The 57,671-nt window shown below is 59.1% G+C and carries 45 protein-coding genes (2 of these 45 cut by a window edge); 26 read left to right on the top strand and 19 right to left on the bottom strand.

The annotated features are described in order from the left end of the window. The 4 genes from K3G63_RS05750 to K3G63_RS05735 form a co-directional block, all read left to right on the top strand. Nucleotides 1-1,246 carry the 3' portion of a hypothetical protein gene (locus tag K3G63_RS05750; protein ID WP_220613108.1) on the top strand. 26 nt of this gene lie to the left of the window's left edge, so the window shows 1,246 of its 1,272 coding nt (coding positions 27-1,272); the start codon falls outside the window, past its left edge; the stop codon is at nucleotides 1,244-1,246. 151 nt (nucleotides 1,247-1,397) lie between these two features. Then, nucleotides 1,398-2,030 (top strand): NeuD/PglB/VioB family sugar acetyltransferase, encoded by a 633-nt coding sequence (locus K3G63_RS05745; protein ID WP_220613107.1) that lies wholly within the window; start codon nucleotides 1,398-1,400, stop codon nucleotides 2,028-2,030. Nucleotides 2,031-2,120: 90 nt separating this feature from the next. Beyond that, nucleotides 2,121-3,074: a rhodanese-related sulfurtransferase gene (locus K3G63_RS05740; protein WP_220613106.1), complete on the top strand. Its 954-nt coding sequence runs from the start codon at nucleotides 2,121-2,123 to the stop codon at nucleotides 3,072-3,074. 199 nt (nucleotides 3,075-3,273) lie between these two features. Beyond that, nucleotides 3,274-4,146, top strand: coding sequence for a nucleoside phosphorylase (locus K3G63_RS05735; RefSeq protein WP_220613105.1), 873 nt, complete (start codon nucleotides 3,274-3,276; stop codon nucleotides 4,144-4,146). Nucleotides 4,147-4,326: 180 nt separating this feature from the next. Here K3G63_RS05735 and K3G63_RS05730 read toward each other — a convergent pair whose 3' ends face one another. Continuing rightward, nucleotides 4,327-4,638 (bottom strand): hypothetical protein, encoded by a 312-nt coding sequence (locus tag K3G63_RS05730; RefSeq protein WP_110977659.1) that lies wholly within the window; start codon nucleotides 4,636-4,638, stop codon nucleotides 4,327-4,329. 122 nt (nucleotides 4,639-4,760) lie between these two features. Continuing rightward, nucleotides 4,761-5,786, bottom strand: coding sequence for an acyl-CoA reductase (locus tag K3G63_RS05725; RefSeq protein ID WP_220613104.1), 1,026 nt, complete (start codon nucleotides 5,784-5,786; stop codon nucleotides 4,761-4,763). A 235-nt stretch (nucleotides 5,787-6,021) separates the two neighbouring features. On the opposite strand from K3G63_RS05725, the gene K3G63_RS05720 reads away from it, so the two are divergent. The 6 genes from K3G63_RS05720 (at nucleotide 6,022) to K3G63_RS05695 (ending at nucleotide 15,811) form a co-directional block, all read left to right on the top strand. Continuing rightward, the gene (locus K3G63_RS05720; RefSeq protein WP_110977661.1) at nucleotides 6,022-6,372 is read left to right on the top strand and encodes a 4Fe-4S dicluster domain-containing protein; all 351 of its coding nucleotides are present in this window, start codon (nucleotides 6,022-6,024) and stop codon (nucleotides 6,370-6,372) included. 163 nt (nucleotides 6,373-6,535) lie between these two features. Continuing rightward, nucleotides 6,536-9,166, top strand: coding sequence for a valine--tRNA ligase (locus tag K3G63_RS05715; RefSeq protein ID WP_220613103.1), 2,631 nt, complete (start codon nucleotides 6,536-6,538; stop codon nucleotides 9,164-9,166). 253 nt (nucleotides 9,167-9,419) lie between these two features. Then, entirely contained in the window at nucleotides 9,420-11,549 is a 2,130-nt protein-coding gene (locus K3G63_RS05710; protein ID WP_409070860.1) for a S9 family peptidase, read from the top strand. A 400-nt stretch (nucleotides 11,550-11,949) separates the two neighbouring features. Further along, a complete protein-coding gene (locus K3G63_RS05705) occupies nucleotides 11,950-14,577 on the top strand; it encodes a TonB-dependent receptor domain-containing protein (RefSeq protein ID WP_220613102.1) in 2,628 nt (875 codons plus the stop codon). A gap of 115 nt (nucleotides 14,578-14,692) precedes the next feature. Further along, on the top strand, nucleotides 14,693-15,301 hold the full coding sequence (locus K3G63_RS05700) for a nitroreductase (RefSeq protein ID WP_220613101.1): 609 nt from the start codon (nucleotides 14,693-14,695) through the stop codon (nucleotides 15,299-15,301). Between the two features lie 96 nt (nucleotides 15,302-15,397). After that, nucleotides 15,398-15,811, top strand: coding sequence for a DoxX family protein (locus K3G63_RS05695; RefSeq protein WP_220613100.1), 414 nt, complete (start codon nucleotides 15,398-15,400; stop codon nucleotides 15,809-15,811). A 128-nt stretch (nucleotides 15,812-15,939) separates the two neighbouring features. Here K3G63_RS05695 and K3G63_RS05690 read toward each other — a convergent pair whose 3' ends face one another. The 3 genes from K3G63_RS05690 to K3G63_RS05680 all read right to left on the bottom strand — a co-directional run bounded on the left by K3G63_RS05690 (nucleotide 15,940) and on the right by K3G63_RS05680 (nucleotide 19,118). Further along, nucleotides 15,940-16,146: a hypothetical protein gene (locus K3G63_RS05690; RefSeq protein WP_220613099.1), complete on the bottom strand. Its 207-nt coding sequence runs from the start codon at nucleotides 16,144-16,146 to the stop codon at nucleotides 15,940-15,942. Nucleotides 16,147-16,246: 100 nt separating this feature from the next. Further along, nucleotides 16,247-17,671 (bottom strand): dihydrolipoamide acetyltransferase family protein, encoded by a 1,425-nt coding sequence (locus K3G63_RS05685; protein ID WP_220613098.1) that lies wholly within the window; start codon nucleotides 17,669-17,671, stop codon nucleotides 16,247-16,249. Between the two features lie 196 nt (nucleotides 17,672-17,867). After that, entirely contained in the window at nucleotides 17,868-19,118 is a 1,251-nt protein-coding gene (locus K3G63_RS05680) for a competence/damage-inducible protein A (RefSeq protein ID WP_220613097.1), read from the bottom strand. A gap of 99 nt (nucleotides 19,119-19,217) precedes the next feature. Here K3G63_RS05680 and K3G63_RS05675 point away from each other — a divergent pair, with 99 nt between their 5' ends. Continuing rightward, nucleotides 19,218-20,045, top strand: a complete 828-nt coding sequence (locus tag K3G63_RS05675) for a DUF4197 domain-containing protein (protein WP_220613096.1) — start codon at nucleotides 19,218-19,220, stop codon at nucleotides 20,043-20,045. Between the two features lie 133 nt (nucleotides 20,046-20,178). Beyond that, on the top strand, nucleotides 20,179-20,940 hold the full coding sequence (locus tag K3G63_RS05670) for a DUF4197 domain-containing protein (RefSeq protein WP_220613095.1): 762 nt from the start codon (nucleotides 20,179-20,181) through the stop codon (nucleotides 20,938-20,940). A gap of 111 nt (nucleotides 20,941-21,051) precedes the next feature. Here K3G63_RS05670 and K3G63_RS05665 read toward each other — a convergent pair whose 3' ends face one another. The 7 genes from K3G63_RS05665 to K3G63_RS05635 form a co-directional block, all read right to left on the bottom strand. Continuing rightward, nucleotides 21,052-21,420 carry a hypothetical protein gene (locus tag K3G63_RS05665; RefSeq protein ID WP_220613094.1) on the bottom strand — a complete coding sequence of 123 codons (369 nt, stop codon included), beginning with the start codon at nucleotides 21,418-21,420 and terminating at the stop codon, nucleotides 21,052-21,054. A gap of 294 nt (nucleotides 21,421-21,714) precedes the next feature. Then, nucleotides 21,715-22,347 carry an ABC transporter ATP-binding protein gene (locus K3G63_RS05660; RefSeq protein WP_220613093.1) on the bottom strand — a complete coding sequence of 211 codons (633 nt, stop codon included), beginning with the start codon at nucleotides 22,345-22,347 and terminating at the stop codon, nucleotides 21,715-21,717. 96 nt (nucleotides 22,348-22,443) lie between these two features. After that, complete coding sequence (lpxA, locus tag K3G63_RS05655) at nucleotides 22,444-23,244, bottom strand: acyl-ACP--UDP-N-acetylglucosamine O-acyltransferase (protein ID WP_220613092.1); 801 nt, start codon at nucleotides 23,242-23,244, stop codon at nucleotides 22,444-22,446. Nucleotides 23,245-23,356: 112 nt separating this feature from the next. Further along, a complete protein-coding gene (locus K3G63_RS05650; RefSeq protein ID WP_220613091.1) occupies nucleotides 23,357-24,751 on the bottom strand; it encodes a bifunctional UDP-3-O-[3-hydroxymyristoyl] N-acetylglucosamine deacetylase/3-hydroxyacyl-ACP dehydratase in 1,395 nt (464 codons plus the stop codon). Nucleotides 24,752-24,889: 138 nt separating this feature from the next. After that, complete coding sequence (gene lpxD, locus K3G63_RS05645) at nucleotides 24,890-25,930, bottom strand: UDP-3-O-(3-hydroxymyristoyl)glucosamine N-acyltransferase (protein WP_220613090.1); 1,041 nt, start codon at nucleotides 25,928-25,930, stop codon at nucleotides 24,890-24,892. Between the two features lie 21 nt (nucleotides 25,931-25,951). Further along, a complete protein-coding gene (locus K3G63_RS05640) occupies nucleotides 25,952-27,754 on the bottom strand; it encodes a hypothetical protein (RefSeq protein ID WP_220613089.1) in 1,803 nt (600 codons plus the stop codon). A gap of 13 nt (nucleotides 27,755-27,767) precedes the next feature. Next, nucleotides 27,768-28,997 (bottom strand): HD domain-containing protein, encoded by a 1,230-nt coding sequence (locus tag K3G63_RS05635; protein WP_220613088.1) that lies wholly within the window; start codon nucleotides 28,995-28,997, stop codon nucleotides 27,768-27,770. A 139-nt stretch (nucleotides 28,998-29,136) separates the two neighbouring features. Between K3G63_RS05635 and K3G63_RS05630 the strand changes: the two genes are divergently transcribed. After that, the gene (locus K3G63_RS05630) at nucleotides 29,137-29,442 is read left to right on the top strand and encodes a hypothetical protein (protein WP_220613087.1); all 306 of its coding nucleotides are present in this window, start codon (nucleotides 29,137-29,139) and stop codon (nucleotides 29,440-29,442) included. A gap of 256 nt (nucleotides 29,443-29,698) precedes the next feature. Continuing rightward, nucleotides 29,699-31,264 (top strand): PglZ domain-containing protein, encoded by a 1,566-nt coding sequence (locus K3G63_RS05625; protein ID WP_220613086.1) that lies wholly within the window; start codon nucleotides 29,699-29,701, stop codon nucleotides 31,262-31,264. Between the two features lie 999 nt (nucleotides 31,265-32,263). Here K3G63_RS05625 and K3G63_RS05620 read toward each other — a convergent pair. The 6 genes from K3G63_RS05620 to K3G63_RS05595 all read right to left on the bottom strand — a co-directional run bounded on the left by K3G63_RS05620 (nucleotide 32,264) and on the right by K3G63_RS05595 (nucleotide 43,451). Further along, nucleotides 32,264-33,973: a glycosyltransferase family 39 protein gene (locus K3G63_RS05620; protein ID WP_220613085.1), complete on the bottom strand. Its 1,710-nt coding sequence runs from the start codon at nucleotides 33,971-33,973 to the stop codon at nucleotides 32,264-32,266. A 52-nt stretch (nucleotides 33,974-34,025) separates the two neighbouring features. Further along, nucleotides 34,026-35,063: a UbiA family prenyltransferase gene (locus K3G63_RS05615; RefSeq protein ID WP_220613084.1), complete on the bottom strand. Its 1,038-nt coding sequence runs from the start codon at nucleotides 35,061-35,063 to the stop codon at nucleotides 34,026-34,028. Then, a complete protein-coding gene (locus K3G63_RS05610) occupies nucleotides 35,060-35,764 on the bottom strand; it encodes an HAD family hydrolase (RefSeq protein ID WP_220613083.1) in 705 nt (234 codons plus the stop codon). The genes K3G63_RS05615 and K3G63_RS05610 overlap by 4 nt, the downstream gene beginning before the upstream one ends. A gap of 442 nt (nucleotides 35,765-36,206) precedes the next feature. After that, a complete protein-coding gene (locus K3G63_RS05605) occupies nucleotides 36,207-38,681 on the bottom strand; it encodes an outer membrane beta-barrel protein (RefSeq protein WP_220613082.1) in 2,475 nt (824 codons plus the stop codon). Nucleotides 38,682-39,448: 767 nt separating this feature from the next. Next, nucleotides 39,449-41,908, bottom strand: coding sequence for a TonB-dependent receptor (locus K3G63_RS05600; protein ID WP_220613081.1), 2,460 nt, complete (start codon nucleotides 41,906-41,908; stop codon nucleotides 39,449-39,451). A gap of 286 nt (nucleotides 41,909-42,194) precedes the next feature. Beyond that, nucleotides 42,195-43,451 carry a pyridoxal phosphate-dependent aminotransferase gene (locus K3G63_RS05595; protein ID WP_259404275.1) on the bottom strand — a complete coding sequence of 419 codons (1,257 nt, stop codon included), beginning with the start codon at nucleotides 43,449-43,451 and terminating at the stop codon, nucleotides 42,195-42,197. Nucleotides 43,452-43,945: 494 nt separating this feature from the next. Here K3G63_RS05595 and tsaE point away from each other — a divergent pair, with 494 nt between their 5' ends. The 3 genes from tsaE (at nucleotide 43,946) to K3G63_RS05580 (ending at nucleotide 46,284) form a co-directional block, all read left to right on the top strand. Then, entirely contained in the window at nucleotides 43,946-44,371 is a 426-nt protein-coding gene (gene tsaE, locus K3G63_RS05590) for a tRNA (adenosine(37)-N6)-threonylcarbamoyltransferase complex ATPase subunit type 1 TsaE (RefSeq protein ID WP_220613080.1), read from the top strand. Nucleotides 44,372-44,475: 104 nt separating this feature from the next. Then, nucleotides 44,476-45,705: an alanine dehydrogenase gene (locus K3G63_RS05585; protein WP_220613079.1), complete on the top strand. Its 1,230-nt coding sequence runs from the start codon at nucleotides 44,476-44,478 to the stop codon at nucleotides 45,703-45,705. Nucleotides 45,706-45,819: 114 nt separating this feature from the next. Next, a complete protein-coding gene (locus tag K3G63_RS05580) occupies nucleotides 45,820-46,284 on the top strand; it encodes a hypothetical protein (RefSeq protein WP_220613078.1) in 465 nt (154 codons plus the stop codon). Nucleotides 46,285-46,310: 26 nt separating this feature from the next. Here K3G63_RS05580 and K3G63_RS05575 read toward each other — a convergent pair whose 3' ends face one another. Continuing rightward, a complete protein-coding gene (locus K3G63_RS05575; RefSeq protein ID WP_220613077.1) occupies nucleotides 46,311-47,234 on the bottom strand; it encodes a flavin reductase family protein in 924 nt (307 codons plus the stop codon). A 102-nt stretch (nucleotides 47,235-47,336) separates the two neighbouring features. On the opposite strand from K3G63_RS05575, the gene K3G63_RS05570 reads away from it, so the two are divergent. From K3G63_RS05570 to acs, 9 genes are all read left to right on the top strand, one after another. Beyond that, the gene (locus tag K3G63_RS05570) at nucleotides 47,337-48,260 is read left to right on the top strand and encodes a M28 family peptidase (RefSeq protein WP_220613076.1); all 924 of its coding nucleotides are present in this window, start codon (nucleotides 47,337-47,339) and stop codon (nucleotides 48,258-48,260) included. Nucleotides 48,261-48,338: 78 nt separating this feature from the next. Further along, the gene (locus K3G63_RS05565; protein ID WP_220613075.1) at nucleotides 48,339-49,121 is read left to right on the top strand and encodes a DUF2490 domain-containing protein; all 783 of its coding nucleotides are present in this window, start codon (nucleotides 48,339-48,341) and stop codon (nucleotides 49,119-49,121) included. A 389-nt stretch (nucleotides 49,122-49,510) separates the two neighbouring features. Next, nucleotides 49,511-49,933, top strand: a complete 423-nt coding sequence (locus K3G63_RS05560; RefSeq protein ID WP_220613074.1) for a hypothetical protein — start codon at nucleotides 49,511-49,513, stop codon at nucleotides 49,931-49,933. Between the two features lie 140 nt (nucleotides 49,934-50,073). After that, entirely contained in the window at nucleotides 50,074-51,606 is a 1,533-nt protein-coding gene (locus K3G63_RS05555; protein ID WP_259404274.1) for a hypothetical protein, read from the top strand. A gap of 193 nt (nucleotides 51,607-51,799) precedes the next feature. After that, nucleotides 51,800-53,254 carry an MFS transporter gene (locus tag K3G63_RS05550; protein ID WP_220613887.1) on the top strand — a complete coding sequence of 485 codons (1,455 nt, stop codon included), beginning with the start codon at nucleotides 51,800-51,802 and terminating at the stop codon, nucleotides 53,252-53,254. Between the two features lie 146 nt (nucleotides 53,255-53,400). Next, complete coding sequence (locus K3G63_RS05545; protein ID WP_220613073.1) at nucleotides 53,401-53,607, top strand: hypothetical protein; 207 nt, start codon at nucleotides 53,401-53,403, stop codon at nucleotides 53,605-53,607. A gap of 176 nt (nucleotides 53,608-53,783) precedes the next feature. Next, nucleotides 53,784-56,534, top strand: a complete 2,751-nt coding sequence (locus K3G63_RS05540; RefSeq protein WP_220613072.1) for a sensor histidine kinase — start codon at nucleotides 53,784-53,786, stop codon at nucleotides 56,532-56,534. Between the two features lie 99 nt (nucleotides 56,535-56,633). After that, nucleotides 56,634-57,011, top strand: coding sequence for a response regulator transcription factor (locus tag K3G63_RS05535; protein ID WP_220613071.1), 378 nt, complete (start codon nucleotides 56,634-56,636; stop codon nucleotides 57,009-57,011). A gap of 38 nt (nucleotides 57,012-57,049) precedes the next feature. Beyond that, on the top strand, nucleotides 57,050-57,671 hold the 5' end (the start) of the coding sequence (gene acs, locus K3G63_RS05530; RefSeq protein WP_310794572.1) for an acetate--CoA ligase. It continues 1,322 nt past the right edge of the window; 622 of the gene's 1,944 nt are visible here — the first part of the coding sequence; it begins with the start codon at nucleotides 57,050-57,052; its stop codon lies off the right edge, out of view.

Raw genomic sequence — 57,671 nt, 5'->3', positions numbered from 1 at the left:
GGTTCTTAATGCCGTCCTGGTGTGGGGCGTGGTCCGGTGGCTGCCCCGGGTCCGCCAACTGCCAACAGTAGGAAAGTGGGTAGTGCCTACCCTGGGGCTGAAACTGATAGCCACGGGCATCTCGATAGCAGTGCTGAGTGAAGACGCGGCGTACTTCCAGGTCTGGTCGGGCCGCCTGACCGACCAGCTCTGGCACGCTCCCGGTGCGTGGCTGCGGATGCTGCCAACCGATGAGTTTCACTGGGGGGGCTGGCACCTGGTGTTCCATGGCTTCTCCAATACGCTGTTTCTTGTCAAGCTTTTATCGGTTGTGAACCTGGCTAGCTTGGGCAATGCCTTGTTGAATGGGTGCTACCTATCCGTATTCTGCTTTGTCTGCAGTTGGGAGCTGGTACGGCAAATGTGGCTGCAGTGGCCCCATGCCGTGCCCAGTAGCGCCCTGACGGGGTTCCTGCTCTGGCCAACGGTAGTGTACTGGACTTCCGGACTCACCAAGGAAAGCCTTTTGGTGGGCAGTGGAGCCTTGGTGCTGGCGCTGGTTATCCGGCTGGCTTACGCCGATGCTGGCCGCCGGGGCTGGCTGGTAGTAGGGCTTGCCGCCGCTGTGGTTCTGCATTTTAAGATGCGCTATTTCTTTGCCGTGATTCTGTTTGGCTGCTTGACCGGCCTGGGCTTGGTGCGGGTGGTACAGCAGCTAGGCGGGGCCCGAAGCCGCGTTGTTCAGGCCCTGCTGATAGTGGCGCTGCTGGCGGGAGGCGCGTGGGCCGCCAGTGAAGTCAGCCCGGTTTTTCGGGCCAACAAGTTTACCTCCCAGCTGCAACGCAACTACTCCGATCTGCTCAAAACCTCCCAGGGCCGGCCCCACCTGGAGTACCCAACCCTGAAACCGACTACTGAAAGCGTGGTGCTGAACTCGCCCCAAGCAGTGTTCAATACCCTGGCCCGGCCCTGGCCGTGGGAGGGAGGCTCGGTGCTGTACGTGCTGGCGGGTCTCGAGAACCTGGGGTTGCTGCTGCTGCTGGGGGTAGCGGTGTGGAGTGTGTTGCGCGGCCAGCTGGGCCATATGCCCTTTGCTTTGGTGTTTGCCTTGCTTCTTTACTGCCTTATTCTGGCCGCGCTGCTGGGGCTGACAACCCCCAACCTGGGCACGCTGAACCGGTATCGGGTTACGTTCCTGCCTTTTCTGCTAGTGCTGGTGCTGCAAGCTCCGTACCCTGCGGCCATACTACGTCGCTTCAATCTCTGAAAAACAGACCTGTTCAGCATCGGGAGCAAAAGCGGCCCTAGGGTTGTTGAGGAGTGCTACAGCCCGGCGGCGTGGCCTACCCGGCAGAACCTGTATCTTTGTCCTCCCAAAACCTGTTTTCACCGGCCGCCCCGCGGCCGTTTTCGATACTATGGAAAACCCCGTTATCATCCTGGGTGCGCAAGCGGTAGGCACCGCCGCCCTCGATGCCTTTCAAAGCAACGATGTAGTAGTGTACTGCCTGCTCGACGACAATGCTACCCTGCAGAACACCGAACTCAACGACGTGCCTGTGATGGGCAACACCGACGACAAGGAGCTGCTGAAGCTGATCGGCAAAAAATGCGAAGTGTTTGTGGCAACCGAAGACACGGCCAGCCGCCGCAGCCTCACCAGCATGTTGCGCGACGAGTACGAGGTAGCCCCCGTCAACGCCATTCACCAGCGGGCCAGCGTTTCGCCGAGCGCGTGGTTGGGGCATGGTAACCTCATCGGGGCCAACGCCGTGGTAGCGGGCACGGCCAAGCTCGGCGACGGCTGCATCCTGGGGGCTAATGCTGTGGTGGACGTGAAAGCCGAAATGGGCGACTACTCCCAACTGGGCGCCGGGGCCATCCTGAACGCCGAAGTAACGGTAGGGGAGCTGGCCTTCATTGGGGCCGGGGCGGTAGTAGTGGCCGGGGTGAAAATTGGGGCTAAAGCTCGCGTGGGCGCTGGCTCGGTGGTCGTAGCCGACGTTCCGGCCGGCCAGACGGTGTTCGGCAACCCAGCTCAAAAAGTGTAATTTGAGAACTTAGAAGATAGAGCTTAGAACGAAGAATTTCTGCTGTATTCTCTCAGTTCTGAGCTCTTACATCTCACTTCTACTAGAAGAATGGACTACCTCGTTCTGCTGTATTACTGCTACACGCCTATCGAGAACCCCGAGCAGTTTCGGGAGGAGCATCACCGCCTATGCCTGAGCCTAAACCTGCTGGGCCGCATTATTGTGGCTTCGGAAGGGCTAAACGGCACGGTTTCCGGTCGGCGGGCCGACTGTGAGGAGTACATGCGCATCGTGAAAGCCGATCCGCGCTTTACTACCCTGGAATTCAAAGTGGAAGAAGCTCCGGCGCATACTTTCCAGAAGCTGCACGTGCGCGTGAAACCGGAAATTGTGCACGTGGGCCTACCTCACATCAAGCCCTACGAGCGTACCGGTATTCACCTCTCGCCCACGGAGTTCCGCGACCTAAAGGACCAGGAAGATGTAGTGGTGCTGGATGTGCGATCCGACTATGAGCACAACCTGGGCCGCTTTAAAAATGCCATTACCCTCGACATCGAGAATTTCCGCGAGTTCCCGGAGAAGGTGCAGGAGCTGGAGCAGTTCAAGGACAAGAAAATCCTGACCTACTGCACCGGTGGCATCAAGTGCGAAAAGGCCTCGGCTTTCCTGCTGGAGCAGGGCTTCGAGAACGTGTACCAGCTGCACGGCGGCATTATTAAGTACGGTCTGGAAGCCGGGGGCGAAGATTTTGAGGGCAAGTGCTACGTATTCGATGGCCGCGTGGCCGTGGACGTGAACAGCGTGAACCCCAGCATCATCAGCCATTGCCACCATTGCCATACGCCCTCCGACCGGATGGTGAACTGCGCTAACCCGCACTGCAACGCCCACATTCCACTCTGCGAAACCTGCGGCCAGCAGCTCGATGGTGCCTGCTCCACCACCTGCCAGGAGCACCCCGATAAGCGCCCTTACGACGGAACCGGCGCCTACCCCAAGAACAGCAACAATTACAGCCCCGAGCAGGGCCTACTGTCGTACCGCGCCCCAGTGCGGTAGGCAAAGGCTTCCGTTTTATCATCCTGAGCCTACGCAAAGGACCTCTACCGAGAGTAATCAAGGTTACTTTTCGTAGAGGTCCTTTGCGTAGGCTCCGGATGACAGCTTGTTTTTGAGGTAGCTGGATTAACGTCATACGAACCCAAACTGCGGTTTTTGCCGTACCATTGCACCTTCCTTTTCTAAAAATCCCCCTCTTATGCCCATCGCCGAATCGGAGCTGATCCTCAACAAGGATGGCAGCATCTACCACCTGAACCTGCTACCCGACCATATTTCCGAAACCATCATCACGGTCGGCGACCCGGAGCGCGTACCCACGGTTAGTCAGCACTTCGATTCCATCGAAACCATCATTCACAAGCGCGAGTTTGTGACGCATGTGGGCTACTACCGCGGTAAGCGCCTCACCGTTATCAGCACGGGCATGGGTACTGATAACATCGACATCCTGATGAATGAGCTGGATGCGCTGGTAAACATCGACTTCGTGACGCGCGAGCCACGCCCCTTGGAGGAGCGGATCAACCTGCGCATCGTGCGGGTAGGTACCAGCGGCTCTCTGCAGGCCGATATTCCGGTGGGCTCCCTGCTAGTGTCGGAACACGCCGTTGGCCTGGACTCGCTGATGCAGTTCTACCCCCTGGTGGAAACGGGCCTGGAGGTAGAGGTAGCGCGCGGTGTGCAACAAAGCCTGCAGCTTGATTACCGCCCGTACTGCGTGCGCGGTTCCGATTTGCTGCGCGAGCAACTGGGCGCGGGCATGGTCACCGGCAACACGCTCACCTGCCCTGGCTTCTACGGCCCCCAGGGCCGCGTGCTGCGCCTGGACCTGCGCCTTACGAACCTGATTGAGCAATTCCAGCAATTCCGCTACCACAGCGCTGAGGGCGAGTTCCGCCTTACCAACTTTGAGATGGAAACGGCTGGCTACTATTCATTAGGCCGCATGCTGGGTCACGAGGTAGTCTCGCTGAACGCCATTGTGGCCAACCGTGCTACCGGCGAATTCGCTACCAACTCCGAACAGGTAGTAAACCACCTGATTGCCACCACCCTGGAGAGAATATAGACATGTAGTCATTGCGAGGAGGCACGACGAAGCAATCTGTCCTCTCTATGTGACAAACCTACTGAAGTGAGAAGCCCTTACTGCCAGCACGGACGGTAAGGGCTTCTCACATTTCAAAGGGGAGCACGTTGGTCAGGAAGGATTGCTTCGTCGTGCCTCCTCGCCATGACATAAAAGGGATTAGTAGAAGTCGAAGCTTAGGACGGCGCGCAGGGGTAGGGAGATGCCGGATTTAAGCGTCAGGTACTCCTCGTGGGTAGCCCACACGGTGGTATATACGCGCTTCACGCTGCCGTCAGCAGTCTGGAAATAGATGTCGAGTTTGCCGTGGTAAGCGTTGCCTAGCGTGGCGGCGCGTTCGGCGTCGTGGCGGCGGCGCTGGATTTCGGCTTTTTCCGTCAGAACATCTTCCGTGGAGAAGCGCAGGTTAGGAATAACTTCTTTTTCAATGGTTTCTATGGTCGGGTCGGTGGTCTTCAGTTCAGGAATCATGGTAGTACAGAATAGAACGTTCAACGATGAACAGGTGATGGCAACTAAGGTGCCGAAACGCGCGTGAAGAACGCATGAGCGGCACCCGGCAGGTAGCGGGCTTCAACACCTGCTCTGCTTTTTTACGCCAATTCTGCTAAAAAGGCCATGGTATCCACGCCGTCAGCGTAATCACCTACCCCCGGCTGCTGGGCCCGGCCAAACGGAAAGCTACCGGCAAACAGCCCACCCGCCGAGACAAGGCACTGGGTTTGAGCTGCCACATCGGCTAGGCGCACCACCAAGTCTACCTCATTGCTATACGTTTCGTAGTGCAGCACCGAAATGGGCGACACCAGCTGGGTACTTTGGGTGAGCAGCAGGAAACCGGAGTCGAGGTGAGGCACGCGGTTCACCAGCATGATGCTCTTGTTATAATCGTAGTTGTTCTGGTAGCGGTTGTGCTCCAGCACGCGGTGCCAGGGCTGTAGGGAATCGAGCAAGGGAGTGAAATCGTAGCCTTCGGGCACGTAGAGCTTGCTCACGTTGCGGCAGCCCAGGCCATAGTAGCGGAAAATATCCTCGCCCAGCAGGCCCAGGTCGTGGTCGGTTTCGCGGCCCGTGAGTACGGCCAGGCTGGTGCGGTTGCGCCGGATGATGTTGGGCTTCTTACCGAAATAATACTCGAAGTAGCGGGCCGTATTGTCGGAGCCGGTGGCAATAAAGGCGTCGGCGGCATTCAGGCGCGGTACCAGCTGAATCTGCTCTGTAAAGCGCGGTTCCAGGCGCGTCAGCTCCTCCAGCACCCAGGTCATCAGCACGGTATCATCGGAGCTGAGCTTAGCCAGCAGAATATGACCGGAGAGCAGCACGCACAAGGCATCGTGGAAACCCACCAGCGGAATATTGCCGGCCATGACCACCCCAATCTTGCGAGGTTGGGTGGGCTCTTGGGGGTAGCGGGCCGACCATTGGCGCAGAGGCTCTTCTGCGAGCAGATGCGCGATGCCCCGAATGGCCGACGTGACGTTGGGCAAATCAAACCAGTTGTTCTGGTTGCGGGCCCGGGCAGCTAGGCCGGCCAGTTCATCGGCGTGGGCGGGGGTAGGTAGTTCAGTGAGGCGCTGGCCCAGGGCCACGAAAGCAGCCAGGCGGTCGGCGTGCGTCATATAGAAAGGGAAAACGAAACGATAAAAGGGTAGGAGCAGGCAGAAGCGCCCGCCACACCCGTAGGTAAACCTTCGGAACCCCTGTTTGGATTCCTTCAGAGAATACGGAATTCAGAGGTCAAAATTCTTGTTGAGTACGGCTAATTCCTAATTTTGCCTGTCGGCATCCTGCCTGCGGCGGGTTGCGTACTAGCAAAGCATCCTCTTTTCCTACCTTTTTAAGATACCCGAGGCTATGGCCATCATGATAACCGACGAGTGCATCAACTGTGGTGCCTGCGAACCGGAATGCCCCAATACTGCCATCTACGAAGGCGGCGCTCAGTGGCGCTGGGCCGATGGAACGAGCTTGAAAGAAGTACAGGTAGACGGCGGTGAAACCGTATCCGGCACTTCGCCCCAGCGGCCTATTTCTGACGAGTACTACTACATCGTATCCGATAAGTGCACCGAGTGCGTGGGCTTCCACGAGGAGCCCCAGTGCGCTGCCGTGTGCCCTGTGGACTGCTGCGTGGATGACCCCGACTACCGCGAAACGCAGGAAAAGCTGCTCAGCAAAAAGCAGTGGCTGCACCAGGAGGCCTAAGCCCTACCTGCTGCCACCAGCCCAAGCTACCCAAGAGCTGCTTCCACCTGGAGGCAGCTCTTGTTGTTTACCGGACTGCTCGCGCTATGCTCCGAAGCATACCTGGGCTAGCCCGCCCGAAATGTCTACTTTTGCCCGTATTCTGAACTGATTCCCTTCGACGATGTCCATCGCCAAAACCTATACTCCCGCCGACGTTGAAGCCAAGTGGTACCAGCGCTGGCAGGAGCAGGGCTTCTTCAAAGCCAAAGCCAACCCCCGCAAACAGCCGTATTCGGTCGTAATTCCGCCGCCTAACGTGACGGGCGTGCTGCACATGGGCCACATGCTGAACAATACCATTCAGGATGTGCTGGTGCGCCGGGCCCGCATGCAGGGCAAGGAAGCGTGCTGGGTGCCCGGCACCGACCACGCCAGCATTGCCACCGAAGCCAAGGTAGTAGCCCTGCTCAAGGAGAAAGGCATCGAGAAGAAGGACCTGACCCGGGAGCAGTTCCTGGAGCACGCCTGGGAGTGGAAGGAGAAGTACGGCGGCATCATTCTGGAGCAGCTCAAGAAGCTGGGCGCTTCCTGCGACTGGGACCGAACGCGCTTCACTATGGAGCCCGAACTAACCGAGGCCGTGCTGCGTGTATTCGTGGACCTGTTCCAGAAAGGCCTGATTTACCGCGGTATCCGGATGGTAAACTGGGACCCGAAAGGCGGCACGGCACTCAGCGACGAGGAAGTAATTCCGAAGGACACCATGGCCAAAATGTACCACTTGCACTACGAGGTAGTAGGGCAGGAGGGTCAGTTCCTGACGGTAGCCACCTCCCGGCCCGAAACCATCATGGCTGACGTAGCTGTGGCGGTGAACCCGAACGATGAGCGGTACACTCATCTGCACGGGGCAAAAGTGCGCATTCCGCTGCTGGGCCGCGAAATTCCGGTGATTCTGGACGAGTACGTAAGCATCGACTTCGGTACGGGGGCCCTGAAGGTAACGCCCGCCCACGACCTGAACGACTACGAGTTGGGCCTGAAGCACAACCTGCCCGTTATCGACATTCTGAACAACGACGGTACGCTGAATGAAAAAGCGCAGCTGTACGTGGGGCAGGACCGCTTTGCCGCCCGCCGCAACATTGTGAAGGACCTGGAAGATGCCGGAAACCTGGTAAAGGTGGAGGAATACGCCAGCGTACTGCAGACCTCGGAGCGCACCGGCGCCGTGATTGAGCCCCGCCTGAGCCTGCAGTGGTTCCTGAAAATGGAGCACCTAGCCAAGCCCGCCCTGGAGGTAGTGGAAAGCGACGAAATCAAGCTGCACCCGCCCAAGTTCAAGAACATGTACCGGGTGTGGATGGAGAACGTGCGCGACTGGTGCATTTCGCGGCAGCTGTGGTGGGGCCAGCGCATTCCGGCCTACTACCTGCCCGATGGCACCTTCGTGGTAGCCCTGAGCGCCGAAGAAGCCCTGAAACAAGCGCGCGAGCAAAGCGGCAACGACGACCTGCAGCTCTCGGATCTGCGTCAGGATGAGGACGTGCTGGATACGTGGTTCTCGTCGTGGCTGTGGCCTATTTCGGTGTTCGATGGGTTCAAGGACCCCGACAACGCCGACGTCAACTATTTCTACCCCACCGACGACCTCGTAACGGCCCCCGAAATCCTGTTTTTCTGGGTGGCCCGCATGATTATGGCCGGGCTGGAGTACCGCAAGGAAGTGCCCTTCCGCAATGTGTACCTCACGGGCATCGTGCGCGACGCCCAGGGCCGCAAGATGAGCAAGAGCCTCGGCAACTCGCCCGACCCGCTGGACCTCATTGCCGACTACGGTGCCGACGGCGTGCGCACCGGCATGCTGTTCAGCTCCCCGGCCGGCAACGATTTGCTGTTCGATATCAAGCTGGTAGAGCAGGGCCGCAACTTCACCAACAAGCTCTGGAACGCCTTCCGCCTTATCAAAGGCTGGGAGGTAGATGCCACCCTACCGTTTGCCAATGAAAAGGCGGTAGAGTGGTTCGGGGCCAAGCTACAGACGACCCTGCAGGAGCTGGACGAACACTTCGACAAGTTCCGGATGTCGGATGCGCTGATGACCATCTACAAGCTGGTGTGGGACGACTTCTGCTCCGTGTACCTGGAGATGATCAAGCCCGCCTACCAGGCACCTATCGACCCCGAAACCTTGCGCCTCACCACCGGCTACCTCGAAACCCTGCTCAAGCTGCTGCACCCGTTCATGCCCTTCATCACCGAAGAAATCTGGCACGAACTGGCCGAGCGCGGCCCCAAGGACTACGTATGCGTGGCCGCCTGGCCTAAGGCTCAGCCCGTGGCGAACAGCGCCGACCTGCTGGCCCGCATGGACCGCGCCCTCGACGTCGTGGCCGGCGTGCGTAACATCCGCAACCAGAAGGGCCTGGGCCCTAACAAGCCCCTGACCCTGGCCGCCAAAACCGACGATGCTCAGCTGCTGCAGGACTACGACGGCATCATCCGCAAGCTGGCTTCCCTCACCGAAATCAGCGTGGTAGAGGCTGCCCCGGCTGCTGCGGTAGGCTTTGTGTCGTCGGGCACCGAGTTCTTCGTGCCCATGGAAGGCCAGATTGACCTTGGGGCCGAGAAAGAGCGCCTAACCAAGGAGCTGGAATACGCCCAGGGCTTCCGCGACTCGGTGCTGAAAAAGCTCGCCAACGAGAAGTTCGTGCAGAACGCCAAGCCTGACCTGGTGGAGCGCGAGCGGCAGAAGCTAGCCGACGCCGAAGCCAAGATCACGGCCCTGGAGCAGAGCCTAGCCGCACTGTAACACAGGGTGAAAATCTGCCAAAAAGGCCGCTGCGGTAACGTGGCGGCCTTTTTGTTTGCTGGTTGCTGCTAGAAAATTCGCTTATCATCCTGAGCATAGCGAAGGGCCTCTACCACCTCGCGTGGGGTAGTAATTACCCTCCGTAGAGGTCCTTCGCTATGCTCCGGTTGACAGGCTGGTAGAATAGGATGCTCCCTCGTATCTAAATTTCTCTTTCCTTTAGCGCAATAGTTCACCCTAATTGCCTTGCGCTATGAAACCACTATATACCCTGCTGACGGGCTTGGGCGTGCTGCTGAGCGGTGCGGCCGTGGCTCAGTCGGCTACCCCTGCCACCATGAACAAACCACCCGTAGCGGCCATCAAGCCGAAAGAGCTGAAGTCGCCATTTGGCACCCGTACCGATAATTACTACTGGCTGAATCAGCGCGAAAGCCCGGAGGTAATCAGCTACCTCAACGCCGAAAACGCCTATTTCGAGCAGCAAATGGCTCCCGTGAAAGGACTGGAGGAAAAGCTGTTCCAGGAAATTAAAGGGCGCATCAAGGAGCAGGATGAGTCGGTGCCCTACCGCGACAACGGGTACTACTACTACACCCGCTTCGAGGCCGGGGCCGAGTACCCGATTTACTGCCGCAAGAAGGGTAGCCTGACCGCGCCCGAGGAAGTGCTGCTCAACGCCAACGAGCTGGGCAAAGGCAAGGCCTACTACCAGATTGGCGGCTTCGAAGTCAGCGACGACAACCAAGTGCTGGCTTATTCTGAGGACGTAGTGAGTCGCCGCCTCTACACCCTGCGCTTCCGCAACCTGAAAACTGGTCAGCTCTATCCCGAGCAAATCATCAATACCAGCGGCAATGCCGTGTGGGCCGCCGACAACAAAACGGTGTTCTACACCCGCAAGGACCCCGGCACCCTACTCGATTACCAGCTCTACCGCCACACCCTGGGCACCGACTCCAGCAAGGACCAGCTGGTGTACGAGGAAAAGGACAACACCTACCGCATCCACGTCGGCCGCTCGAAGTCGCGCAAGTACATTTTCCTGCAAGCGGGTAGTACCATGTCGTCGGAAACCCGGTTCCTGGAAGCGGCTACCCCCACGGCGGCGCTGAAGGTGTTTCTGCCCCGCGAGGCCGACCACCTCTACGACGTAGAGCACTTCGGCAACGATTTTTACGTGCACTCCAATGCCGGCGCGCCCAACTTTCGCCTGCTGAAAACGCCCGTCACGAACACCGCCAAAACAGCCTGGCAGGAAGTTATTCCGCACCGCAAGGACGTGTTTCTGGAGAACATGGAGCTGTTCAAGGACTACCTCGTGCTGGGCGAGCGAAAGGAAGGACTGCTGCAACTGCGCGTGATTCGGTGGAAGGACAAGCAGGAGCACTACCTCAACTTCGGGGAGCCAGCCTACACCGCCGCCATCAGCATTAACCCCGAGTTTGATACGCCGGTGCTGCGCTACAGCTACTCCTCCCTGACTACCCCCAGCTCCACCTTCGACTATGACATGAACGCCCGCACCAAAAAGCTGCTCAAGGAGCAGGCCGTGCTGGGTGGTTTCAACAAGGAAGACTACGTGACCGAGCGCCAGTACGCTACGGCTGCCGACGGTACGAAGATTCCGATGTCCATCGTGTATAAAAAGGGCTTCAAGAAGGATGGCAGCGCGCCGGTGCTGCAGTACGCCTACGGCTCCTACGGCTACTCTACCAACCCCACGTTCAGCGCGGCTCGCCTGAGCTTGCTCGATAGGGGCTTTGCCTACGTGATTTGCCACATCCGGGGCGGGCAGGAAATGGGCCGGCAGTGGTACGAGGACGGTAAGAAGCTCAAGAAGAAAAACACCTTCACCGACTTCACCGACTGCTCCAAGTTCCTGATTGACCAGAAGTACACCTCCGCGCAGAAGCTGTTTGCCATGGGCGGCTCGGCGGGCGGCCTGCTCATGGGCGCCGTGGTGAACAACCACCCCGAGTACTACAAGGGGGTAGTGGCCGCCGTGCCCTTCGTGGACGTGGTAACTACTATGCTCGACGAAAGCATTCCGCTGACTACCGGGGAGTACGACGAGTGGGGCAACCCCAATAAAAAGGAGTTCTACGAGTACATGCTCAGCTACTCGCCCTACGACCAGGTGAAGGCCCAGGCCTACCCCAATATGCTGGTTACCACCGGCCTGCACGACTCGCAGGTGCAGTACTTTGAGCCGGCTAAGTGGGTAGCCAAGCTGCGCACCGTAAAGACCGATAACAACCTGCTGCTTCTGCACACTGATATGGCGGCTGGCCACGGCGGCGCCTCCGGCCGCTTCAAGTCCATCCACGATACGGCCCGGCAGTTTGCCTTCATGCTCATGCTGCTGGGCGTGAAAGCCTAGCTACTACCTCTGCGCCAAACCATTATTGGTCCTTTCAAGCTTTGGCAAAGAACCTTTGCTGCTTCAGTAGGGGTAGCAAAATTACTTTCGTTAGAAGTCCGTCGTCAGGTTTCAGGACGACAAACGCAAAAAGCCGCTCCACCGCTGGAGCGGCTTTTTTGTTAAACCTCCCCGCATTCTGGTAAATATTCGGGCCGGCGTGCGACTATAAGACCAAAGTTGCGTCTGTGGCTGCGGTTGCTTGGCATTCGCACGGATTTTCTCCGGCTTCGGGGGCGGAAATGGGCCGGTTGGTCGGGTTCATTTCGGCGGCTCTGGTTGTCGGGGTAGGTTTGTGCCAGGAAAACGGTAGCCCGTTTTGCTGCCTGCCCGCCGGGCATTGCTATTTCCCCTCACGTACATGAAAAAGCTTTTCTTTCTTATTCTGATAACTGGCAGCGGCCACGCGGTACTTGCCCAGATGCCCGGTGCTGGCGAACGGCCGGCGGGTGCGGCCCGGCCCGCAGGCGGGCCGCCGGCCGCGGCTGCGCAGCCCCAGCAGGGTAGCGGCCGCATTACAGGCACGGTTACCGATGCGGGCACCAAGCAGCCCGTGCCTTACGCTACCGTGGCGCTGGTAAACCCCGCCACCGGCAAACCCGTGGATGGCACCGCCGCCGACGACAACGGCAAGTTCACGCTCCCGCGCGTTGCCGCCGGCACCTACACCGTGCAGGTGAGCTTTATCGGGTATAAGTTGGTGGAGAAGACGGGGGTAGTCATTACCGCGGCCGGCAACACGGTTTCCTTGGGTAATGTGGCTCTGGCGTCAACGGCGCAGGCCCTGGGCGAAGTGCGGGTAGAAGGTCAGCGCAGCCTGGTGGAGGAAAAGGTGGACCGCACGGTGTACAACGCCGAGAAGGACGAAACCACCCGCGGCGGCGACGCCACCGATGTGCTCAAGCGCGTGCCTAACCTCTCCGTAGACCTCGACGGCAACGTGAGCCTGCGCGGCAGCAGCAACATCCGGGTGCTTATCAACAACCGGCCCAGCACCATCTCGGCCAACAGCATTGCTGACGCCCTCAAGCAGATTCCGGCCGACCAGATTAAAACAGTAGAGGTAATTACCTCGCCCTCGGCCAAGTACGATGCCGAAGGCTCGGGCGGTATTATCAACATCGTCACGAAGCAAAACAACCTGCAGGGCTTTACCCTGGATCTGCGCTCCAGCGCCGGTTTGCGCGGCTCTGATTTGGGCTTGAACGCCTCGTACCGGGTAGGGAAGATGGGCTTCTCGCTGGGGGGCGGTGGCCGCGCCCAGTACAACACGCCCGGCAGCTTCCGCAACGAGCAAGAGTCTTACACCGTGCAAGGCAACAACCTGAGCACGCGCCGCCTGGCCAGCCAAACCATCCAGAGTGCCGATACGCGCCAGCAGAACCTGTTCGGGCGCTACTCCTTCGGCTGGGACTACGACATCAACAAGTACAACTTCCTCTCGGCTTCGGTGCAGCTAGGCCTGCGCAACGGCACCAGCTACCAGGACGGACTGGCGACAAGCTCTACGTTCTACTTTTACCCCGAAGTGCCGTTTTACCCGGTAACGCCGGTTACTAGTTACACGGAAAGCAGCAGCAGCTTGCGCAACGTAAAGGTGCTCGATAACTCGAATACGCTGGATGCGACCCTGAACTATACCCGCACCTTCGAGACGCCCCAGCGCGAGTTCAGCATTTTGGGCCAGTACAGCCGCAACACGCGCAATAACGACTTCACCAACTTCATTCTGGAAGGTGAAGGAGCCGGTGACAACCGCCGCAACGAAAACGACAGCTACAACGAGGAGGTAACCCTTCAGGCCGATTACCAGACGCCCTTGAGCAAAACGCAGCTGTTGGAGTTCGGGGCCAAGGACATCATGCGCCGCGTAAACAGCGACTATACCACGTTCCTGAACGGTCAGGCCCAGAGCGGCACCAACCTCTCGAACGTGTTCGACTACAACCAGAACGTCGCCTCGGCCTACGCTTCTTATACTCTTAGCTTCCTGAAAGCGTACACCCTGAAAGCCGGCGCCCGCTACGAATACACCACCATCAACGCTGACTTCCGCACTGAAAACGCGCCTTCCATTCCCTCGTATGGGGTATTAGTGCCCAGCGTCAACCTGTCGCGGAAGCTCACCAACGGTAACGTGGTGAAGGCCGCCTACAACCGCCGGATTCAGCGCCCCTCACTGCAGTTCCTGAACCCCAATGCGCAGTCGCCTAACCCGCTGCTGGTAACCATTGGTAACCCGGAGCTGCGGCCCGAGTACACCAACAACTTTGAGTTGGGCTACAACACCTTTATTAAGCAGACGTCGCTGAACTTCTCGGTTTTCGCCCGCAACACGGATAAGTCGATTCAGCCGGTGCGCACGCCGCTGGAAGGGGGCGTTATCCAGACGGAGTACGCCAACATCGGCACCGAAAACGCCTACGGCGGCAGCGTAAACGCCAACGTCAACATCAACAACAAGCTCACGCTGGGCGGCGGTGCCGATGTGTACTATGCCACGCTCGATAACAATAACTCCAACATTGTATTCGCGGCCAGCAACCAGGGCTGGGTGGCCAGCGGCCGCCTGATGGGGGGCTATAACTTTACCAAAGGCTGGGGCCTGCAGGCGTTCAGCTTCTACCGTGGCCGGCAGGTGCAGCTCCAGGGCTACCAGGGCGGCTTTGGGGTGTACAGCCTGAGCGTGAAGAAAGATTTTGCCGAGAAAAAAGGCACCATCGGCTTTGGGGCCGATAACTTCTTTACGCCCACCAACCGCATCCGCAGCGAAATCAGCTCCGCGACGCTGGAGCAGAACAGCGTGAACGTGTTTCACCGCACCAGTCTGCGCGTGAACCTGAGCTACCGCATCGGTAAGATGAGCATGGCCCAGCCCAAGCGCCGCCGCTCCGTCAGCAACGACGACCTGAAGGACGGCGGCAACTCCGACGGCGGCAATGGCGCCGGGGCTACCCCTGCCCAGGGCCCCAGCGGCGGCCGGCCTTAGCGGGTTCCTCCCCACGACGGAAAGCAAAAGCCTCCTGCCAATTGGCGGGAGGCTTTTTTGTAGGAGCCCGGGAAGGAGCCTTAAAACATCCGACATCCAAATTTCTTTTTCAAGCATGATCAATCAAGCCGAAAACCCTACCCCCCTCAACGCCACGCAAGTCACCCAGCTGATTCGGGGGCGGCGCAGCATGCAGCCGGTGCTGTTTGAGCCGGGCCGCCCGGTGCCCGATGAGCTGGTGCGCGAGCTGCTGGAAAACGCTACCTGGGCGCCTACCCACAAACGCACCGAGCCCTGGCACTTTGTAGTATTTGCAGGGGCAGGCCGCCAGAAGCTAGCCGATTTTCAAGCCGAACTGTATCGGGCCACTGCGGGCGAGAAGTTTCAGCCGGCGAAGCTGGAGAAGATGATGAACAACCCGCTGCTCAGCTCCCATATTATTGCCATCGGGCTGAAGCGCAACCCCGAGGTGCCCGAAGTAGAGGAAGTAGCCGCCGTGGCGTGTGCCGTGCAAAACCTGCACCTCTCGGCCGTAGCGCACGGGCTGGCGGGCTTTTGGAGCAGCGGGGGCGTTACGTACCAGCCGGAAGCCAAGCCTTTTTTCGGTTTGGGCCCCAATGACCTGTTGCTGGGATTCTTCTTCCTGGGATACCCTAAACCGGGTGCTACCGCCCACAGCACGCGCAAGCCGCTGGACGAGAAAGTTACCTGGGTAGCGGAGTAACTACGGCCTTTCTACCGCTGGCAAAAGCGGCTTGTTGTATCCCGATGCGTTGCTTTTGCGTTGGGAGGGTAGTACTCACGATTTTCCCTATATAGCATGGCACCTTTCTTCCTTTCTCCCTGGGCCGGTCGGCTCCTCAGCGTCCTGCGCATTGTATCAGGCTTACTGATGCTGTTTCACGGTAGCCAAAAACTATTCGGCTGGCCTCCTTCCGACCATGGCGGGGGCAATGCTACCGGCCTGATGCTGGTTGCGGGCATCTTAGAGTTTGGTGGCGGTTTGCTGCTACTCATCGGGTTGTTTACGCGGCCCGTGGCCTTCATTCTGTCAGGGCTGATGGCGGTAGCTTACTTCATGGCCCACGCGCCTCAGCACGCCTTACCCATTGTAAACCAGGGCGAGCTAGCGGTGCTGTACTGCTTTGTGTATCTGTACCTGGCCGCCGCTGGCGCGGGGCCCTGGAGCGTTGATGCAGCGCGCAGCCGCAATACGGGGCAGGTGGTTTCGTAGGCAGATCCTGGAAGCAGAAGGGCCGGCCCACGAAAGTATCGTGGGCCGGCCCTTCTGTTTTTACGCGAAACAGCAGAAAACCCCAGTATGGCTTCTTGAGCCAAAGCTTGGAATAGTACGCTGGTATGCTAGTCTACAATCTTCAGGCTGTCGGGCACGGGGCCGCGGGTAGCTTGCACCAGTTGGTTTTGCAGCTGAAAATTTACCTGTTCACAGTCGGCAAAGCGTTTCTGAGCAGTTTCCAGGGCCGCCTCGGTGGTACGCAGGCGCTGATAGAGAAAGAGGATCAGGCCCAGCGCAATCAGCAAGGCCACCAGGGGCAAAACTTTGTTCATAGGAGAGGAGCAGCAACAGCTGAAAAAAGGCGGGAGGGTTGAGTAGTAAGGCCGACGGTAGCCTCTCTACTCAACCCTCCGCGGGTAGTAGTTCACACGCTTAGATGGTGGTGTTCGGGTCGAACTGCTCCAGGTAGTCGGCCACGCGGCGCACGAACATGCCGCCCAGCGAGCCATCTACCACGCGGTGGTCGTAGGAGTGGGAGAGGAACATGAAGTGGCGCACGCCAATCAAATCACCCTGGGGCGTTTCGATAACAGCCGGCTTCTTCTTGATGGCGCCCACGGCCATAATGGCCACCTGAGGCTGCATGATGATGGGCGTGCCCATCACGTTGCCGAAAGAGCCCACGTTAGACACGGTGTAGGTGCCGCCTTCCAGGTCCTCGGGCTTGAGCTTGTTAGCGCGGGCGCGGTTGGCGAGGTCGTTTACGCGCTTGCTCAGGCCGTTCAGGTTGAGTTGGTCGGCGTTGTGAATCACGGGCACAATGAGGTTGCCCGAGGGCAGCGCCACGGCCACGCCCACATTAATGTCGCGCTTCTTGATGATGTAGTCACCCTCCACCGACACGTTAATGTTCGGGAAGTCCTGGATGGCGCGGGCAATAGCCTGAATGAAAATAGGAGTGAAGGTCAGGTTTTCGCCTTCACGCTTCTTGTAGGCATCCTTGTGCTTGTTGCGCCAGAGTACCAGCTCCGTCACGTCGGCTTCCACGAAAGAAGTAACGTGGGGCGAAATCCGCTTGGAATCCACCATGCGCTGGGCAATCATCTTGCGCATCCGGTCCATTTCCAGCAGCTCCTGGTTGCCGCTGATAGAAGGCACCGCCTTGGTAGCTGGCGCAGCCGGAGCGGCAGGTTGGGCTGCTGGTGCAGGGGTAGGCGCAGGAGCCTGGGGTGCCGGGGCCGCGGCCGGAGCTTGCGGGGCCGGAGTGGCGGCCTGGGGCTGGGCGACCGGGGCAGAAGAGGGCTGCTGAGCCACGGGTTTCTTGCCGGCCGCTACGTAGTCGAGGATGTCTTTTTTGGTAACGCGACCCTCGCTGCCGGTGCCGGGCAGCTGCTCCAGGTCGGTCATGGAAATGCCTTCTTCGCGGGCAATGCTGAGTACGAGCGGGGAGTAGAACCGGCCGGCCTGGGGCTGTGCGCTAACCGCCTGGGCGGGGGTGGCCTGCGGGGCGCCTGCCTCAGGCAGGTAGGGAACGTCGATGGCAGGTTTCTCAGCTCCGTTGGTAGAGAGTGCCGGCATATCAGCCGTCGAAGCCGAAGCGCCCACGGCAGCGTTTACATCGGTTTCAATAATGGCAATGGGGGCACCCACCGCTACTACCTGGCCTTCCTGCACCAATACCTCCTGCAGAATGCCCGCGTGAAGAGCCGGCACTTCGGTATCCACTTTATCGGTGGCTACTTCCAGCACCGATTCATCCTGTTCAATGGAGTCGCCTACTTGTTTAAGCCATTTCAGGACGGTGCCTTCCATGATGGATTCGCCCATCTTGGGCATCGTCATTTCCACTCGTGCCATGCGGTTGGGGTAGTTAGGGAAAAAGGGTGGGGTGGGTTTCGAGCCTCAAAGGTAAGTGAAATGGTGAGGCGGTGAAAAAGTGAAATTGTGAGGTGAGTACCTGGTGGAATGGGGAGGTAGTCAACTAGTGCGGACCTGCACCCTACTGTGTCAAGTCGCGCCAGCGAAACAGCACACGCACTATTTCACCAGTTCACTAGTTGCCTACCTCCAGCCGCAGCAGATTAAGCGCCATCGTAGTGGTATACTCCAGGTTGAGCTGGCGGCCGCGGTTAAAGCTGATTTGCCGAGTTACGGTGCGGTTGGCATCGGCATATGCGAAGCAGATGGTGCCAATGGGTTTGTCGGGCGTACCGCCATCGGGGCCGGCAATGCCGCTGGTGGCCAGGGCTACATCTACCCCCAGCCGGCGCCGCAAGCCCTCAGCCATTTCGGCTACAGTGGCTTCGCTCACGGCCCCGTGGGTGGTTAGAGTCTCGGGCTTTACGCCCAACTCGCGCATTTTTATATCGTTGGAATAGGCAATAATGCTGCCCTGATAATAGCGCGAGCTGCCGGGGATGCTAGTGAGGCGGTGGGCCAGCAGGCCCCCGGTGCAGCTTTCCGCCGTGCCCACGCTAAGGCCCCGTTCCAGTAGCAACTGGCCCACGGCCTCCTCCAGCTTGATTTCACCGATGGCAAAGATATGCTCCCCGAGCAGGGTGCGCAGCTCCGGCAGCAGGGCTTCCATGCGGGGGCGCAGGTTGGGTTGGCCGTCGTCGTGGCCCGTCAGGCGCAGGCGCACCCCGCCGAGGTAGGGCAGGTAGGCCAGTTTCACGTTGGGGGGTAACGTTGCTTCCCAAGCCTCAATCTGCTGGGCCAGAAACGATTCACCCAGGCCAATGGTCTGCACCACTACGTGTTCGATGGGTGGCGTCTGAAAGTGCTGCTGCAGGCGGGGCAGCACTTCGTTGGTCATGAGGTATTTCATTTCGTGGGGCACGCCGGGCATGCTCACGAACACAGTGCCCCGGTCCGCAAACCACATGCCCGGGGCCGTGCCCACAGCATTGAACAGCACCTCGCAGTTGGCCGGCACTAGGGCCTGCTGGCGGTTTACTTCCAGCATAGGCCGGTTGAAGCGCTGGAAGATGCCCTCCACGTGCTCCAGCGTAGGCTGATGCATAACCAGCTCAGCCCCGAAATAGCGAGCCAGTACGTGCTTGGTTAAATCGTCTTTGGTGGGCCCCAGGCCGCCGGTCATCAGCACTACCTGAGCCCGTTGCCGGGCCTGGTCCAGGGCAGCCACGATTTCATCGGCCCGATCTGAAACGCTGCTGATCTGGCGCACGCGCAGGCCCAGCTTGGCTAGCTCCTGGCCCATAAAGGCCGAATTCGTGTCGATGACTTGCCCGTAGAGCAGTTCATCGCCAATAGTCATGATTTCAACGTCGGGGAGCGAGGGCATAGCAAAGGGAGTTAGGAGGAGAACCGGATTTGGCGCAATATTGGCAACCCGTGGGCTAACAACGCCGCAACGGCCTTCTGGTTTTCACTCTTCTGTTATATGATTCCCCTCCGCCCTTTCGCCCTTGGTCTGGCCCTGGCACTGACCACCGTGCAGCTCGCCGCTGCCCAAACTACAACCACGACGAAAAAGACCACGTCGACGGCCAAAAAGACCACAACGGCCAAGAAAACCACTCCGGCCAAAAAAACCACGACCACCAAGGCCACCACTATCAAAACTACTGCTGCGGCAGCCCCAGTCGCCCCGGTGAAAGTCCCGCTCACGGCCGAGGAAGCTGCCGGCGGCCTGCGCGAGGCCCTGAGCCAAGGCGTTAGCAGCGCCGTAGCCCAGGCCGGAGCAACCGACGGCTTCAACGGCAATGCGGATATTCGTATTCCGTTCCCGCCTGAGGCAGAACTGGTAGCCGCTACCCTGCGCAAGCTAAAAGCCGGCGCCTTGGTCAGCAACTTCGAGGTAGCCCTGAACCGCGCCGCTGAAACGGCCGCCACCCAAGCCAAGCCTATTTTTTTGAATGCGGTGCAAAACTTAAGCTTGCAGGATGCCCTCACGCTGGCCACCAGTCAGGAGCACGATGCGGCAACCACGCTGCTCTACGAGAAAACGGCCGCCGACTTACGCACCGCTTTTCAGCCCACAGTACAGCAGTCGCTGGAGAAAACCGGTGCCACCCGGCTCTACGCCGAAATGGTAGCCCGCTACAACAAGATTCCGCTGGTCACGCCGCTCAACCCGCAGCTGGTGCCCTACGCCACCGAAAAAACGGTAGATGGCCTGTTTGCCCTGATTGCCACCGAGGAGGGCCGCATCCGTCAGAACCCGGCCGCTCAGGGTAGCGCCCTGCTTAAGCGCGTGTTTGGCAAGTAATAGATGGGGTAGCGGTCCGCGTCGATGAGTTGGGCCGTTTACTCTAGAAAACCGGTCTTCGTTCGGCTAATAATCCGAAGTTGGTCCGGTTTCTGCCAAGTCCTGACCAGCATCTGTATTGCCTTCTACTACCATGAACTACCGCCGTCTTTTCGTGTTGCCCGTGGCCCTGCTGGGCCTCAACGTTGCTGCCTCGGCCCAGATTAAGCTGTCCAAACTCGGCGACATTCTAAAAACTACCATTCCTGCCACTACGGCCAGCAAAGCGGGCAACACTGGCACCATCAGCCAGGATGAGGCGGCCCGCGGCCTCAAGGAAGCCCTAATTCAGGGCATCAGTAAGGGCGCCGATCAGGCTTCACAGCAGGATGGGTTTTATTTAAACAAGCTTATCCGCATTCCCTTTCCGGCCGATGCTCAGCGCGTGGCTACCACACTTCGCTCCCTTGGGCTGGGCAGCCAGGTAGACCGGTTTGAGCTGACTTTGAACCGGGGAGCCGAGGAGGCCGCCAAGAGCGCCAAGCCCATTTTCCTGACGGCTATCAAAAGCCTGACTTTTAAAGACGTGTGGGGCATCCTGACAGGCGAAAAGGACGCCGCTACCACCTACCTCAAGCGCACGACTACCGAGCAGCTCACGGTGGCCTTCAAGCCTATCGTGCAGAAAAGCCTCGACCAGGTAGGCGCCACCCGCTACTACACGGACCTGACCACGCGCTACAACCGGATTCCGCTGGTTAAGCCCGTCCAGACCGACTTAAACCAGTACGCCACCGGCAAGGCCATCGACGGCTTGTTTACGCTTATTGCGCAGGAGGAGGCGAACATCCGGGAAAACCCCGTGGCCCGTACCACCGAGCTGCTCAAGCGCGTGTTCGGCAAGAAGCAGAGCTGATTTACCAGCCAGCCGTTGTTTATCTTCCATAAGAAAGCCCCGTTCCGAAATAGGAACGGGGCTTTCTTATGGGTTGCGTGGTCTGCCAGCGCAACCTTGCCTAGCTAGGTGTTAAAAATCGTCATCATCGTAGCCAGAGCTGCGGCGGCCGCTGCCGGTGCGGTGGCTGCCGTAGCCGCTGTCGTCATCGTCCTCCTCGTCGCCGAAGTCATCGTCATCGTCAAGGCTGCTGAAGCCGCGGCTGCCATCGGGGTCCTCGGCGGCTTCAGCGGTAGCAAACTCGTCCTCAGTCATGCTGGCCAAATCCAGCGCCTCATCATGCGAGGAGCCGGTGTCACGCCACATCAGGTAGTCGGCATACTTGGCCGAAAGCTGGTCTTCGGAATTACCGCGCGTTTTACTGCCGCCGGTTTTAGCGAAATTGTCTATCTCGTCGTCATCGTCGAAAAGGTCGTCGTCGAGGTCGTCGTATTGTCTCATGGCCTTGCTAGGGTCAGTAAGGGTGAAAAGTTCAAGTGAAAGGTGCCGCAGCGTTCAGAATGCGAAGATACGCGCGGAATGGTTGCGAAGGTTGCGAGGAAAGTACGAATCCAGGCCTACGGTGGCGTTTAACCCGGCACGGGCGCGTACTTCAGATACCGCCACCTCTTGGGTAGCGGCCGTGCCAGGCCCAAGGCACGGCCGCTATCTAGCTAGCTTTTCTGGTTGCTGCTCCGGCCCCCCGCAAAGCTTTAACCGAGCCTGGGAGTGCCGCGCTTGCGGCGCACTTCCAGGCTACCGTGCTGCTTTGGCCCCAAAGTCAGTGATGCGCAACTGTTGCTGGCAGAAGTCATATTCCTCGGGTACATTGCTGGAAACCAGTATAGTGCGGCCGGGGAGGGTAGCCTGTATGTGCTCCAGGTACCATTCCACGCCGGTGCGGTCGAGGTTGGTGGTGGGCTCGTCGAGCAGGAGTAGGGGGGTATCGGCGTATAGGGCCAGGGCCAGCTTGAGGCGCTGCTTCATGCCGGAGGAGAAGTCGCGCACCAGCTTGTGCCGCGACTTCTCCAGGTACATAATGCTGATTAGCTGCTCCGCTGTCAGGCCCGGGCGTAGGGGCTTGAAGCGAGTATGAAACTGAATCTGCTCAGTAAGGGTCAGTTCCTCAATCAGCTCTAAGTAGGGCGCGGCGTAAGCTAGCCGCGGCGGTACATCTTCCACGGCCACCGTGCGGCCAGCGTGCTCGTAGCTCAGCGTGCCAGTAGTCGGCAGAATCTGCCCAGACAGGGTGTTGAGCAATGTGCTCTTGCCGGCCCCGTTAGGGCCTAGAATAGCCGTGGCCGTGCCAGGCTGAAACGTGTGGGTCAGGTCCCGGAAAATCCAGTCCCGGGCGAAGCGCTTGCCCAGCCCGGTAGCGGTAATTTGCATGGTATAGAGCTTAGAGAGAAAAGCGTAGAGCGTAAAAGGATGTCTTACAGCAGAACACCCCTTACGCTCTACGCTCCTCAGGTCTTACTTCTAGGCTTATTCGCCGTTGCCGTTGCCATTACGGCCGTAGCCCTTAATCACGCCGCGACCCGAATTGCGGATAAAGTTCACTACCTCGTCGCGCTCGGGGGAAGGGGCCAGCTCCAGCTCAATCTGGTCGAGGGCGGCGGCATTGTTCAGCCCGCTCATGAACAAAAGGCGGTAGAGCTGCTGAATCTCGGAAATCTTCTGGTCGGAGAAGCCCCGCCGACGCAGCCCGATGCTGTTGATGCCGGCGTAGCTGAGTGGCTCGCGGCCGGCCTTCACGAAGGGCGGCACGTCTTTGCGAATCAGAGAGCCGCCCGAAATCATGGCGTGTGCCCCGATGCGCACAAACTGGTGAATAGCCGAGGAGCCACCCACAATGGCGTAGTCGCCGACCTCCACGTGGCCCGCTACCTGCACCGTGTTGGCCAGAATACAGTTGTCGCCGATAACGCAGTCGTGGGCAATGTGTACGTAGGCCATCAGCAGACAATTGCTGCCCACCACGGTTTTGAGCTTGTCCACGGTGCCGCGGTTTACCGTCACGCATTCCCGGATAACGGTATTGTCACCGATATGCACGGTGGTTTTCTCGCCGGCAAACTTCAAGTCCTGGGGCTGGGCGGCAATCACCGCGCCCGGAAAAATCTTGCAGTTCTTGCCAATGCGGGCCCCCGCCATAATCGTCACGTTGGGTCCAATCCAGGTGCCTTCCCCGATTTCCACGTCCTTGTCGATGGTCGTGAACGGCTCCACCACCACGTTCTGGGCGATTTTAGCTTCGGGGTGAATGTAGGCGAGCGGCTGGTTCATTCGTTGGGTAATTAGTAATTAAGAATTAATAATTAAGAATTGCCTCAACGACCCGCAAAGCGAATGTCGTATGAGAATTGTTCATTCCTAAGTATTAATTACTAATTGAAAACTAGGCGTCTTTCCGGACAATACTGGCCGACATTTCGGCTTCCATCACCACCTTCCCGTTCACGTAGGCCTTGCCGCTCATCTTGGCAATGCCGCGCTTGATAGGAGCGGTGAGGTCGCACTTGAAGATGATGGTGTCGCCGGGCTTCACCATGCGGCGGAAGCGGCAGTTCTCAATGCCCAGGAAATAGGTCCAGTAGTTTTCGGGGTCGGGCACCGTGTTCAGCACCAGAATGCCACCGGTTTGGGCCATGGCCTCAATCTGAAGCACGCCCGGCATCACGGGGTTGCCGGGGAAGTGGCCCGGAAAGAAAGGCTCGTTCATCGTCACGTTTTTCACGCCGGTTACCGTGCTGGCATCGAGGTGAATAATCTTGTCGATGAGCAGGAAGGGGTAGCGGTGGGGCAGGGTGGCGGCAATCTTGTTGATGTCCATCACCGGCTCGCGCGAGGGGTCGTAGGAAGGCACGGCGCTGGTATGGGCCTCCATCATTTTTTTCTTGATGCGCTTGGCAAAGGCCACGTTGGCCGCGTGCCCGGGGCGGGCGGCCAGAATTTGACCTTTCAGCGGGCGGCCTACCAAGGCCAGGTCGCCCACCAGATCGAGGAGCTTGTGGCGGGCGGGCTCGTTCTTGTAGCGCAGGTCCACGTTGTTGAGGATACCCTCTTTCTTAACCGCCACCTTGGGCTTGCCCAGCATGGTAGCCAGCTCGCTCAGCTCGTCGTCGCTCACCACGCGGTCTACTACCACAATGGCGTTGCTCAGGTCGCCGCCTTTGATGAGGTTTTGCTTGTAGAGCGCTTCCAGCTCGTGCAAGAAACAGAAGGTGCGCGAGGAGGCAATTTCTGAGGTGAACTGGTCGATGTGGGTTAGCGAGGCATGCTGAGACCCGAGCACCGGCGAGTTGTAGTCGACCATTACCGTGAGGCGGTAGGTATTCAGGGGCAGGGCAGCCAGCTCCACGGCCCGGCCGTTATCCACGTAGCGGATTTCGTCGGGAATCTCGAAGTAGTTACGCAGGGCGTTCTGCTCTTCCAGGCCTGCTTCCTGCAGGGGCTTGATGAACTCATAGCTGGAGCCATCCATGATGGGTGGCTCGGGCCCGTCCAGCTGAATCAGCACGTTATCGATCTGCAAGCCTACCAGCGCGGCCAGGGTATGCTCCACGGTATTCACGCGGGCGCCGTTCTGCTCAATGGTAGTGCCGCGGGAAAGGTCTACTACGTTATCGACGTCGGCATCCACGAGGGGCTGGCCGGGCAAATCAATGCGCTGGAACTTATAGCCGTGGTTGATGGGTGCGGGGCAGAACGTCATGGTGGCCTGCACGCCGGTATGAAGGCCGATGCCACTCACGGTGACGGGAGCCTTAATGGTATGTTGCTTGTCGTTCATTTTTGAGCTGTTAGCTACTGGCCGTTAGCCGTTAGCCGACGTTCAGAACCCTACGGAATAAGGCTAGGGGCATGAGGTGAGAAAAAACCGGGGGCCAACAGCTAACAGCTATCAGCCAGCAGCTCTTGAAATGCAAAGCTAGGGCTTTTCCGGTTCGGTACGGCTGCGTTCCAGCTGGGTGAGGCGGCGCTCCAGGTCTGGCAAGTGGCGGAAGATGGCGTTGGCGCGCAGACTGTCGCGCAGATTGAAGGCCGGAGAGCCTTGGAGCAGCACGCCTTCTTCCTTAATGGATTTGCCCACGCCCGACTGAGCCGTAACGGTGGTGCGGTTAGCCAGGCTCAGGTGACCCGCTATTCCGGTCTGGCCGGCCAGCACGCAGAAGTCGCCGATTTTGGTGGAGCCCGATACACCCGACTGGGAGGCAATAACTGTGTGGCGGCCCACTTCCACGTTGTGGGCAATCTGCACGAGGTTGTCGATTTTAGCACCCTCCCGGATGATGGTCGAGCCCATGGTAGCGCAGTCGATGGTGGCATTCGCCCCTACGCTCACGTTGTCTTCGAGCACCACGTTGCCAATCTGCGGAATGGGGCGGTAGGAACCGTCGGGCTGGGGGGCAAAGCCGAAGCCATCGGAGCCGATAACGGCCCCGGCATGAATGGTGCACCGGTTGCCAATAACGGTTTCGGCGTACACCTTGGCCCCGGCGTAGAGGATGGTGCCGTCGCCGATTTTGCACCGGTCGCCGATGAACACGTGAGGAAAAATCACGACGTCGCGGCCAATCTCGCAGTTCTCACCGATGTAGGAAAAAGCGCCGCGGTAGTGGTTTTCGCCGATGGTGGCACTGGCCGCCAGGTAGGCAGGCTCCTCCACGCCGCGCTTGCCGGTGCGGGTGGCTTGTTGGTAGAATTCCAGCAGGGTAGTGAAGCTGGTGTACGGGTCGTCTACCCGGATAAGAGCGGCGCCCGTGGACTGCTTTAGCTCCAGGCCGCGGCTGACAATTACGGCCGAAGCGCCTGTGGTGTAGAGGTAGGGCTCGTACTTCGGGTTCGAAAGAAAGGAGAGGGCACCCGCCCGGGCTTCTTCAATTTTCGCCAAGCGGTTGATTTGCTGCGTGGCGTCTCCTTCCACGGTTCCGCGCAGTACTTCTGCTATCTGACCTACGGTAAATTCCATCGGGCAAAAGTAGAGAAATATCTATTTCCCGGCGTCCGCTGCCTTCGGGCTAGGTGGTGGCGCGTGGGCTGGCCGGGCCGCTACGCGCTGATAAATGGTAGCCCCGTCGTCGGCATATGCCAGGCGGTAAGCAGCTGGCGTAAGCCAGGGAGGTAGTACCGCTTGCCCCCGAAATAGCACCACGTAATCGTAGGAGCTGCCCTGGGCGGATGCGGCTTCGAACAAGTGCAGGGGGTAGTGCGTGGTGAGGGCGTAGTGATGAAAATAAAGCTTATGAAAAGGGGCATCGAAATACACTCGCTTGGGGCGTTGCTGCCGCAACCAGGCGTAGGAGCCCTGCAACTGCCGCGCCTGGCTCTGGGCCGCGCGCACGGCGTAGCGAAAATGGGCTACCTCGTAGAGGCCATACAACCCCACTGCCAGCCCCAGGGCCACCAGCCGCAACCGCGGTGGAACCTGAAGCCGCTGCAACATCCACTCGCCGGAAATGGCTACCCCGATGCAAAAGAAGAAGGTTGCGTACAGCAGCACCCGCGCCGGACTATATACCCGCTGAATGGGCATATACACGAAAGGCAGTAGCACCAGCACTACAGCGGGCAGGGCTATCCGCCGCAGCCGCGGTGGCAGCCAAGGCAACACCGCTAGCACGGCCAGGAGCAACCCCACGAACCCCGGAGCACTCAATTGCTCGTGCCCGAACAGCTCCCGCGCCGGTTTCAGCAAATACAAGGCGTAGGACTGCCAGAAAGCCGCTAGGCTCTGGGGAGCAATGTAGGAATTGGCCGCCAGGGCCCGCAGCCCGGAAACGCAGATAACCGGCGCGTATAAAAGCAGCGTACCGAGGCCTACCAGTGTGCTGGCCCCGGCCAGGGCCGCTAGCCCCGCCCACTGCTGGCGCCGGAAGAATACCACTGCCAGCCAGAGGCCCAGCGAAACCAGGGGGTAGGCGTACGTCGGGATGGTGTACAGGCCCAGCACCCCCGTCAGGACGAAGGCGCCCCACCCGAGCCGCTGAAACCGGGCACTGTGCAAAATGGCCAGCGTAGCAAAAAACTGCCCGAGTGTCAGCACAATCAGCAGGAAGTAGCCTCGCCCCGTCATGGCGTAGTACAGGCTCAGCGGGGAAAGGCAGAACAGCCCCGCAGCGCAGCTGGCAATCCGGAACGACGTAACACGAATAAGCAGGGCGTAGGCCGCGGCGGTGCCAACCAGGCTAAACAGGAGGGTGGGCAGCCGCAGAATAACCACATCATGAGAAGTAAACCAGCTGACAACCCAACAACTCAGGCTAAACAGCACATGGTTATTCGGAATGGGGTAGAAGCTGGTGCTGGCTACCGGTCCTCCACTCACGAAATAGTCGTAGGTCGCTACTTCATCGGTGCTGAGTGGGTACACAGCGGCGTAATACAGGCGCAGGGCCAGCACCCCTAGAAGGAGCAGGCTCCCCGCTAGCTTTTCGGGTAGAGAAAGTCGCACGACGCTGCCCCACACGCTGCTGATAACGGCCCGTAGGTTCTGGCTTAGCTCCCGGAGTTCTACGGATAGCTGTCCTCGTCGCAGCCGGTAGGCTAGGGTAGCGGCTGCTCCCAGGGCGGCTCCCCACAGGCTCGTGCGCAGCAGGGCATACCGCGCCGGCGCTACCTGGAGCACAAACTCCGGCATTTCGTTGCGGGCGTAGATGGTGCGGCGCAGCAGGTGCAGCGCATCCAGCGTAACCCAGCTGTAGAGCAGGGCCAGGCTACCGCTCACCAGCAGCAGAAACAAAGCTAGCAGGCCAATGGGCAGAGCAGAAAATAAGCGACGAAAGAAGGCAGGCATCCTCGGGTACCCGTTACAGGATTTCCTTGGGGTAGCAGATGTAGTGTTTCTCGACCCGCTGGCTGATGGCCCGAATGTTCGGCAGGTCGGAGGCTTCGGCTACGTTGACTACCCGGCCGCGCTTGGTGAGTACATCAATGGGGTCTTGCCCATCGGCATCGTAGGCATTGTTGCTGATGCGGCCCGTGAGCATGAGCTGGGCCGCATCCTCAGTGGGCAACTGAAAATGCTCGGCAATCAGTTCCACGATGCCTAACTGGAAATCCTCCTCGAACGGCTCGCTCTGGAGCGTTATTTTGAACAGATGCCGATCCAGTAGGCTTTGGGCCAGGTAGTTCAGCACCTTGTCGGGGTGGTCGGCCCAAAGCTTCACGGCGCCCCACACGTCGGTATCGTCGAGGCGGGTGAAGCGGCGCAGAATCTCGTCGTCCTGCTCAAACTCTTGCTGCGTGACGCTGCGCGAGAGAAAGAAGTGCAGGTTCGGCGAAGCCGGCACTTCTACTCCCTTGCGCACCAGGTCACGGGCCCGCTGCATAATCCGGATGACCATCTGCTCGGCCGACGTGACGGTTTTGTGCAGATACACCTGCCAGTACATCAGCCGCCGGCTCACCAGAAAATTCTCGATGCTGTACACCGCTTTTTCCTCCAGCACCAGCCGCTCATCTACTACCGTCAGCATTTTAATAAGGCGGTCGGCGCCGGGGCGGCCTTCCTGCACGCCCGTGTAAAACGAGTCGCGGTTGAGGTAGTCCAGGCGGTCCATGTCCAACTGGCTGCTCACCAGCTGATGAAAGAACGGGCGCGAGTAGGTGCCCTCAAAAATCTGAATGGCCAGGTCCAGGGCTCCGTCGAAGCGGGCGTTGAGCTTGCGCATCAGGTGCAGGCTTAGCTCCTCGTGGTGCACCTGATGGAAGATGCTGTGCTCCAGCGCGTGGGAGAGGGGGCCGTGGCCGACATCGTGGAGCAGAATGGCCGCCATGGCGGCCTCGCCTTCCTTGGCCGAAATCTTGATGCCCTTGTCCTTGAGCGTGCGCAGGGCCAGCGTCATCAGGTGCATGGCGCCCAGGGCGTGGTGAAAGCGCGTGTGCAGGGCCCCCGGATACACGAAACTGGTCAGGCCCAGCTGCTGAATCCGGCGCAGCCGCTGGAAATAGGTGTGCTCAATCAAGTCAAACAGCAACTCCGTCGGGATGGTGACAAAGCCATACACCGGGTCGTTGAAGATTTTCTTTTTGTTCAAGTGAGAGTTAATGTAGCCGACGTAAAGCTGCCGACGGTGAGGAATACCTGCTTCTGTACTGTATCTGAACGCGGGAGTTTTCCAATGGATGGGCTATTTTCCCGCGCAATACTATACACTGACATCCATACTCTGAGATATGACAGCCATTCTACTGCTCGATGAGGGCTCTATGATTACGTTTGTTGTAATCCTGTTTCGCTTTGCGGTGCTAGTAGCTAGTGCAGCAACTATGGTTATGACGCTTAACCCTAAGTATTTGTGGCTACGAATAACCGGGTTGGTTCTTGCAGTACTTGTGTTGCTGGTTGCCTTCGCTCTGCTGAACCCTTCACCGTACGCTGACCCCAACGGGCGCTACGTGGTTATGGCCCTGTGCGTGCCCGTAGTGGTTGGGTTTTTAGGCCTTGGCTGGTATGCTCTTCGTGCCCGCCCCAGCCGGTAGAGGAACGGAGGGGCTAACATATAAACCAACATTTTTAGGCTACCTTACCGCCGAGTGGGTGGCGAAGTATAGCCCGTAGAGAATTTTTAAATCAAAAACCACGGATTGGGAGTAAAGCTACTTACGAAACATCAGATGCATTTTGCTGCCCGTACTTGCAGCTACTGCGCAGGAATTGGTATCTGTATTTCGTAAAGTGCGTTTAATGACCCGCCGGGCCGCCGACGCCTGGCGCCACACCCCAAGACCTCACCACATGCAATACTCGATTCTCTGGGCCGATGACGAAATCGACCTCCTGAAACCCCACATTCTGTTCCTCAAGGATAAAGGCTACGACGTAACCGGCGTTAACTCCGGGGCCGACGCTATTGAGGAGATTCAGGAGAAGACGTATGATATTGTGTTTCTGGACGAAAATATGCCCGGCCTCACGGGCTTGGAAACCCTCACCGAAATCAAGGCGGTGCGCCCTACCGTGCCCGTGGTCATGATTACCAAGAGCGAAGAGGAGCACATCATGGAATCGGCCATCGGGGCCAAAATTGCCGACTACCTCATTAAGCCCGTCAACCCCAGCCAGATTCTGCTGTCGGTGAAGAAGGTGCTCGACAACAAGCGCCTGGTGAGCGAAGCCACCAACAGCGGCTACCAGCGCGACTTCCGCCAGCTGGGCATGCAGCTCTCCGACCGCCTCAGCCCCTCGGAGTGGGCCGACGTGTACAAGAAGCTGGTGTATTGGGAGCTGGAAATCAACGAGACGGAAGGCAAAAGCATGGCCGACGTCTTCAACATGCAGAAGGACGAAGCCAACACCTACTTCGGCCGCTTTATCACGGAAAACTACGAGGACTGGGTAAACGGCGACGATGACGACGCCCCGCTCATGTCGCACCAGCTATTCAAGGAACGCGTGTTCCCGATGCTGAAGGATACCGGCGACACGCCCGTGTACTTCGTGCTCATCGACAACCTGCGCTACGACCAGTGGAAGGTGCTAGAGCCCATCATTGCCGACCTGTTCACGGTTGACTCGGAGGAAACTTACTACAGCATCCTGCCTACTACCACCGCCTACGCCCGCAATGCCATCTTCTCGGGCATGATGCCCGGCGAGATTCAGAAGAAGTACCCCAACCTGTGGGTGTGGGACGACGACGATGAGGGCAAGAACATGCACGAAGCCGAGTTCATGGAAATCATGTTCCAGAAGGCCGGGCAGAAAGCCAAGTACAGCTACAACAAGGTGACCAACCTGCAGGCCGGCAAGGACTTGCTGGGCAAAATGGCCAACCTGCACAACAACTACAAGCTCAACGTCATCGTCTACAACTTCGTGGACATGCTCAGCCACGCCCGCACCGACATGGCCATGATCCGGGAGCTGGCCGCCGACGAATCGGCGTACCGCAGCATCACCCGCTCGTGGTTCCTACACTCGCCCCTGTACGAAATGCTGCAGGTGATTTCGGAGAAGAAGGGCAAGCTTATCATCACCACCGACCACGGCACCATCCGGGTAAAGCGGCCTTATAAAATTGTGGGCGACCGGAACACGAACACCAACCTGCGCTACAAGCACGGCAAAAACCTGGGCTTCGATGACAGCAAGGACGTGTACACGGTGCGCAAGCCGGAGCGCATTTTCCTCCCCCGCGAAAACGTGAGCACCGCCTACGTCTTCACCGTCGGCGACTACTTCTTCGCCTACCCCAACAACTACAACTACTACGTGAACTACTACAAGGACACGTTCCAACACGGCGGCATTTCCCTGGAGGAATGTATCATTCCCTACGTAGTGCTTAGCCCGAAGGGGTAGCGAAAGTAAAGACAAACAAAAAGGCCGGTCAAGTGACCGGCCTTTTACGTAAATACCAGTAGGATTTTCTACGAATGCTGGTCCGGCTTACTATGATTCCGCCGGATTGCCGGGAGCAGGAAACTGGTTATCAAAAAAGGCAGCAAAAGTCCTAGCGTCTGAATGGGGAAAAGGAATACCACGGCGTCTAGCGGCCAGTAGAGAGCAAACAACACGAATAGGGGTCCCCAGATCAGAAACAGATAGTGCCTAGTGGTTTTGCGGGTACTGGAGCCCTGGGTTAAATAGAATACGGCGCCCAGATACAGCAGCTGAAATACCCAGGCAATAGCCAGAAGCCAGTGATATAAGGTCTCAAAGTCACTGTCCCGCATGCTGTCCATGGTCAGCAGCAAAGTGTTAAGCATAGCAGGGTAAGTACATAGTGGAATGGAGCGGTGCTAACCTGGCAAAGATATCAAGGGCCCGAAGCTACTTATCCAACCACTTATTGCGCCACTCCTGCCGGGGCTCCGGCTGCGTACTTGCAAACGGGAGCACGCAGGTATACACTAGCGTAGGGGCCCATATCAGCAGCATAAATATTCCGAAGGTGAGAAGCATAACCAGCGCAAACGGAAAGCCCAGCAGGCAAAAAAGCAACAGCGGAGCGTACAAAGTCAGGTAGCTCTTGGCTAAACTATAGCCTTTCCGCCGAGATCTACGTGCCAGCCGAATGCAGATGAATTGTGGAATCCAAAATACCAAGCTGTACGCCACAATATAGAGAGTCCACTCGCTACTCAACTTTTTAGGGAAGAAATGAGACCATATAAGGGTCTGAAATATATACCAAAAACAAAGCGGATGCTCAACTGAGCATCCGCTTTGTTTTTGAGTCTTACAGGTACTATCCAGCGGCGTGTTATTTTCCTGTTTGGCCCCGCCGCGCTTGGTAGGTGCTAGTTGGACATTTACGAAGCGGTAGGTAGACGCCGGAGCGCCAGCTGTAAGTTACGGTTACTGGTTCAGTTCGTACAACACGGCGGTGTGGGGGTAGCGGTTGTAGGGCTTACTATGGTACTCATCTACTTTCCGGCCTAGCTGGTTAAGCTGGTTCTGCACCTCGGTGGTGGCGTAGAAATACTGGGTGTGGTACCAGGCTGGCTGCCCCACGTACTCGCCAATGGCGTTGCGGTTCAGGTAGTCGAATACAAACCACACCCGCTTTTTGCCCCGGAAGGAAGCAAACTCCGGCTGCATCCGGCGCAGGAAGTCGGCGGGGCTGGTGGACTCGTTTTTCAGGTTGCGGCCTTCAATGGCAGTGTAGCGCAGGGGGTAGGCCTCCTTGTAGTACTGGTAGGCGTGGGTCATGTTCCAGAACACGTACACCGCGTCGCCGGGCTGGTAGTGTTGATTGATGTAAAGCAGCGGGCCGCGGTTGTCCTCGTGGTTCATAAACAGGTCCCGGTCGGCGAGCTGGCGGCCGGTATTGATGAGCAGGGGCAGGGCCAGCAGCACGAGCACTGCCCCAAACAGCACCCGCTGCCGGGCCAGCAGCGTGCGGAGGCCATCCACGCCCGCCCCCAGAAACAGCAGCAGGGCCGGGGCCAGAAATAGCATAAAGCGCCCGTAGAACGGGTATACCCGTACGCCCGAGGCCACCAGCGTGAACAAGAGCGGTAGCAGCAGGCAGAAAAACAGCGTGCGGTGGCGGAGAAACAATACGACCATGCCGCCCAGCAGCAGCCCGGCCGGCAGCCAGCCTAGCTTAAAGAGGTAGCGCCACGGGCTGCTCTGCCACGCGGCCAGGTCGCCGTCCAGGGTCAGGAGCATACCTAGCGGGTGCATCAGCAGGTTATAGGGCCGCTGTCCGTACCACTTCAGGTCGGCCAGCGACGCGGGCGGCAGGGGCATGAACCCGTCGTACACCTTATCGAAAAAATCAATCAGCCAGCCCGACTGCGGGTACTTGCTGATAATGAAGTAGTACTGCACCGCAAAGCTGACCAGCCACAGCGAAAACGGAATCAGGTAGAGCAGAAACTTGCGCCAGCGGGTAGTAAGCACCCACCGGGCACTGACGGCAATGGCAATGCTGGCCAGCACAAAAATGGCTGAAAACGAGAACCACAGTGTCACGGCCCCCAGCACGCCCCACGTCAGCAGGGCGCCTACGGAGAGGCGGTTATGGTACCGAATGTAAAGCCATAGGGCCAGGGTAGCCATGAACAGCTCGGTGCTGTACTGCTTGGCTTCCACGGAATGGTAAATAATGGGCGGCGAGAGGGCCAGCACCCCTACCGCTACCACCGCGCCCCAGGGCCGGAGGTAGTGGCGCGCCACGCTCGTGAACAGAGCCAGCGTACCCAGGCCGCAGAGCAGCGGAAACAGGCGCAGAGCCATTTCCTTTTTACCTAGCAGCAGCACGCACAGCCGGGTAGCCCACAGGTAGCCGATAGGAGCTTTTTGCTCGTACTCGAAGGGCTTGGTGGCTAGCTCCCAAAACCCCATCGTAATGGTGTTGACGTTCAGATAAATCTCGTCAATGAAGAAGGAGCGGTTATCAAAGAAATGGAACAAGCGCACGCCCACGCCCAGGGCCAGCAACACAGCCAGCAGCAGCTGGGTACTATCGGGCTGGGTACTGCTGCGTTGGCGGGACGCCGCCGAAGTAGGTTGCCACGCAGGCAGAGCAGCAGTGGTGGTCGACTTAAAGGAGGCCAGCATGGCAGCAGGGAGTGAAGGGCCAGGAATAAAAAGCCGCTTAGGAGCGCCGCGGTTAGCCGTTGAGCTTGAAATGGTCTTCCAGGAGGGAGTGCAGCCCGGGTACGTCCACGAACATGAGGGCCGTGAGCATCAGGCAGAACAGCACTACGTAAAGCATAAACCACTTGCGGGTGTAGAGCTTCTCGGAGCCCTGCACGGGCGAGTCTTTCAGCAGGCCAATGCGCAGGTACCAGGAAAACAGCAGCGCGAAAAACGGAAAGCTGATGAGCAGCTCCACACGGTTTTTAATCAGGAAGATACCCAGGAAAAACGCCGAGGTAAGGGCGTAAAAGAACATGGAAATCAGCAGGCTGTGCTCGGTGTAGAACTTAAACGAGCGGCGGTACAGGCCGGCCAGGGCCGGGTCGCCGATGAGGCGGTACTCGGCGAAGCGCTTGGTGGCCATCAGGTAAGCCCCACCCATCCAGTAGGCAATGATAATGCTAGTCGGCGGGAAGCTGTTGAATAGCTGCGTGGCATCCACAGTGGCAAAGGCCAGGGCCGGCGCTACCGTAAACCAGCCCAGGGCAAACCGGATGGGATTGTTAACCGATTCGGATAGCACATCAATGTAGGGCCGCTCTTTGGTGCGGAAGGGACGCACGTTGTACATCACGCCCATGAACAGCAGAAAGGCCGATACGCACAGGAACTGCACGCTGATGGAATAGGCAATGGTGAGGCCCACGGCCGCCAGCCCAAACCACTCGGAGTACACCAGCACCGGATTCACTACCCGCACCACCGACGTGCGCTTTTTCTTCAGCGGGTGAAACTTGTCGAACTCCGCGTCGAGGTACTCATTGATAACGTAGTTGGCCGAGGCTACCAGACAAGTGCTGACTACCCCCAGCAACATATTCAGCACCAGCCCGCTGGTAATGGGCGTGCGGAACACGATGAGGGCAAACAGCATTCCCGGCACCATGAACACGTTTTTGGCCCAGTTGTCGGGGCGGGCAATGGCCACGTAGTCCTTGAGCTTGGCCGGCAGCAACACCAGGGGCTGCTCAGCGCCCTCCGTGTCAAGTTGAATGGACGTTTGGTTCATGCGGGTGCAGAATTAGGAATAGTGGAAAGGTGATGCGTTAGCGAATCGTAGAAGGTGAAAGCAGAAAAAGGCTGTTTCTCGACAATCAGATAGGGCATGGTGGCCGCCTCGGCGCAGGCCCCGTCCAGCTCGGGCCGGTCGCCGATAAACAGGCACTGCTGCGGCTCCAGCCCTAGCTGCCGGGTAATGTGCAGCAGGCCCTGGGGGTGGGGCTTGAGGCGGTTGATGGCTGCATCCGTGGAGCTGATGATGATGTCGGCTTCCAGCCCAAGGGCTGCCAGCTTCTGCTGAGCCGGATAATCGGAGTAGATACCGATGGTAATTCCCCGTGCCCGCAAAGCGGCAAAGAATTCCTGGATGCCCGGGAAGCGGCAAGGAAGCAGAAACTGATTGGGATGCTCAAACATCCAGTGGCGGACCACTGCCCGCACCCGTTCCGCGGAGTAGCGGCCCCCCTGAGCTACCCAGGCGTACTGGTCAGCCTCCAAGTTGGGGCCGGCATAGGCTGTTTGCTTTTCCCGCTCGTGCCGGAAGCGCCGCAGAATCTGCAGATCAGTTACTTTCCAGGGGCGCAGGCTATAGTGCTGCACCAAGGCTCTGAGCATACGCTTCCGGAGTTTGTCCTGAGCATACAGGGTACCATCTACATCAAAAATGACGCAGGTAAGCTCCTCCCAGTTAATTGGCATAGCTTGTTTCATATCGATAAGATTAAAATTAATATATGATAAACACAAATAAAAAATCATTAGTGCTATTTTAAAACTACCTTCGGTAAGCTTTGATTTGTGTCGTATTATGCTGCTACACAGTAGTTTATTCGATCATGTTATAAGGTTAAGTTTAAATAAATGTGGTTTTAATGCAAAAATAGTCAGGTGGTTTGTCACCACCTGCTTCGCTTTGGCCAAGTGAGGCTGCTACCGTTGTATGGGAAGGTCGCCTAGTCTGCTCCTGCTCCGCGGCAAGTCACCGATTGCACCCGATGCGCCAGTGGAGCTTGCTAACTACGCGCGCGTTCTGGTGGGTAGGCTACCCCGCGGGCTGTGCTCCAGCCAGATGCCCACTGTGCCCAGCAGCCAATCCGCTGGGTAGCGAACCGGCTGCTGGGCACAGTGGGCGCAAGGGGGTAGGGAATACCGGCTACTGGCCGCCGGCGCGGCGCTTTTCTTCTTCGGCTCCACCGCCGCGGCGCTTGGCCGCGGCCAGTTGGTCGTTGCCGAAGCGGTAGCTCAGAGCCAGCGTGGCTAGGCGCGAATCCTGGCGTTGGTAGTAGCGTTCCACGTAGTTGTCGTACGATGAAACTGCACGCTGGGGGCTGGTAAAGAAGATGTCGGCCATGCTCAGCTTCAGGGTACCCTTACGGTTCCAGAGGTTTTTTTGCACGCCGGCACTGACCTCACCGGTGGCCCGCGCCAGGATGAAGCCGTATATCTCGCGCGACTGATACGTGCCGTTTAGCTCCGCGCTCCAGCCCTTGCCAAACGTGAAGGTATGATTGGAGGTGAGGTTGAAGGAGCCGCGGCCCCGGTTCAGGTTGGTGCCCGCCAAATTGCCCTCGAAGCGGCTGTAGTAGAATACGGCATTGGTATAGCTGTTCCACCACTTGGCTACCTCCACTGGTACCGTGAGGGTAAGCGCGTAGTAGTGCTGCCGGCTCAGGTTTTGGGTGGTCGACACTACCGTGCTGTCGGTTTCGGGCTGCACTACCCCGATGAGCGGATTGCTGGTCAGGCTGTAGCTCAGGCCCAGGCTGTACTTCTGGCGGTAGGTGTGGGTAGCTTCCGCGTTGTAGCTGGTTTGAGGCCGCAAATCGGGGTTGCCGGCTCCGGAGGTAGTTTTATCAATAATGATGCGAAAGGGGTTGAGCTGGTTGTAGGAGGGGCGGTCGAGGCGGCGGCTCAGGGAAAAGCTGGTTTCCTGCTGCTCCGAAAATGTCCGCTTCAGGGCGGCGCTGGGGAAAAGCTGAAAGTAGTGCCGGTCGAAGCGGGAAGGTCGGCCTGCCTGTACCATGTCCTGCTGGCCCACGGCGTTGGTTTGCTCCCCGCGCAGGCCGGCTTGCAGCGTAAGCCGGGGGAGGCTGTAGTTCAGGTTAAAGTAGCCCGCATTGATGTTCTCCTCATAGCGGAAGCGGTTCGAGCGGTTCTGGTCCAGCGTCCCGTTGGTCAGGAACTGCACGTCATTATCCGCCGAAACCAGGCTGGTTTTGGCACCGGTTTCCAGACGCAGCTGCTTGGTCAGGGGCCGCACGTAGTCCGCCTTCGCCGATTGAATGGTGAGCCGGCCCTGCTGGTCGCCCAGAATGGTTTCGCCAATTTGCTCAGCTCCATCAAAGCGGGTTTCCAGGCGCTGGTCGCGGGTAGTGAGGTAGCGGGCTACGTCGACATCAGCCGTCAGCTCGTGGGTGCCCAGCGAGTCGGGTATGGAGTGGCGCAGGTTTGCATTGCCGGTCAGGCTGGTGTAGCGACCCTGGCGCAAGTTAGCGGAGCGGTACTGCTGCGCGAGGCTACTCTCCAGGTCTCGGACGAAGGTTTCATTGCGGGCATCCTGCTGGTTGCGGTTCTGTAGGCCGCTCACGACGGCCCCCAGGGTAGTACGCTTGGAAAGGGTGTAGTCCAGGCCGGCTTTCCAGGTGTGGGTGCGCGAGCGGTTGGGGGAGCGGTTATCCTGGTCGGTGGTGCGGAGCAGCCGGCGCACCTGCCGGTCCAGCGTGTCGACCCGGTAAAAGTCGCGGTGAATGGTCAGCTTCCCGATGCCAGAACGGTCGGAGTAGCCATAGGAGCCGAACAGGTTCAGGTTTTTCCGGCCGTGGTTCAAACTCAGGCCCGACACGTATTTATTGTACTGGCTGCGCCCATAGCTTAGGTTGGCGCTGCCGTTGGTGCCCAGGCGCTGGTCTTTCTTGAGGGTAATGGCAATGACGCCGGCCCCGCCCTGGGCGTCGTATTTGGCCGGCGGGTTGGTTATCAGCTCGATGCTTTTGAGCTGCTCTGCCGGGAGGCTGCGCAGGTAGTCGGCCAGCTCAGTGCCCGTCATGGGCTGGCGCTTGCCGTCAATGAGCACCAGCAGGCCCTGCTTGCCCCGCAGCGAAAGATTGTCGTTGCCGTCCACCGTCACGCCCGGGGAGCGGCGCAGCACGTCCAGAGACGTATTGCCCGCCGCCAGCGTTGAGCCCTCCACGTTTACAATAGTGCGGTCGGCTTGCCGCTCGAAGGTGGGGCGCTGGCCCGTAATGGTAACCTCTTTTAGCGCCGTGGCCGAGCTAGCAGGTAGGGTGAGAGTGAGGGGAGAAGAGGCTGCACCAGCCACTACCTCCAGCGGCCCCGCCCAGGCCCGACGAAACCCCACCTGCGAAGCGGAAACCACATAGCGGCCCGCCGCGAGCTGCTCGAATCCAAAGATGCCTCTCCCATCACTGAACTCAGTTTTGACAACCGCCGAGTCGGCGGCGCGGTGCAGCACCACGGTAGCGTATTCCACGGGCGCGCCAGCTGCAGTGCGTACTACGCCGCCCAGGCTTTGGGCCTGCACTACCCGGGCCGACAATACACTCAGCCATACCATCATCAGGAACAAGAGGAGCAGCCCGCGCGGCCGCCCGCAGAACAGAGTTTTCATGAGCAGTAGAGTGAAGAAGTAAGAAACAAAGGGCAATGGCAAACCTGAGCCGCTCCCGCGAGGAAGCAGTGCCCAGCCCTGGAATGGCGGCCGGCCTAGGAAGGGAGGGAAATACGAATTGTTTCGTAGTAAAAGTACGAACAGTTTCGTATTTGCAAAGCAAACTGGTTAGTTTGTTTAATAAAAGGGAGCGAGTAGGATAGTCGCCTCCGCGCAAGCAGCTGAAAGTTACCCGGCTAGCCTGGGGAGAATAAGAAAAGCTGGGTACAGATTGTCGGGTGGCAGGGTCGTAGCGGGGGAACTTGGTAGCATGGCGTTACAGGGAGCGGGTGTGGTGTGTGAAGAAAAGTTCGCGGGTTATGGCCTCAGACGGCCGGCAGTGCCGTGCAAAGCCGTTGCGCCGCGACAGGCAAGTGATATACTGCGTAGCACTCAGGCCCTTGCCGGCCCGCCTGATAGCGTATGGCGGGAGGCAGGAGTATGGGACCTTGCCAGCCACTAAGTGGCAATGCTAGCTCCGTCTACCCCCTTGTTTAGACCAGAGGTCTTCCCCAGACGAGCTTGGTCTGGAGGATAAAGAGCTGATATCTGTATGATATATCATAAAGATGTATAACACATCATATACGTTGCCTGGGTCGGTAAAAAAAGCTTGTTAATCGTACCGGCTGGCTGCAACTCTCAAAGCCGGTGGATACCGGTAGCACCGGGCTGCTACGGTATTGGGTGGTGGCTGGGTCGCCCCTCCACAAGCGCCAGCCCCGGAGTTACTGCCCGGTTGCGGCCCGGCGCTTTTCGTCCTCTGCTCCCGTAGTGCGGCGGCGGGCGGCGGCCACTTTCTCATTGCCGAACCGGTAGGTTACTGAGGCCGTAACGACGCGCGTATCCTGAGCGGAGCGGTAGGTTTCCTCCAGCACTTGGTAGCGGGAAGTCACCCGCAGGGGAGCCGTGTAGAAAATATCGGTGGCATTTAGCCGCAGCATCGCCTTCCCCAGCGACTTCTGCACCCCAGCCCCTACCTGCCCGAAGGAACGGATATCCTGGAAGGCGTACTGCTCGCGCGAGCTGTAGTTGCCAGCGAGGTCGGCGCTCCAGCCGTGGCCCAGGGCGAAAGAGTTGTTCAGGGTTACAATAGTGCCCAAGCGGCCCTTAGGAGCGCCAGAGCCCCCCAGCATGCCCTGGAACTGAATATAATAGACTTCGGCGTTGGTGTAGAGCTTCCACCAGGGGGCCGGCTCCAGCGGGGCCGTGAGCGTAAGCCCGTAGTACTCCTGGGTGCGCAGGTTCACGTCGGTGGCTACTACTAGGCCGTCGGCATCGAGTACGTACACGCTGGTAATGGGGCGGTGGGTACGGGTGTAGCTGAGGGCGGTGCTGAACTTCTGACGAAAGGTGTGGGTCAGCTCGGCCTGCACGCTGGTTTGAGGCCACAGGGCAGGGTTGCCGGTACGGTAGGAGGTAAGGTCGACGTAAGAGCGGAAGGGGTTGAGTTGGTTGTAGGTGGGCCGGTCGAGGCGGCGGCTCAGAGCAAAAGCCAGCTCGTGCTTGGCGGAAAGAGTGCGGCGCAGGCTCAGGTTAGGAAATAGCTGGAAGTAGTGGCGGGAAAAAGAAACCTGCCCTACGTCCTGGCGGCCGGTCACATTGGTTTGTTCCCCACGTAGGCCCGCCGTCAGGATAAGGCCGGGCCGGCTGCGGGTAAGGCTGGCATAGGCAGCGTTGATGTTTTCAGAATAGCGGAACCGATTGCTCAGTCCTGCATCCACCTGGCTCAGACCGTCGCGAGTGCGCACGAACAGCACATCGTTGTCAGAATCAACCCGGCTTATTTTCGCGCCGGCCTCTAGGCGCAGGCGGTGGCGCAGGGGCCGGATGTAATCGGCCTTAGCCCCCCAGATAGTCAGCGTGCCAGATTGGTCGCCGGTGAGCTGGGCGGGAGTTGCCGTGCTGGGCAGAGCGTAGGTCGTGGTCAGATTCAGCGCGCGGGTAATGCCGTAACGTGCTACGTCCACGTCGGCCGTCAGCTCGGGCGTTCCCAGCGAATCTTTCACAAACAGGTGGCGCAGAGTAAGATTGCCCGCAACGTTCGGCGTCTCGAGGTTGCGTTGGTTAACGGAGTAGGAACGGCTGAGCAACTGGCCCTGGGCATCGTAAAAGGTGGCTTCATTAAGACCCTGCGAGGGGGTACGGCTGGCCAGCCCGCTGAGCATGGCCCCTACGGTGGTGCGCTTGGTGAGAAAGTAATCGGCGCCGGCCCGCCAGGTATGGGACTGTAAATGCCCCTGGGGCGTGTTGCGCTGTACTGTCCGCAGACTCGGGGAGCCATCCTGGCGGTAGGTACGCGTAAAATCCAGTTCCTGAAAGCTTTGGCGGTCAGCGTAGGCGTAGGACCCGTAGAGGTTCAGGTTCTTTTGGCGGTGGTTCAGGCTAAGTCCGGTTGTGAACTTGCCATAGCGTCCTCGACCGTAGGCCGCATTGACGCTGCCGTTGGTGCCCAGGCGCTGGTCTTTCTTGAGGTTGATAGCAATGACGCCGGCCCCGCCCTGGGCGTCGTACTTGGCCGGCGGGTTGGTTATCAGCTCCACCGTGCTGACCTGCTCGGCGGGCAAGGAACGCAGCAGATTGGCCAGCTCAGCCCCCGTCATGGGCTGGCGCTTGCCGTCAATGAGCACCAGCAGGCCCTGCTTACCCCGTAGCGAAAGGTTGTCGTTGGCGTCGAGGGTAACCCCGGGGGCCCGGCCTAGAACATCCAGGGTCGTGTTGCCGGCGCTGAGCGGAGAGCCTTCCACATGCACGACGGTACGGTCAGCTAAGCGCTCAAAAGCCGGGCGCTGACCGGTCACGGTAACGCCCTTCAGCTGGGTGGCCGAACTAGCAGTCAGGGTAAATACCAGCGGGGTAGGACGGAGGGCAGCACCAACTTCTAGCGGCCCCAGCCATGCGCGCCCGTACCCCACCTGCGCGGCCGATACGAGGTAGAAGCCGGCGGCGCTCGGCTCCAGCTGAAACTGCCCGGTTGCATCGGTAAACTCGGTTTTTACGGCAACCGAATCAGTGGCGCGGTGCAGGGTGATGGTAGCGTACTCTACGGCGGCTCCGGCGCTGGTACGCACCGCCCCAACTACGGGAGCAGGGCGCACCTGAGCCCGCAGGGAAAATGGCAAAATGAGCAGTGTGGCCCCCAGCAGGATAGGGCCCCCTCCACAGAGGTGGGGTAAGCGATGGTGCATAAATACACGTTCCGGTAAAAGATAAAAGCGGAAAGTGCAATAGGAGCAGGACATTTCGGCCCGGGAGCAGAAAATAACTTTCGGGCGCAATAGAGCAGGAGTGCCGGACCTTGGCTTTTTCGCGAAGATCTGGCGCTTGAAGATAAGAAGAATGCGGTATTCCTCGCACCTGTCTGCACTACTTCCAACCGCACATGAGTACCCCCGCCGGCATGCCGGCGGGGGTACAGTAGCCGTGGCGGCCAAAGCAGCGGACGGCACCAGCAGGCGCCGCCGCGGCCTAGTGTTAGCGCAGAGCCTCTAACGCGGCCCGCAGGCGGGGTAGCGCCGCTACAATAGACTCCAGGGAGGCTCCTCCCACCGACATCCGGAACCACGGCGCGCTATCATCCGTCCCGAAGGCGCTGAAGGGTACCAGGGCCAGACGCGCCTCACTAATGAGGTAAGAAGTTAGCTCCTTGGTAGTGCTGAGCACGTGGCCCCCCGGAGTAGATTTGCCCAGTACATCGAGCTTGGCCGTGAGGTAAATAGCCCCCATCGGAACCATAGAATCCACCGGCAGACCCTCGGCTTTCAGGGCCTGCAGACCCTGGTGCAGCGCGTCGAGGCTGTGTTGTACTTTTTCCTTGAACTGGCTGAGAAACCCATTTACCGCCTGAGTTTGGGGCAGGTAGCTGGCCGTGGCCACCTGCTCGGCTTTGGGAGCCCAGGCCCCCACGTGACCCAGAATGGCCTTCATCTTATCAATTACCTGCGCCGGTCCGAAGGAGTAGCCCACGCGCACTCCGGTAGCAGCCAAGCACTTCGAGATGCCATCAATGTAGATGGTGTACTCGCGCAGGGCAGGGCGCAGGTTTACCGGGTCGTAGTGCTCGGTGGCCCCGAAGGTCAGCAGCCAGTAAATCTGGTCGTAGAGCAGGTACAGGGGCTTCTGGCCGGGCTGCCGGCGCTGGTTTTCGGCCAGCACCAAGTCGCAGATAGCTTCCAGATCTTCCTTGCTGAACACGGTGCCCGTGGGGTTGAGCGGAGAGCACAGGGCCAGCAGAGTAGCCCCCTCCAGGTGGGGCGCTAGCTCCTCGGCCGTGGGCATGAAGTTGTTTTCGGGGCGGGTTTCTACCATCACAGCCTGCGCTGAGGAAAGGTGGCAGTAGTGGTTGTTGTTCCAGGAGGGCACCGGAAACACCACCTTGTCGCCGGGGTCTACCAAGGCCAGATAGGTAGCATAAATGAGGGGGCGCGAGCCGCCAGCTACCAAAAAGTCGTTGGGCGAGTACTCCAGGCCCAGGCGCTCCTTGGTGAAAGTTGCCGCCGCCTCTCGCAGGGCGGCCATGCCGTTGGCCGGGGGGTAGTTGGTGTGGCCGGCCTGGTAGGCGCGGGTAATTTCCGTTTGTAACTCGGCCGGAATCGGGAAAATGCTGGGGTCGAAGTCGCCGATGGTGAGGTTGCAGATCTGCTCCCCCTTGCGAATCATATCGTTGACTTCGTTGCCGATTTTGATGATTTCGGAGCCGATCAGGCTGCCGGCCATTCGGGAGACTTGCATGGTCAGGTGTTGGTTTGGGTCGGTCAAATATAGAAGACCCTACCGGTCTGGAGCCCTGCAGCCGCGAAAACTCACGAAAAATCGGTATTAATCAGGGTGTTTCCACTTGGAGTTGGCGCGGCGTAGCGGGCCAACGTCTGCTGGGTACTGAGTCGCCGGGGCGTAGCTCGTGGATGCGGCGGTAGTTTTCCGCGTAGTCCGCCTGACGCGCATCGGGGCCGTAGGATAGCGCGGCGTCAGAATGTGGGTACTATGCTGCAGCCAGTTGTGTACTACCCCGGCGCGGCAGGCAATGCCGTGGTTGCCCAGCCGGGCATCCTGGTGTAAGCCACTATCCCAATACTGAGAAGAACGGCGACCAGCACCTACAGGAAAGCCCGGCCCGAAGAATCGGCGGAGTTTTCAGCGGAAGGCGGGGTAGGAGTGACCATTGCGGCGGAATAACCAAATTTGCAGGCACAAGTTATAATGCCTCACCTGTTCTGTTTTAGCCGATGACCAGCAAAACCATCGAAATTCCTTCGCCTGACGCCCTGCCCCAAGCTGCCGGGCAGGTGCGAACCGCCCTTGAGGGCCACTCGATTGTTTGTTTTGAAGGCGAAATGGGAGCCGGCAAAACCACGTTTATCAAGGCCCTGTGCCAAGCCCTGGGGGTAGCCGATGAGGTCAGCAGCCCGACCTTCTCGCTGGTGAATGAGTACCGCGACGCTCAGAACCGGCCTATTTATCACTTCGACTTCTACCGCCTCGAAGACGCTGCCGAAGCCGAAGGCATTGGCGCGCCGGAGTACTTCGATTCTGGTTATCTTTGCCTGATAGAGTGGCCCAGCCGCGTCGAGGAATTATTGCCTTCGGAGCGCCTGGTTGTCACTCTCAACGTCACCGGACCCACCTCAAGGGAATTAATAATTAATAATTAAGAATGAATAATCTGGCTCTCAGAGGCTGTTGTGCTGAAAAGCAGCTTCGTTGGGTGGCAAAGTCATTCCTAATTATTAATTCTTAATTACTAATTACAATCAGAATGCCCGAAGCAGTACCCCCCGGATTTGAGTCGCTGGCCACCAGCCGCGCCTACCTCACGCAGGAATCCATGCTGGCCGTGGAAACGCGGAAACGGAAGCTGTTCATCGGGCTACCCCGCGAAACCTCGCTGCAGGAAAACCGCATTTGCCTCACCCCCGAGGCCGTGAAGCACCTGGTGGACGCAGGCCACGAGATTTTGCTGGAAAGCGGGGCCGGGGAACCCAGCAAGTACTCCGACCATGACTACTCCGAGGCCGGGGCTACCATTGCCTACTCTCAGAAGGAGGTGTTTGAGGCCGATATCATCCTGAAAGTTGCCCCGCCCACCTACGACGAAATCGAGTTTATGCGGGCCGGCCAGACCCTGATTTCGGCCCTGCAGTTCGGCACCCTGACCAGCGAGTACATCACGGCTCTCACCAAGAAGAAAATCAATGCCATCAGCTTTGAGCTGATCAAGGACCCTTCGGGGGCCCGGCCGGTGGTGCGGGCCATGTCGGAAATTGCGGGTTCTACCGTCATGCTGATTGCGGCCGAGTACCTGGCCCGCTCGAACGAGGGCAAGGGCGTGATTCTGGGCGGTATTACGGGCGTGCCACCGTCCCAGGTCGTAATTCTGGGGGCTGGCACGGTAGCCGAGTACGCCGCCCGCGCCGCCACCGGGCTGGGAGCCGAAGTAAAGGTGTTCGATAATCACCTTTACAAGCTGCGCCGCCTCAAGATGAACCTCTGCACCCCGCAGCTCTACACCAGTACCCTCGACACCTACGCCCTAAACCAGCAGATCCGCCGCGCCGACGTTGTCATCGGGGCCCTGAACGCGGAGGAAGGCCGGATTCCCTTCATGGTGTCCGAAGATGTTGTGTCGCAGATGGCGCCGGGCTCCGTGATAATCGACGTGAGCATTGACCAGGGCGGCTGCTTTGAAACCAGCGAGATGACCAGCCACAGCAAGCCCGTCTTCCGCAAGTACGACGTGATTCATTACTGCGTGCCCAACATTGCCTCCCGCGTGCCGCGCACCGCTACCAACGCCCTGAGCAACATCTTCACGCCCATTCTGCAGGAAATCAGCCAGCACGGCGGTATCAACGAGGTGCTGTTCACCAACGAGCATTTCCGCTCCGGGGTGTACGTGTACAAAGGCTCGCTCACCAACGCCAGCATCGCCCGCAAATTCAACATGCGCTACAAGGAACTGGCCCTGATGATAGCGGTGCGAAATTAGAATCGGTGATTTAAGGCGAGTTACCCGGATTTCGCGGATTGGGTTACGGCAATCGGCGCGAATATTGTGCGAAGGAAATATCTAATTTCCCTTTCACCGTTTGCTATCCGTTTTATGCTCAAAGCTATACTCTTACTGGCAGCCGGGTGCGGCCTGACCGCCAACGCCTGCGCCCAGGCGCCAACCGCGCCGCTGCCTTCCGACCTGAGCACCGCCCGCTACGACCGTTCCGATACGTTGCGGGCGGTAAAACACCTATTCATCCAACGCTCCAGGGCCACCCGGGGCGTGTTGCAGGTAGGAGCGAGTACCGTGGCTACGGCAGCCGTAGAGAAAGTTGCGCTGGCTTCCTCGGACATGAAAAAGAGGGACAAGTCGTTCTACGAAACCCGGCAGCAGGAAACCAACGGCGACCTGCTGATCGGCGGACTGGCCACTACGTACGGTCTTTTCCGCCTCAGCCGGTTCGGGCCGCACCAGTACCAGCGCGTCACGGAAGCCTACGAGCAAGGAGCACCGCTACCTCCCTACCTGACGCGTAAGCTGAAAACCAAATATTTCCGGCTAGAACCGCTGTAAAAAGGTAGTAAACCCGAACCGGCGCGTTATTCCGCCGCCAGCAGCAACACCTTCCAAGCGTCCAGCAGGCGGCCTTCTTCCAGCACCTGCTTGCCCAGCTGCATCAGCTCCTGGCGCTGTTGGGCGGGGTCGTCGCGGAATTTATTGAGGGTGTAGCTCACGATGGGCTCCTGGCGGAAGGCGGTTATTTCTTCCGGGGAAGGTAGAGCGTGTTGCTCGATGTTGGCCAGGCGGCCCAGGTTGTTGCCGGTCAGAATATTGGAAGTGCGGATGTGCTCGGGCAGTTGGTCGATGCCGATGCCGAGGTGGCGGTTGGGCTTGGGCACTTCGAAGAGGCTGCTGCCCGAGGCGCGGGTGTACCAGTCGCCGCCGAGGCGGGCAATGGCGTCAAGCTGCTGCGGGTCGATGCCCACGCCGGAGGGTAGGATAATGTCTTCGCGGAAGTGCGCCAGCACTACCCGGCAAATGACCAGGTTGCCGGCCCCGTTGTTCGTGCCCAGCTCCACAATCTGCTCCACCACGCACTCGAAGGCCGCCGGGGCCTCCAGTACCCGCGGCGGGCGCACTTGCTCACTGGCCACCTCGGTAAAACCAGCCTTCACAAACTCATTTACGCCCTTGCCGTACTCGGTGCTGGCCAACGACATCTGCTCCACCATGGCGTAGTCGCAGATATGGATGACGCACTCGGCTACCTCGCGCACGTTTTCCAGCGTGTGCTTCTGGGAGTTGTCGCGCACCCGGTTGGCGGGCGAAAACACCAGAATGGGCGGGTTGGAGCCGAAGCAGTTGAAGAAGCTGAAAGGGCTGAGGTTGACATTGCCTTCGGCGTCCTGCGTGCTCACGAAAGCTACCGGGCGCGGAGCCACGGCTCCTACCATGAAGGCGTGCCAGTCGGGAGCGTTGAGGTCGGTAGGGTTGATGCTGCGGAAGGGGGTAGGAGTGGGCATGTGGGGTGGGAAGTGTAACTAGAACAGAGGGCGGCGATGCCCCAAAGCAACCAAAAGTACGGCGCCAGCATCTGGCCTCCATACCTGCTTCTTAGCTTTTCTATGACGCGACTATTCTCTGTTCTATTAATTGCTACCCTGCTGCCCCGGCTCAACCTGGCCCAAATTACGGCCGCCGACACCGCCCGCCTGCGCCGCCACCTAGTGGCCCTCACTACCACCCCTGAGCCGCGCAACTACCTCCACGAAGCCAGCCTCAACCAGGCGGCCGACTACATTAAAACTGAGCTGGCAGCGGCTGGTGCCCGCCCCACAGAACAGCCCTATGAGGTAAATGGCCGCACCTACCGCAACATTCTCGGCAGTTTTGGCCCAGAAAGAGGTGCGCGCATCGTTCTGGGGGCGCACTACGACGTGTGCGGCGAGCAGCCCGGCGCCGACGACAACGGCTCGGGCGTGGCGGCCCTGCTGGAACTCGCGCGCCTGCTGGGCCGGCAACAGCAGCTGCCCTGCCGCGTTGATGTGGTGGCCTACACGCTGGAGGAGCCGCCGTTCTTTCGGACGAAAAACATGGGTAGCTACGTGCACGCCCAGGCATTGCACGCGGCCGGTGTGCCGGTGCGTGGCATGGTGGCCCTGGAAATGCTGGGCTACTACGACGACCAGAAAAACAGTCAAGACTACCCCTTCGGGCCGCTCAAACTGCTGTTCGGGAGCCGGGGCAACTACGTGACCGTAGCCCAGAAATTCGGGAATGGCCGGTTCGGGCGGCAGTTCGCCCGGCGCTACAAAACGGCGGCGGCGCTTCCCGTGAAGCGGTTCAAAGCCCCCGCCTGGCTACCCGGCATCGATTTCTCCGACCACCTCAACTATTGGCAGTTTGGCTACCCGGCCCTGCTTCTCACCGACACCGCGTTCTACCGCAACAAAAGCTACCACGAGCCTACCGATACCCTGAACCGCCTGGATCTGCGCCGCCTTGGGCAGGCCATTGATGCAGTGCTGGCTACCATACTCAGTTTGTAGTTGGGTAGACGCGCGGCCAACTTGGGGTGCCCGTAAGCGTACTCATCAGTAGGAGCCTGAGAGTTTCGGGCCGTACTGATGAAGAAAACACTACTTCTGCTAGGCTGTTGGGTACTGGCTTCCAGCGGATACGGTCAGGCGCTCCGCCTCAACGACCAAAACACCCTGGGCTGGCTGGTGTATTCCGGCGACCATAAGCTGACTGTGAAGTGGGCGCTCCACACGGAATATCAATGGCGCCGCATCAACTGGGTGCGTGCTCCTCAGCAGCAATTGGCCCGCCTGGGGCTTGTGCGCACGCTCACGGACCGTATCACAGTTTCGGGCGGCTACACCTACTTCCAGACCCACCGCTACGGCAGCTACCCCACCGTGCCCGGTCGGCCCGAGCCGGAACACCGCTTGTACCAGGATATTTCGCTGAAGGACCCACTGGGCCGGCTGACGCTCACGCACCGCCTGCGGTTGGAGCAGCGCTGGCTAGGCACCCGCGCCAATGAGGGACAGGGCCACGTGCAGGACTGGGAGTTTCAGAACCGGATTCGCTACCAGCTTGCCGGGCAGTTTCCGCTGCAGGGAGTTACCGTGGAGGACGGGGAGTGGTACCTGAATGCCTTCGACGAGCTGTTCATTGGCTTCGGCCGCAACGTAGGCGACAACGTGTTTAACCAGAACCGCCTTTCCGGCGGGGTAGGCTACCAATTCAGTGATAACGCCAAGGTAGAGCTGAACTACCTCAACCAAATCAGCCAACACGCCGAGCCGGACGCGGCTTCCGGAAGGCCGGTGTTTGAAATCAACCACGGGTTTCGGCTGAACATACTCTACGACCTAGATTTCACCCACGACGCGGTCCGGTAGCCGGTTCGTGGAGTGCCTTCAGTTGCTACTACCCAAACAGTGAAGAGGCAGTCTTTGAAAGATATAGGAGCTCAGTTTGCCAAGCAATGGAAGGGGAGCAGATGCTGAATGGCGAGTTGCCGAACTCGTTGCTAAGGCTATAAATGTAAATTCTCGTACTACTACCTGTAATCTGGCCGCACATCAAGTGGCAAAGGTGCCGGCCATACAGCAGCCTTAAATGACGACTACCACCTCCCGCTTCCTCATAACTTCGAAAATAGATTTCGTGATAGTGTAGCCTACTTCAGGATAGTACCTATCCTTTCAATTTAAGAGATAGTTGCTAAAATACTATATCTTTACTAAATAGCTATAGGTTTTGCTAGTAACCCCTTACTCACCTTCCAATGTCAGTAACTGCCTGCCCCAAATGCGAATCAACGGATGCTACCAAAAGCGGGATTGTAGGGGGCCGGCAGCGGTACAAGTGTAAAAACTGCGGCTACCACTTCTCCGTGGCGAAAGCAGGAAAGGAAATCAACTCCTACTACGTCATTAAGGCTCTGCAACTCTTTGTGGAAGGGGTGAGCTACCGCGAGATAGAGCGGTTGCTGGGTGTGAGCCACGTTTCGGTAATGAATTGGGTAAAGAAATATGGGGTGAAAGCCCCACGTCAAACCGACTACCATCCGACATACAAAATTTTGAACCAGAAGGAGCTGGCAGAGTTTTTTCAGAAGCCGGAGAACCTGAAGGAAGCTGGCCTCATCGTGACGGAGTTGGGCGATAAGTACATGATGATCCGGTGGGAGCGGTTTCGGCAAGGGTAGAGCTATAGGGCTTAGCAGAAGTATAACGTTTGTGTGACTTCTGCGTTGGGATTTTCCTACTTGGGGCTACCAGTTCAGCACCACCCCGTGGCCGACTGTCTTGCCCCGATCTATCTCAACCCCTCACCCCACCAAACCCTATGCGAACTACTCGCTACGCGTTGGCTATGAGCGCGCTGCTGACAGCAGCCGGTGCAACGGCCCAGGTTCAGCCCCCACCCGCCGGACAAACTCCAGCCCCGCCTCCGGCCGCTCCGGCCCCCGTGCCTGCCCCGCCGGCCCCGGCTAAGTCGGCGCCCTACGGGGCGGGCATGAAGGTAAACCTCTCGCCCGACGGCTCGAAGTACCTGCGCTTCATGACCTGGCACCAGGTGTACACCCGCTACACCAAAAATAACGAGGGCACCACCCGGGCCCCCGGCAAGGAGCAGAAGGGACAGGTGGATTTCGGGTTGCGCCGCTCGCGCCTGGTGCTGCTGGCCCAGCTCAACCCGCGCTTCGTGATTTACACCCACCTGGGCATCAACAACCAAAACGCCGTGAGCGGCGGGGCCACCGGTGAAGCCACCGGCCCGGGCAAAAAGCCGCAGTTCTTCATTCACGAAGCTGTTACGGAGTATAAAGTCAACAAGTACCTGAGCCTGGGCGCGGGGCTGCACTACCTCAACGGTATCTCGCGGCTTACCAGCGCCAGCACCACCAGTATTCTGCCCATCGACCTGCCCCTGACCAACTTCCCGACTATTGAGCAGACCGACCAGTTTGCCCGCTGGCTGGGAGTGTACGCCAAGGGCCGCGTAGGTAAGCTCGACTACCGCTTCTCAGCCAGTGACCCGTTCCTGACTAATCAGGCCAGCAGTCCTTTAAGCCTCGGCTCCACTGCCACTGTCGGCGGAGTGACCACCAACACGGGCACGGGCATTGCCCAGTACAACCCGCAGAATACTACCCATGTGTACCAGGGCTACGTGAGCTACAACTTCCTGGAACCGGAGGCCAACCTGCTGCCCTACTTCACGGGTACCTACTTGGGCTCCAAGCGGGTATTCAGCATTGGGGCGGGCTTCCTCTACAACAAGGACGCCATGTACTCGCGCGGCACCGACAGCCGCATTATCTACACCACGGCCCCCAGCACCCTCGACCAGTTCGCCAACATTCCTACCCGCAAGCACGACATGAAGATGTTCGGGGTGGATGCCTTTTATGATGTGCCCCTGGACACGGCCGCCCGCACAGCCATCACCCTCTACGGCGTGTACTACAACTATAACATGGGACCTAACCACGTGCGGTTTGTCGGGCCCGAGAACCCCGGGTTTGGCGTAGTAAATGGCTTTAATACCGCCGCCCGGGGCAATGCGTACCCGCAATCGGGTACCGGCAACTCGTTCTACGGCCAGGTGGGCTACCTGCTGCCCCAGAAATTATTCGGTCCTAAGGCACGCCTGCAGCCCTACGTGGCCTACCTGCACAGCGACTATGAGTTTCTCTCGAAGGCCGCTAACGTCTACGACATTGGGGCGAATCTGCTACTAGACGGGCACAATGCTAAAGTGACGCTGAACTACCGCGCCCGCCCCGATTTCTCCCGTACCAACTTCACCACGGGCCAAGTCAACGGCTTGGACTACAAGCCAGAAATCACGCTCCAAACGCAGATTTTCCTGTAAGACAGCGTGAGGTGGTGAGCTGGTAGGGGTAGTGCGTGTGATGGTGTGCCGGCACAAGGGCGCGCCCGCCGAACGTCAAATGCACCAGTTCCCCATCTCACTATCTCATCAGTTTACCATCTCACCACCACAACTCCCACCAATCATGTCCCAGAACCTGCCGCAGCGCGACGCCTATGCTGGTGCCGCGCCCATGGGTGGCGCACCGTCAACGGATGATGCGCTGACTCACGACAACAACACCGTATCGGCCAGCAAAATCTGGCAGGTAATTACCGCTTCGTCGGTTGGTACCGTCATTGAGTGGTACGACTTCTACATCTTCGGCTCGCTGGCTACCATTATTGGGCCGGTGCTGTTCGGACACCAGGGCAAGCTGGAAGATTCGTTGCTGGGCGCACTGGCCGTGTTTGGGGCCGGGTTCGTGGTGCGGCCGTTCGGGGCCTTGTTCTTCGGCCGTCTCGGCGACATGATTGGCCGCAAGTACACCTTCCTGGTTACGCTGCTGATTATGGGGGGTGCTACCTTCGTCACGGGCCTGATTCCGGGCTACGACAGCATCGGCATTGCCGCCCCGCTGATTGTGGTGGTGCTGCGCCTGCTACAAGGCCTGGCCCTGGGCGGGGAGTATGGTGGGGCCGCTACCTACGTGGCCGAGCACGCCCCGGACAGCAAGCGGGGCTACTTTACCAGCTACATCCAGATTACGGCCACCGGTGGCCTGATTCTGAGCATTTCGGTGATTGTGCTTACGCGCAAGATTATGGGCGAGGAAGCCTTCAAGGACTGGGGCTGGCGCATTCCGTTTCTGCTCTCGGGCCTGCTGGTTATTGCTTCTTACTACATCCGCCGCAAGCTGCACGAATCGCCCTTGTTTGCCAAGGCCAAGGCGAGTGGCACCACCAGCACCAACCCCCTGCGCGACTCGTTCATGAACCCCGTGAACCGTCGGTTGGTGATGATTGCCCTGTTTGGCGCTACCATGGGCCAAGGCGTTATCTTCTATACCAGCCAGTTTCAGGCGTATTCCTTCATGAACAACACCCTGAAAATGGACCTCGTGGATTCCAGCACCATTTTGGTGGTTGCCATGCTGCTGGCGACGCCGCTGTTCGTGTATTTCGGCTCCCTCTCTGACCGCATCGGCCGCAAGCGCATCATCATGACGGGTATGATCTGCGGAGCCCTGTTCACCATCCCGCTGTTCTACGGCTTGAAAGCCTTTGCCGGTCCGCTAACCGAAATAACGCCGGCTACCGTGGATGCTGCTGGTAAGGCCGTGCCCGCCGTGATGAAGGCGCTTACGCCCAACATTCCGGCCATGATTGCCCTCACCTTTATTCTGGTGCTGTTCGTGACGATGGTGTACGGCCCGATTGCGGCCTACCTCGTGGAGATGTTCCCTACCAAAGTGCGCTACACCTCGCTGTCGGTACCTTACCACATTGGCAATGGCGTGTTCGGCGGCTTCGTGCCGCTGGTGGCTACCTGGATTGGGGTGTGGGCTGCCACGCAACCCGAGGGCACCTTTGCCAAAGAGCACAGCAGCCTTATCGGTCTGGCCTATCCTACCATTGTGGCCCTCATCTGCTTCTTTATCGGTATTGCCTACATGCGCGACGTGCGCAACGTGCGCATCATGGACTAGCAGCGGCTGCGTGCGTGAATGACTACGTGAATCCGTCGGGCCGTTGGTTCGGCGGATTTCGTGCGAAAAACGACCTCGACTTCGTTTGTTTTTCTAAGTCGTTGAAACATAGAGAATCAGTTTAGGCTACCCAAATTCCCGTGCCCATGCCGTCACAAGAACGCCCGGAGCAGCGCCCCGAACAGCGGCTATTATTCGTGGCCGTGCTTTTTGCCGTGCTGCTCAACTTTCCCTTCCTGGCCGTCTTCGACCATGATGGAAGGGTAGGGGGCATTCCGGTGCTCTACCTCTATGTGCTGCTTGCCTGGGGGCTGCTGGTGCTGCTCACTGGTTGGCTGGTGAAGGTGAAATAGAGAGGTAGTAAAAAGGTCAGTTTAAGGCGCGGAATACGCTGTTCACGCTACTCTGTATCTGAACACCCCCTCCCGCTGCTCACCCGACCTTACCTGGTTGTTAGCCAGGGCCTCGCTACCCACTCGCACCCGTAAAGCAGGAAACTCACCCTCTCACCACCTTACCGCCTCACCCCTTGAACACCCTGCTCGTCATTGGCTTCTCCTTCGGCTACCTCGCGTTGCTGTTCGCCGTGGCCTACGCGGCAGAGCGCCGCTCGGCGGCGCGGCGAAGCCTGGTGAGCAACCCCTACGTGTACGCCCTGAGCATGGCCGTGTACTGCACCGCCTGGACGTACTACGGCTCGGTGGGGCGGGCCGCGCACTTTGGGTTGGAATTCGTAGGGATTTACCTGGGCCCCACGCTGATGGCCCCGGCCGCCTGGCTGGTGCTGCGCAAAATCATTCGCATCTGCCGGCTGCAGCGCCTCACTTCTATTGCCGATTTTATATCGGCTCGCTACGGGAAAAGCGCCTGGCTTGGTGCCCTGGTAACGGTGGTGTGCGTGCTGGGGGTAGTGCCCTACATTTCACTGCAAATCAAAGCCATTGCCGCCTCCTTCGACATTCTGACCGGGGGCGGGGAAACCTTGCTGGCCCACGGCGGGGTAGCCGTGTCGTCGGCTTTCGTGACGACCGTGGCGCTGGCCTTCTTTACCATTATTTTCGGGGTGCGCTCCATTGAAGCCACCGAGCGGCACGAGGGCATGGTGCTAGCCGTGGCCCTGGAAAGCTTGGTGAAGCTGGTGGCGTTTCTGGCGGCCGGTCTGTTCGTAACCTATGGCCTGTTCAATGGCTTTGCCGACGTGTTTGAGCGCGCCGCCCGGGTGCCGGACCTGAGCCGCCTGTTTACCCTGCAGGGGGCAGGTACGGCCCCGGGCGAGTGGCTAACGCTGCTGCTGCTGAGTATGGCTGCCATTCTGCTCTTGCCCCGCCAGTTTCAGGTGGCGGTGGTTGAGAACGTAAACGAGGACCACCTGCGCAAAGCCATGTGGCTGTTCCCGCTCTATCTTATCATCATCAACCTGTTCGTGCTACCCCTGGCTTTCGGCGGAAGGCTCCTGGATGGCGACGGCCGTTTCGACGCCGATACGTTTGTGCTGGCCCTGCCTTTGCAAGCCGGTCGGCCCTGGTTGGCTCTACTCATTTATCTGGGTGGGCTTTCGGCGGCCTCCTCCATGATTATCGTGGAAACCATAGCCCTGAGCGTGATGATGAGCAACCACCTGCTCATGCCCTTGCTGGTGCGGGTGCCAGCCGCCCGGGGCGAGGGTCCCAACTGGTTTGCTTACCTGGGGCAGGTAGCCCTGCACAGCCGCCGCCTGGCCGTGGTGCTGGTGCTGCTGCTGGCCTATGGTTACTACGCCGAGGTAGGCCACCTGCTGCCGCTGGTTAATATTGGGCTGGTGTCGTTTGCGGCGGTAGCGCAGTTTGTGCCGGTGGTGCTGGGCGGCCTCTACTGGAAGGGCGGCACCCGGCGCGGGGCCACGGCGGGCATGCTGGCGGGCTTCGTCGTGTGGTTTTTTACCTTGGTGCTTCCTACTATGGTAGGGCCCGAGTTGCTGCCCAGTTCCGTCCTGACGGAGGGCTTGTTTGGGCTACCGGGCTTGCGGCCGTTTGCGCTGTTTGGGCTGGAAGGCCTCGATTACCTCTCGCACGGGCTGTTCTGGAGCTGGTTTTTCAACGTGGGCCTTTACGTGGGCGTGTCGTTGCTGCGGGCACCCTCGGCCCTGGAGCAGCACCAGGCTTATGTGTTTGTGGATGTGTTTCGCCACGGCACGGGCTTCGAAGGGCCAGCCGGCTGGCAGGGCGGCGCGCCCCTGCCCGACGTGCGGGCCCTGCTGACTGGCTTTCTGGGCCGGAAGCGTGCCACCCAGGCCCTGCACGCCTTCCACGAGCGTTTCCCCGATGCCCACGTCACGGACGAAGTGGTTCCGCCCCAGGCCGATCCGCGCCTGCTGGCCTACGCCGAAAAGCTGCTGGCGGGCTCCATCGGTCCGGCCTCGGCCCGGTTACTGTTGCGCTCCTCGGTAGGGGTAGAGGACATCAGCTTTGATAACGTGGTAGGCATTCTCAAGGAAAGCCAGCAGTTGCTGGAAGCCAACCGCCAGCTCCAGAAGCAGCAGCGCCAGCTGCAGCGCCTCACCCACCAGTTGCAGGCCGCCTACAACCAGCTCCAGGAGCTTGACCAGCACAAGGACGAGTTCCTCTACACCGTCACGCACGAGCTGCGCACGCCCCTGACCAGCATCCGCGCCCTTTCCGAAATCCTCTCCGATAACCCCGATCTGGAGGAAGAGGAGCGCCACCGCTTTCTGCTTACCATCACCAAGGAATCCGAACGGCTAAGCCGCCTGATTACGCTGGTGCTGGACCTGGAAAAGTACGAATCGGGCAAGGCAACCCTTGATAAGGAGCCCGTGGACGTGGCCGACGTCATCACCGACGCCCTCGACGCCGTGGGCCAGCTCCTGCGCGACAAGCAGATTCACCTCGACCTGGCCGTGCCGCCCGGTTTGCTACCCCTGGCCGGCGACCGGGACCGGCTGATGCAAGTGCTGGTGAACCTGCTCTCCAACGCCGTGAAATCGTGCCGTCCCGATGGCTCCGGCCGCATTGCGGTACTGGTGGAAGCTGCGGCCAACGTACTGCGCATCACGGTGCAGGACAACGGCAAGGGCATCGACCCGGAGTTTCACCAGCTCATTTTCGACAAGTTTTTTCAGGCCCGCAACCAAACCATGCGCAAGCCCGAGGGCTCCGGCCTCGGCCTGGCCATTACCAAGAAAATCGTGGAGCTGCACGCCGGCCGCATCTGGGTTGAGAGTGCGCCCGAGCAAGGTGCCCGCTTTTCGTTTGAGCTACCTGTTTCTTCACTTAATAATTAAAAATTAGTAATGAGTAGTTATGCCTAATAACCGTCATTTTGCATGATTAACAACTGGTAATCACAATTATACACTGCTAATTCTTAATTACTAATTAACATGACCCCTCCTCATATTCTCCTGGTCGATGACGAGCCCAACATTGTTATGTCGCTCGAATTTCTGATGCGCAAAAGCGGCTATCAGGTCAGCATTGCCCGCAACGGCACTGAAGCTCTGGATGCCGTGGACCGCACCGCTTTCGACGTGGTGCTGCTCGACGTGATGATGCCCGACGTGGACGGCTACCAGGTGTGCCGCCACCTGCGCCAGCGGCCCGATCGGGGCGGCACCCGCGTCATTTTTCTGTCGGCCAAAAGCAAGGAGGCCGACATCCAGAAGGGTTACGAAGTGGGGGCTGATATGTACATTCCGAAGCCCTTCAGCACCCGCCAGCTCATGGATAAAGTAAAAGAACTGTTAGCTACCCCCGCCTAAGCCCTGAACCGCCGGGACTTGTTGCCTTCTCAACCGCAATTTCATCAACTCTAACTGTCTCTCCACCCATGCCAGAACATGCCCGCATCCGCTCCCTGGAAGAATACCACGAAGCCTACCACCTGAGTATCTATCACCCCGAAGAGTTCTGGGCCTCAGTGGCCGAGCCGTTCACCTGGCGCCGCAAGTGGGACAAGGTGCTCAGCTCCGACATGGCCGCCGGCCGCAACGAGTGGTTTCAGGGCGCCCGCCTCAACATCACGGAAAACTGCCTCGACCGGCACCTAGCTACCCGCGGCAACAAGCTGGCCATCATCTTCGAGCCCAACGACCCGCACACCCGCCACCTGCGCCTGACCTACCGCGAGTTGCACCAAGAGGTCTGCAAATTTGCCAATGTACTGCACAACAACGGGGTAGAGAAAGGCGACCGGGTGTGCATCTACATGCCCATGATTCCGCAGCTGGCCATTGCCGTGCTGGCCTGCGCCCGTATCGGGGCGGTGCACTCGGTCATCTTTGCCGGCTTCTCGGCCACAGCCATTGCCGACCGCGTGAACGACGCCCAGGCCAGCGTGGTGCTGACTTCGGATGGCCTAAACCGCGGTGCCAAGCAAATTCCGGTGAAGCGCGTGGTGGACGAGGCCCTGGATAGCTGCC

It is taken from the genome of Hymenobacter sp. HSC-4F20 (genome assembly GCF_019599275.1).
Classification (GTDB): domain Bacteria; phylum Bacteroidota; class Bacteroidia; order Cytophagales; family Hymenobacteraceae; genus Hymenobacter.
Note: the sequence above shows the minus strand (reverse complement) of the source record. Positions and strands in the feature narration are given on the sequence as shown.

What these genes read in the sequence shown, in the direction of transcription:
- K3G63_RS05745 (WP_220613107.1), top strand. Translation starts at nt 1,398, where the DNA reads ATGGAAAACCCCGTTATCATCCTGGGTGCGCAAGCGGTAGGCACCGCC.
- K3G63_RS05740 (WP_220613106.1), top strand. Translation starts at nt 2,121, where the DNA reads ATGGACTACCTCGTTCTGCTGTATTACTGCTACACGCCTATCGAGAAC.
- K3G63_RS05735 (WP_220613105.1), top strand. Translation starts at nt 3,274, where the DNA reads ATGCCCATCGCCGAATCGGAGCTGATCCTCAACAAGGATGGCAGCATC.
- K3G63_RS05730 (WP_110977659.1), bottom strand. Translation starts at nt 4,638, where the DNA reads ATGATTCCTGAACTGAAGACCACCGACCCGACCATAGAAACCATTGAA.
- K3G63_RS05725 (WP_220613104.1), bottom strand. Translation starts at nt 5,786, where the DNA reads ATGACGCACGCCGACCGCCTGGCTGCTTTCGTGGCCCTGGGCCAGCGC.
- K3G63_RS05720 (WP_110977661.1), top strand. Translation starts at nt 6,022, where the DNA reads ATGGCCATCATGATAACCGACGAGTGCATCAACTGTGGTGCCTGCGAA.
- K3G63_RS05715 (WP_220613103.1), top strand. Translation starts at nt 6,536, where the DNA reads ATGTCCATCGCCAAAACCTATACTCCCGCCGACGTTGAAGCCAAGTGG.
- K3G63_RS05710 (WP_409070860.1), top strand. Translation starts at nt 9,420, where the DNA reads ATGAAACCACTATATACCCTGCTGACGGGCTTGGGCGTGCTGCTGAGC.
- K3G63_RS05705 (WP_220613102.1), top strand. Translation starts at nt 11,950, where the DNA reads ATGAAAAAGCTTTTCTTTCTTATTCTGATAACTGGCAGCGGCCACGCG.
- K3G63_RS05700 (WP_220613101.1), top strand. Translation starts at nt 14,693, where the DNA reads ATGATCAATCAAGCCGAAAACCCTACCCCCCTCAACGCCACGCAAGTC.
- K3G63_RS05695 (WP_220613100.1), top strand. Translation starts at nt 15,398, where the DNA reads ATGGCACCTTTCTTCCTTTCTCCCTGGGCCGGTCGGCTCCTCAGCGTC.
- K3G63_RS05690 (WP_220613099.1), bottom strand. Translation starts at nt 16,146, where the DNA reads ATGAACAAAGTTTTGCCCCTGGTGGCCTTGCTGATTGCGCTGGGCCTG.
- K3G63_RS05685 (WP_220613098.1), bottom strand. Translation starts at nt 17,671, where the DNA reads ATGGCACGAGTGGAAATGACGATGCCCAAGATGGGCGAATCCATCATG.
- K3G63_RS05680 (WP_220613097.1), bottom strand. Translation starts at nt 19,118, where the DNA reads ATGCCCTCGCTCCCCGACGTTGAAATCATGACTATTGGCGATGAACTG.
- K3G63_RS05675 (WP_220613096.1), top strand. Translation starts at nt 19,218, where the DNA reads ATGATTCCCCTCCGCCCTTTCGCCCTTGGTCTGGCCCTGGCACTGACC.
- K3G63_RS05670 (WP_220613095.1), top strand. Translation starts at nt 20,179, where the DNA reads ATGAACTACCGCCGTCTTTTCGTGTTGCCCGTGGCCCTGCTGGGCCTC.
- K3G63_RS05665 (WP_220613094.1), bottom strand. Translation starts at nt 21,420, where the DNA reads ATGAGACAATACGACGACCTCGACGACGACCTTTTCGACGATGACGAC.
- K3G63_RS05660 (WP_220613093.1), bottom strand. Translation starts at nt 22,347, where the DNA reads ATGCAAATTACCGCTACCGGGCTGGGCAAGCGCTTCGCCCGGGACTGG.
- lpxA (WP_220613092.1), bottom strand. Translation starts at nt 23,244, where the DNA reads ATGAACCAGCCGCTCGCCTACATTCACCCCGAAGCTAAAATCGCCCAG.
- K3G63_RS05650 (WP_220613091.1), bottom strand. Translation starts at nt 24,751, where the DNA reads ATGAACGACAAGCAACATACCATTAAGGCTCCCGTCACCGTGAGTGGC.
- lpxD (WP_220613090.1), bottom strand. Translation starts at nt 25,930, where the DNA reads ATGGAATTTACCGTAGGTCAGATAGCAGAAGTACTGCGCGGAACCGTG.
- K3G63_RS05640 (WP_220613089.1), bottom strand. Translation starts at nt 27,754, where the DNA reads ATGCCTGCCTTCTTTCGTCGCTTATTTTCTGCTCTGCCCATTGGCCTG.
- K3G63_RS05630 (WP_220613087.1), top strand. Translation starts at nt 29,137, where the DNA reads ATGACAGCCATTCTACTGCTCGATGAGGGCTCTATGATTACGTTTGTT.
- K3G63_RS05625 (WP_220613086.1), top strand. Translation starts at nt 29,699, where the DNA reads ATGCAATACTCGATTCTCTGGGCCGATGACGAAATCGACCTCCTGAAA.
- K3G63_RS05620 (WP_220613085.1), bottom strand. Translation starts at nt 33,973, where the DNA reads ATGCTGGCCTCCTTTAAGTCGACCACCACTGCTGCTCTGCCTGCGTGG.
- K3G63_RS05615 (WP_220613084.1), bottom strand. Translation starts at nt 35,063, where the DNA reads ATGAACCAAACGTCCATTCAACTTGACACGGAGGGCGCTGAGCAGCCC.
- K3G63_RS05610 (WP_220613083.1), bottom strand. Translation starts at nt 35,764, where the DNA reads ATGAAACAAGCTATGCCAATTAACTGGGAGGAGCTTACCTGCGTCATT.
- K3G63_RS05605 (WP_220613082.1), bottom strand. Translation starts at nt 38,681, where the DNA reads ATGAAAACTCTGTTCTGCGGGCGGCCGCGCGGGCTGCTCCTCTTGTTC.
- K3G63_RS05600 (WP_220613081.1), bottom strand. Translation starts at nt 41,908, where the DNA reads ATGCACCATCGCTTACCCCACCTCTGTGGAGGGGGCCCTATCCTGCTG.
- K3G63_RS05595 (WP_259404275.1), bottom strand. Translation starts at nt 43,451, where the DNA reads ATGCAAGTCTCCCGAATGGCCGGCAGCCTGATCGGCTCCGAAATCATC.
- tsaE (WP_220613080.1), top strand. Translation starts at nt 43,946, where the DNA reads ATGACCAGCAAAACCATCGAAATTCCTTCGCCTGACGCCCTGCCCCAA.
- K3G63_RS05585 (WP_220613079.1), top strand. Translation starts at nt 44,476, where the DNA reads ATGCCCGAAGCAGTACCCCCCGGATTTGAGTCGCTGGCCACCAGCCGC.
- K3G63_RS05580 (WP_220613078.1), top strand. Translation starts at nt 45,820, where the DNA reads ATGCTCAAAGCTATACTCTTACTGGCAGCCGGGTGCGGCCTGACCGCC.
- K3G63_RS05575 (WP_220613077.1), bottom strand. Translation starts at nt 47,234, where the DNA reads ATGCCCACTCCTACCCCCTTCCGCAGCATCAACCCTACCGACCTCAAC.
- K3G63_RS05570 (WP_220613076.1), top strand. Translation starts at nt 47,337, where the DNA reads ATGACGCGACTATTCTCTGTTCTATTAATTGCTACCCTGCTGCCCCGG.
- K3G63_RS05565 (WP_220613075.1), top strand. Translation starts at nt 48,339, where the DNA reads ATGAAGAAAACACTACTTCTGCTAGGCTGTTGGGTACTGGCTTCCAGC.
- K3G63_RS05560 (WP_220613074.1), top strand. Translation starts at nt 49,511, where the DNA reads ATGTCAGTAACTGCCTGCCCCAAATGCGAATCAACGGATGCTACCAAA.
- K3G63_RS05555 (WP_259404274.1), top strand. Translation starts at nt 50,074, where the DNA reads ATGCGAACTACTCGCTACGCGTTGGCTATGAGCGCGCTGCTGACAGCA.
- K3G63_RS05550 (WP_220613887.1), top strand. Translation starts at nt 51,800, where the DNA reads ATGGGTGGCGCACCGTCAACGGATGATGCGCTGACTCACGACAACAAC.
- K3G63_RS05545 (WP_220613073.1), top strand. Translation starts at nt 53,401, where the DNA reads ATGCCGTCACAAGAACGCCCGGAGCAGCGCCCCGAACAGCGGCTATTA.
- K3G63_RS05535 (WP_220613071.1), top strand. Translation starts at nt 56,634, where the DNA reads ATGACCCCTCCTCATATTCTCCTGGTCGATGACGAGCCCAACATTGTT.